Annotated in this window: 44 protein-coding genes (2 of these 44 running past the window's edge); 29 read left to right on the plus strand and 15 right to left on the minus strand. The window is 48.2% G+C overall.

What is annotated here, in order from left to right; translation table 11 throughout:
- Positions 1-1,520, plus strand: partial view of an HD domain-containing phosphohydrolase gene (locus tag CD05_RS19390; RefSeq protein WP_051588776.1) — the 3' portion only. The gene continues 193 nt to the left of window position 1, outside the view; the window shows 1,520 of its 1,713 coding nt (coding positions 194-1,713); its start codon lies beyond the left edge, outside the window; its stop codon occupies positions 1,518-1,520.
- 169 nt (positions 1,521-1,689) lie between these two features.
- Here the strand turns inward: CD05_RS19390 and CD05_RS17135 are convergent, their stop codons facing one another.
- Genes CD05_RS17135 through CD05_RS0102370 form a run of 5 tightly spaced genes read right to left on the minus strand, consistent with a single transcriptional unit; the run spans position 1,690 to position 4,431 of the window.
- Positions 1,690-1,953, minus strand: a complete 264-nt coding sequence (locus tag CD05_RS17135) for a PspC domain-containing protein (RefSeq protein ID WP_084262072.1) — start codon at positions 1,951-1,953, stop codon at positions 1,690-1,692.
- 16 nt (positions 1,954-1,969) lie between these two features.
- Positions 1,970-2,497: a flavodoxin domain-containing protein gene (locus CD05_RS0102355; protein ID WP_028509141.1), complete on the minus strand. Its 528-nt coding sequence runs from the start codon at positions 2,495-2,497 to the stop codon at positions 1,970-1,972.
- Positions 2,498-2,549: 52 nt separating this feature from the next.
- Complete coding sequence (locus CD05_RS0102360; RefSeq protein ID WP_028509142.1) at positions 2,550-3,422, minus strand: DUF4097 family beta strand repeat-containing protein; 873 nt, start codon at positions 3,420-3,422, stop codon at positions 2,550-2,552.
- A gap of 13 nt (positions 3,423-3,435) precedes the next feature.
- Positions 3,436-4,104, minus strand: a complete 669-nt coding sequence (locus CD05_RS0102365; RefSeq protein ID WP_028509143.1) for a DUF1700 domain-containing protein — start codon at positions 4,102-4,104, stop codon at positions 3,436-3,438.
- 21 nt (positions 4,105-4,125) lie between these two features.
- Positions 4,126-4,431: a PadR family transcriptional regulator gene (locus tag CD05_RS0102370; RefSeq protein WP_028509144.1), complete on the minus strand. Its 306-nt coding sequence runs from the start codon at positions 4,429-4,431 to the stop codon at positions 4,126-4,128.
- A gap of 586 nt (positions 4,432-5,017) precedes the next feature.
- Here CD05_RS0102370 and CD05_RS0102375 point away from each other — a divergent pair.
- From CD05_RS0102375 to CD05_RS0102385, 3 genes are all read left to right on the plus strand, one after another.
- Positions 5,018-6,898, plus strand: a complete 1,881-nt coding sequence (locus CD05_RS0102375) for a carbohydrate-binding domain-containing protein (protein ID WP_028509145.1) — start codon at positions 5,018-5,020, stop codon at positions 6,896-6,898.
- A gap of 64 nt (positions 6,899-6,962) precedes the next feature.
- Positions 6,963-8,318 (plus strand): fibronectin type III domain-containing protein, encoded by a 1,356-nt coding sequence (locus tag CD05_RS0102380; RefSeq protein ID WP_028509146.1) that lies wholly within the window; start codon positions 6,963-6,965, stop codon positions 8,316-8,318.
- Between the two features lie 295 nt (positions 8,319-8,613).
- Complete coding sequence (locus CD05_RS0102385) at positions 8,614-10,287, plus strand: AMP-binding protein (protein ID WP_028509147.1); 1,674 nt, start codon at positions 8,614-8,616, stop codon at positions 10,285-10,287.
- A gap of 66 nt (positions 10,288-10,353) precedes the next feature.
- Here CD05_RS0102385 and CD05_RS0102390 read toward each other — a convergent pair whose 3' ends face one another.
- Positions 10,354-11,223 carry a hypothetical protein gene (locus CD05_RS0102390; RefSeq protein ID WP_028509148.1) on the minus strand — a complete coding sequence of 290 codons (870 nt, stop codon included), beginning with the start codon at positions 11,221-11,223 and terminating at the stop codon, positions 10,354-10,356.
- Positions 11,224-11,992: 769 nt separating this feature from the next.
- Here CD05_RS0102390 and CD05_RS0102395 point away from each other — a divergent pair.
- From CD05_RS0102395 to CD05_RS0102435, 9 genes are all read left to right on the plus strand, one after another.
- Positions 11,993-12,526 (plus strand): sigma-70 family RNA polymerase sigma factor, encoded by a 534-nt coding sequence (locus CD05_RS0102395; protein WP_028509149.1) that lies wholly within the window; start codon positions 11,993-11,995, stop codon positions 12,524-12,526.
- Between the two features lies 1 nt (position 12,527).
- Entirely contained in the window at positions 12,528-14,429 is a 1,902-nt protein-coding gene (locus CD05_RS0102400; protein WP_028509150.1) for a hypothetical protein, read from the plus strand.
- A 124-nt stretch (positions 14,430-14,553) separates the two neighbouring features.
- Positions 14,554-15,042, plus strand: coding sequence for an acyl-CoA thioesterase (locus CD05_RS0102405; RefSeq protein ID WP_028509151.1), 489 nt, complete (start codon positions 14,554-14,556; stop codon positions 15,040-15,042).
- A gap of 225 nt (positions 15,043-15,267) precedes the next feature.
- Positions 15,268-15,876, plus strand: a complete 609-nt coding sequence (locus CD05_RS17140) for a hypothetical protein (protein WP_037322750.1) — start codon at positions 15,268-15,270, stop codon at positions 15,874-15,876.
- Positions 15,877-15,890: 14 nt separating this feature from the next.
- Complete coding sequence (locus CD05_RS0102415; RefSeq protein ID WP_028509152.1) at positions 15,891-16,112, plus strand: DUF6290 family protein; 222 nt, start codon at positions 15,891-15,893, stop codon at positions 16,110-16,112.
- Positions 16,113-16,473: 361 nt separating this feature from the next.
- A complete protein-coding gene (pheS, locus tag CD05_RS0102420) occupies positions 16,474-17,493 on the plus strand; it encodes a phenylalanine--tRNA ligase subunit alpha (protein ID WP_028509153.1) in 1,020 nt (339 codons plus the stop codon).
- 13 nt (positions 17,494-17,506) lie between these two features.
- Positions 17,507-18,061, plus strand: a complete 555-nt coding sequence (locus tag CD05_RS0102425) for a hypothetical protein (RefSeq protein WP_028509154.1) — start codon at positions 17,507-17,509, stop codon at positions 18,059-18,061.
- A 22-nt stretch (positions 18,062-18,083) separates the two neighbouring features.
- Positions 18,084-20,501 (plus strand): phenylalanine--tRNA ligase subunit beta, encoded by a 2,418-nt coding sequence (gene pheT / locus CD05_RS0102430; RefSeq protein WP_028509155.1) that lies wholly within the window; start codon positions 18,084-18,086, stop codon positions 20,499-20,501.
- Positions 20,502-20,680: 179 nt separating this feature from the next.
- Positions 20,681-20,926: an IreB family regulatory phosphoprotein gene (locus tag CD05_RS0102435; protein ID WP_028509156.1), complete on the plus strand. Its 246-nt coding sequence runs from the start codon at positions 20,681-20,683 to the stop codon at positions 20,924-20,926.
- 369 nt (positions 20,927-21,295) lie between these two features.
- On the opposite strand, the gene CD05_RS17145 is transcribed toward CD05_RS0102435, so the two are convergent.
- A complete protein-coding gene (locus tag CD05_RS17145) occupies positions 21,296-22,129 on the minus strand; it encodes a polysaccharide deacetylase family protein (RefSeq protein ID WP_084262074.1) in 834 nt (277 codons plus the stop codon).
- A gap of 269 nt (positions 22,130-22,398) precedes the next feature.
- On the opposite strand from CD05_RS17145, the gene CD05_RS0102445 reads away from it, so the two are divergent.
- Complete coding sequence (locus CD05_RS0102445) at positions 22,399-24,132, plus strand: hypothetical protein (protein ID WP_028509157.1); 1,734 nt, start codon at positions 22,399-22,401, stop codon at positions 24,130-24,132.
- A gap of 96 nt (positions 24,133-24,228) precedes the next feature.
- Here CD05_RS0102445 and CD05_RS0102450 read toward each other — a convergent pair whose 3' ends face one another.
- Genes CD05_RS0102450 through CD05_RS0102475 form a run of 6 tightly spaced genes read right to left on the minus strand, consistent with a single transcriptional unit; the run spans position 24,229 to position 30,681 of the window.
- Positions 24,229-25,326, minus strand: a complete 1,098-nt coding sequence (locus CD05_RS0102450; RefSeq protein ID WP_084262075.1) for a DHHW family protein — start codon at positions 25,324-25,326, stop codon at positions 24,229-24,231.
- 6 nt (positions 25,327-25,332) lie between these two features.
- Positions 25,333-26,712: an MBOAT family O-acyltransferase gene (locus CD05_RS0102455; RefSeq protein WP_028509159.1), complete on the minus strand. Its 1,380-nt coding sequence runs from the start codon at positions 26,710-26,712 to the stop codon at positions 25,333-25,335.
- 32 nt (positions 26,713-26,744) lie between these two features.
- Entirely contained in the window at positions 26,745-27,329 is a 585-nt protein-coding gene (locus tag CD05_RS0102460; protein WP_028509160.1) for a DUF4093 domain-containing protein, read from the minus strand.
- Positions 27,330-27,331: 2 nt separating this feature from the next.
- Positions 27,332-28,387: a DNA polymerase III subunit delta gene (gene holA / locus CD05_RS0102465; RefSeq protein ID WP_028509161.1), complete on the minus strand. Its 1,056-nt coding sequence runs from the start codon at positions 28,385-28,387 to the stop codon at positions 27,332-27,334.
- On the minus strand, positions 28,365-30,308 hold the full coding sequence (locus CD05_RS0102470; RefSeq protein ID WP_028509162.1) for a ComEC/Rec2 family competence protein: 1,944 nt from the start codon (positions 30,306-30,308) through the stop codon (positions 28,365-28,367). Before CD05_RS0102470 ends, holA begins: the two co-directional genes overlap by 23 nt.
- A gap of 31 nt (positions 30,309-30,339) precedes the next feature.
- A complete protein-coding gene (locus tag CD05_RS0102475; RefSeq protein WP_028509163.1) occupies positions 30,340-30,681 on the minus strand; it encodes a histidine triad nucleotide-binding protein in 342 nt (113 codons plus the stop codon).
- Between the two features lie 269 nt (positions 30,682-30,950).
- Here CD05_RS0102475 and CD05_RS0102480 point away from each other — a divergent pair, with 269 nt between their 5' ends.
- On the plus strand, positions 30,951-34,832 hold the full coding sequence (locus CD05_RS0102480) for a VWA domain-containing protein (RefSeq protein ID WP_028509164.1): 3,882 nt from the start codon (positions 30,951-30,953) through the stop codon (positions 34,830-34,832).
- Between the two features lie 50 nt (positions 34,833-34,882).
- On the opposite strand, the gene CD05_RS0102485 is transcribed toward CD05_RS0102480, so the two are convergent.
- Both CD05_RS0102485 and gdhA read right to left on the minus strand, forming a co-directional pair.
- Positions 34,883-36,097 (minus strand): UDPGP type 1 family protein, encoded by a 1,215-nt coding sequence (locus CD05_RS0102485; RefSeq protein ID WP_028509165.1) that lies wholly within the window; start codon positions 36,095-36,097, stop codon positions 34,883-34,885.
- Between the two features lie 149 nt (positions 36,098-36,246).
- A complete protein-coding gene (gene gdhA, locus CD05_RS0102490; protein WP_028509166.1) occupies positions 36,247-37,596 on the minus strand; it encodes an NADP-specific glutamate dehydrogenase in 1,350 nt (449 codons plus the stop codon).
- A 447-nt stretch (positions 37,597-38,043) separates the two neighbouring features.
- Between gdhA and CD05_RS17150 the strand changes: the two genes are divergently transcribed.
- The 14 genes from CD05_RS17150 to CD05_RS0102560 all read left to right on the plus strand — a co-directional run.
- Positions 38,044-38,571: a hypothetical protein gene (locus tag CD05_RS17150; protein ID WP_051588777.1), complete on the plus strand. Its 528-nt coding sequence runs from the start codon at positions 38,044-38,046 to the stop codon at positions 38,569-38,571.
- 15 nt (positions 38,572-38,586) lie between these two features.
- Positions 38,587-39,207 (plus strand): hypothetical protein, encoded by a 621-nt coding sequence (locus tag CD05_RS0102500; RefSeq protein ID WP_028509167.1) that lies wholly within the window; start codon positions 38,587-38,589, stop codon positions 39,205-39,207.
- Positions 39,208-39,241: 34 nt separating this feature from the next.
- Complete coding sequence (locus CD05_RS0102505; protein ID WP_028509168.1) at positions 39,242-39,916, plus strand: PspA/IM30 family protein; 675 nt, start codon at positions 39,242-39,244, stop codon at positions 39,914-39,916.
- A gap of 85 nt (positions 39,917-40,001) precedes the next feature.
- The gene (locus CD05_RS0102510) at positions 40,002-40,820 is read left to right on the plus strand and encodes a GIDE domain-containing protein (RefSeq protein WP_028509169.1); all 819 of its coding nucleotides are present in this window, start codon (positions 40,002-40,004) and stop codon (positions 40,818-40,820) included.
- 149 nt (positions 40,821-40,969) lie between these two features.
- On the plus strand, positions 40,970-41,932 hold the full coding sequence (locus tag CD05_RS0102515) for a glycosyltransferase family 2 protein (protein WP_242841220.1): 963 nt from the start codon (positions 40,970-40,972) through the stop codon (positions 41,930-41,932).
- Positions 41,929-44,859 (plus strand): YfhO family protein, encoded by a 2,931-nt coding sequence (locus tag CD05_RS17155; protein WP_051588778.1) that lies wholly within the window; start codon positions 41,929-41,931, stop codon positions 44,857-44,859. Before CD05_RS0102515 ends, CD05_RS17155 begins: the two co-directional genes overlap by 4 nt.
- Positions 44,860-45,011: 152 nt before the next feature.
- On the plus strand, positions 45,012-45,491 hold the full coding sequence (locus CD05_RS0102525; protein WP_028509171.1) for an SH3 domain-containing protein: 480 nt from the start codon (positions 45,012-45,014) through the stop codon (positions 45,489-45,491).
- Positions 45,491-46,192, plus strand: coding sequence for a SprT family zinc-dependent metalloprotease (locus CD05_RS0102530; protein WP_028509172.1), 702 nt, complete (start codon positions 45,491-45,493; stop codon positions 46,190-46,192). The genes CD05_RS0102525 and CD05_RS0102530 overlap by 1 nt, the downstream gene beginning before the upstream one ends.
- Positions 46,193-46,203: 11 nt before the next feature.
- Positions 46,204-46,524, plus strand: a complete 321-nt coding sequence (locus CD05_RS0102535; protein ID WP_028509173.1) for a hypothetical protein — start codon at positions 46,204-46,206, stop codon at positions 46,522-46,524.
- A 31-nt stretch (positions 46,525-46,555) separates the two neighbouring features.
- A complete protein-coding gene (locus CD05_RS0102540) occupies positions 46,556-47,764 on the plus strand; it encodes a cellulase family glycosylhydrolase (protein ID WP_028509174.1) in 1,209 nt (402 codons plus the stop codon).
- A 204-nt stretch (positions 47,765-47,968) separates the two neighbouring features.
- The gene (locus CD05_RS0102545) at positions 47,969-49,060 is read left to right on the plus strand and encodes a hypothetical protein (protein WP_156947267.1); all 1,092 of its coding nucleotides are present in this window, start codon (positions 47,969-47,971) and stop codon (positions 49,058-49,060) included.
- Between the two features lie 24 nt (positions 49,061-49,084).
- Positions 49,085-49,924 carry a hypothetical protein gene (locus CD05_RS0102550; protein WP_028509176.1) on the plus strand — a complete coding sequence of 280 codons (840 nt, stop codon included), beginning with the start codon at positions 49,085-49,087 and terminating at the stop codon, positions 49,922-49,924.
- A gap of 29 nt (positions 49,925-49,953) precedes the next feature.
- Positions 49,954-51,027, plus strand: a complete 1,074-nt coding sequence (locus CD05_RS0102555) for a hypothetical protein (RefSeq protein WP_028509177.1) — start codon at positions 49,954-49,956, stop codon at positions 51,025-51,027.
- A gap of 62 nt (positions 51,028-51,089) precedes the next feature.
- On the plus strand, positions 51,090-57,671 hold the 5' portion of the coding sequence (locus CD05_RS0102560; protein WP_028509178.1) for a hypothetical protein. 3,765 nt of this gene lie beyond the right edge of the window; the window shows 6,582 of its 10,347 coding nt (coding positions 1-6,582); the start codon lies at positions 51,090-51,092; the stop codon falls past the right edge of the window.

A 57,671-nucleotide genomic window follows, 5' to 3' on the forward strand; every position in this document is an offset into this window, starting at 1 on the left:
TCTATATGTCAGGGTGTTACCTTATACTGATGATAACGCTCGTAGTTTTTATCTTGTGTGATATCAAGATAAACCGGTATATACGGTTGATAATGTTCTTTATGTCAACGCTCGTCTTCGGGTTTGCAATGCTCATCGGCGAGAATAAGCTGTTCTATAAGACAGTTGAATTTGAACGTGTGAACGGCAAGAATATCATCACCAAGGAATACGGCCCGCTGCACTCTACGTTTTATGTGCTGCTGACTGTCTACTTCCTGCTCGGTATGGGTGCGATAGCCTACAGCTATTTCAAGAAGAACCAGGTGTCAAGAAAATTCATCTACCTGCTTGCACTTCCCGAAACGCTCGCTGTCTTAAGCTATTTTGTCAGCAAAAAGCTCTCGAACGTGTCGAACCTGCTGCCTGATGTCGAGCTTTTGCCCTTTACCTATATAATAGCTCTGGTGGTATACCTGATAATCGTTCACAGGCTTGTACTGTACGATATTTCGGACACTGTAATAGACACGATGATACAGAAGGGCGACACGGGCTTTATCTCTTTCGACTTCGGCATGAGATACTTAGGCTCGAACGAGACGGCAAAGGGCATATTCCCCGAGCTTTGCAGCCTGACCGTTGACAAGCCTATCGACAAGAACGAGTTCATGTCAAAGACAGCACTCATATGGCTTGAGAGCTTCAAGGAAAACAAGCGAAACGACAAGTTCCACTATCAGAAGGACGACAAGATATACCTGATAGATGTTAACTTCTTATCAGACGGCTCACGAAACAGGGGCTATCAGCTGATAATCACCGATGACACCAAGAACCAGCAATACATCGCCCTGCTTGACAGCTTCAACACAGAACTCAGGCAGGAGGTAGCCGAAAAGACCAAGCACATAGTCGAGATGCACGATAACCTTATCTTAAGCATGGCGACCATGGTAGAAAGCCGTGACAATTCGACAGGCGGCCACATCAGAAGAACGAGCGAGGGCGTTCGCATTCTTATCGACGAGATACGAAACGGCGACGACTTTGAGCTTGACGAGGAATTCTGTAAAGACCTCATCAAGGCAGCGCCGATGCACGACCTCGGAAAGATAGCCGTTAAGGACGAGATTCTCTGCAAGAACGGGCGCTTCACCGACGAGGAATACGCCATAATGAAGACCCACGCCGCAGAGGGTGCAAGGATAGTCCACGAGATACTTAAAGGCACAGACGACAAGCGTTTCCACATAATCGCCGAGAACGTCGCCCACTATCACCACGAGCGCTGGGACGGCTCGGGCTATCCCGATGGCTTAAAGGGCGAGGAGATACCTCTCGAAGCGAGGATAATGGCTATAGCCGATGTTTATGACGCACTTGTCAGCAAGCGTGTCTACAAAGAAAAAATGAGCTTTGAGCAGGCCGACAAGATAATCACCGAAGGCATGGGCAAGCACTTTGACAAGCGCTTAGAGCCCTACTACATCAAAGCACGGCCACGTCTGGAGGAGTACTACTCGTCCATAGAATGCTGATTGGCTTTAATCTACAAGTTTTCCGCCTCTCCGTTTGGGGAGGCGGATTTTTTAGGTGACAGGTGTGGTGCGCCTGTTACCTGTTCCCTGTTACCTGAAAATAAGTTTCCCTGCCGTAGAAAAGGCTTAAGCCTCTTGCGGCAGGGAAGGAGAAAATTAGAAACAGGCGTTATTTGTTGTCAGAGCTGTTGTACTCGTTGTAGCTGTTGTGATCATCAACGTTCTGAGTACCGCCCATGACTGCCGATTTCTCGGGAAGAATGACAGCGGCTACAAGGTATGCTATCACGCCGCTGCCGACACTGAATGCAAGCAGCACGGTGATAAGCCTTATCACGCTCACGTCCATGTTGAAGTATTCAGCAAGGCCTGCGCATACGCCGCATATCATCTTGTTCTCTGAGTTTTTGTATAATACCTTCTGGTTGTTCATATATCATCTCTCCCTTTCATGCACTTTTTATGTAGTCTGTTATCTCTTTGAGTGATGCTCTGTCAGTCCAGTCGCAGGGGGTGTCACGGGCTTCGAGTATAGCTCTTTCGCAGACCTCGCAGCTGTCGGGGTCTTTTTTTGACACGACCTTTGCAAGCATTTTGCAAAGCGTTCTGTCGCCGAATTTCAGGCTGTTCATATCGAAAGCCCCTCTGAGGTAGAAGCAGGGGATACCGAGCAGCTCGTCCTTGAAGTTCTGCTCTTTGAGGGTGTTGACATACCCCTCGTCGTACTCAGATGCGCCGCAGCAGTAGACGGCGAGTTTTCTGCCCTTAAGCGAGTTCATGTTTTTCTTTAGCACCGAAAGCCCTGCTATGCGTCCGGCGTAGATGCCGCCGCCGAGGATCACTGTGTCGTACTCCATAAGAGCCCTGCTGTCGGCCTTATCTGCTTTAACACAGTCAAAGCCTGTTTCCTCGCTGAGCCATTTTGCATACTTCTCAGACGAGCCGTATTTTGATGCGAACAGAATAATACCTTTCATGAGTGGTCAGTCCTTTTTTATTTGTCCGTTTTGTTATCTTTGTTCTTTCTCTTTACTCGAAGTATATATCACAATCGCCGAGGCCTGTACTTATCTTGATATCATATTCTTCATCAGATGTACTATTACCGCCTCTATGGATATCAACGTCGTCGCCCTTGAAATTATAGTTATCCGAGCTGTTCTTGATATGGAGCTCGACGTTGCCGACGCCGCAGCTGAGCTTTGTATCGCCGAGGAAACCTCTTACCTTGACGTTACCCATACCTGCTGAGAGGTCAAAGCTCTCAAAGCTGACCTCGCTGCAATCGACATTACCCACGCCTGCCGAGAAGTCACATTCCTGAGCCTTTGTGCCGTTGATATCGACATTGCCTACACCAGCCGAGAGCTTAAATGTCTTACACTCGCCGCCCTGTACATCGACATTGCCGACACCTGCTGTTATCTTGACATCATCATACAGTCTTGCAGGGATAGTTATCGTTACCTCGCCGTCGCCGTCATAAAAGAGCTTATCTAAATCGGTTATACTGTCTATCTCGTCAGCTCTTGATAAGTCAAGGCCGAAGAACTCGAAGTGGAAGATGCCCTTATTGATATTCGTGCCGCTGTCCTCATCGAGCTTGAAGGAGTTCTTCTCGGTCTTTATATCCAGCAGTTCCTTATTAACGTCGGTGCAATCGACTTTTATATCCGTTGCGTTCTCATCAAATACTACCCTGTAGTCATTAAGGCTGAATGATAGCTTTATCTCGTCGATGTTCTCAGCGCTGTATGTCTCAGCAAAGCTCTCATGCCTGTCATTTTCCTGCTTATACTTTGACATATCCGTGTTGTTTACGGCAATGATGCCTATTACGAGCACCAATATACCGAGTATCAGGAAGCTAAGACCTGTTATATTTCTCTTTTTGTTTTCCATAGCTCTTACCTCCTTATGCAGCAGCGCTGCGGCGCTTGTTTATAAGTCCCTTGATAGTATCAGCCAACCACTTTATGAACTTGATAAGTGTGCTGAACACCCACTTTACAAACGGGAAGATGATAAGTATATCAAGTGCTAATACTATAAGGCCGATGCCGATTATGCAAAGCCCTATCGGGGGTATCTTAAAGAGGTAAACAAAGCCGGCTACCGTAAGTGCCACGCCTGCCGCTGTGAATGCTGCCACAAGGCCTATCGCAATACCGATAAGACCGCACAGCACGCCGAATGCTGTTCCTACTATGCCGCCCCATAACGGAGCTGTGAGGATTATTATTGCTATCACGAGTACTATCTTTGTAGAGTCGCTCATATTGCTGACATCATTCTTCAGGTTCTCGGTAAAGCTGCCCTGGCCGTTCTGAGTATTCTGCTGCCGGGGTCTTACAGCCTCGTCTATCATAAACTCCGGTCTTCCGTCGGGGTCAATGCCGTTGTCTGTGAGAATCTGTCTTGCTATCGTGTCGGGGTCATCGAGGTCATCGAGTATCTTCTGCTCGTCTATCGGGCCTGCTTCATCAAAAAGCTCGTCGTAATATCTCAGTGCGTCCTCCCTGTCCTCTGCATTCAGGGGCATCAGGCGTTTTTCAAGGGCGCTCATAAATTCTGTCCTGTTCATATCTTTTCTCCTCCGTCAAAACTACTGGTCAAGTATCTTATCTACCATTTCCTTGTGGTGCTGCCATTCTGATTTATATTCATCAAGCGCCGTTATGCCTTTTGCAGTCACCCTGTAATACCTTCTGTTTCTTCCCATATACTCCCGGTCATACGTTTCGAGCAGCATATTCTTCTGCAATCGCCGCAGCACAGGGTATAGTGTCGATTCACTGACATCTGCCACTTCACGAAGGTTTCTTGTTATCTCATAGCCGTAGGTATCCTCCTTCTCGACTATCGCAAGCACCATCGAGTCAAGCAGCGCTGCACTTATCGGAAAGCCCATGTATCGTACCTCCTTTTTGAACAGTTAATAGTAAAGGCAACACCGCACGACCACCGGCTCTGGCCTTTGTGTGCCATCTGCTTGCCGAATTTCCGTCATAATACCCAATTTCACCTTGTTTTACGCCAGTAAAACTGCGGCAAAAATGGGCATTCTGACGAAAATTCGGACGGCGCATCTGACACACAATGGTCGTGCGGTGTTGCCTTAACAGTTAATAGTAATTGTTCACTTCCTGTGTCCTTGATAATATTATACAACGTATAATATTGTTTGTCAATACAATATCTTGAATTTTATAATATTTGTCGGATAATAATAATGCATGCCAAACAAAACCTTTCCGCTTTATGCAATTTTGCACAAAAGGTAACTGATTTTACTTATTACAGTGCCATAAAATGTACTATTAGTGGTTGACAAGGGGGCTTTGGTGTGGTATAATTACAAAAGGGTTACTATTTGGCATACGTTTGTAACCTTTTTGCTTTCACATAGTTTTCACATTTGATTTAAGTTAATTTAAGTTACCAAAGCTATAATAATATCATCGGCAATAACATTTATGATATTGGAGTTGATATTTATGAAAGCAAGCATTATTAAAAGGGCAGTTTCAGGTTTTACAGCGGCAGCTATGCTGACAGGTGCGAGCATTTGGAGTGCCATAGCTTACGAGAGCGAGGACATCACAAACAGCTTCACCTTCACAGAGACAGGCATCGTTACAATGACAGACGAGGGCGGATATAAGATCGATGGCACAGAGCTTACGATCAACGCTTCCGGTACATATGTCATAAGCGGCGAGTGCGCCGAGGGCAATATCAAGGTCAAAAAGGGCACGACTGATGTAGTGCTCATTCTCGACAGCCTGACGCTTACTTCGTCTACAACTGCGCCCCTCTCGGTCAACAAGACGGCTGAGGCTACTATTATATTAAAGGGCGACAGCGTGCTGACCGACAAGGAAGACCCTGCAAACGAGACATCAACAGACGAGGCAGTCGCAGATGCTTTTGAGGGTGCAGCGATAAAGGTCAAGGCAGGCGCATCTCTTACAATAACAGGCGACGGCACGCTGACAGCCGACGGCAGCAGCTGCAAAAACGCCATCAAGGGCGGTGCGGCATCTACTATTAATATAGGGCAGAGTGCTGACGACAGCTTCACACTTAACGCAAAGGCCGCAAATTCAGGCATTGCCGCAGACGGCGAGCTGAATATCCTTGGCGGCATTATAAACGTCACATCTGACAACGACGGCATAAAGAGCTCGCCTGACGACGACGACACAGAGAGCAAGGGCGTTCTCACGATAAGCGGCGGCACAATAAACGTGACCGCAGGCGATGACGGCATCAAGGGTCAGAACGGCGCCGACATTACAGGCGGCAAGATAACCGTTTCGGCAGCTGATGACGGAATCAAGAGCGACTATACACTCAACATCGGCACAAAGGGCAGCGACTACGGCCCTGACATCACGATAACTACAGCTTACGAGAGCTTTGAGGGTGCAGTGGTGAACCTCTACAGCGGCGTGGGCGTTATTAATTCAACTGATGACGGCATAAATGCTGCCAACAGTGACCTTACAAACTATGATTTTTCGATAAACATATATGGCGGCGAGTGGCTTGTAAACGCAGGCGGCGACGGGCTTGATTCTAACGGCAACTTAAATTTCTCCGGCGGCTTCACGCAGGTGTTCGGCTCGACCCAGAACGACAATGCAGCCCTTGACTACGGCGACAGCGGCAACGGCTTTTATGTGACCGGCGGCACAGTCATCGGCATCGGCACAGCAAATATGGCGACAGTTCCCACCTCCGGCAATTACATCGCATTTGGCTCAGGCGGAATGGGCGGCGGTATGCCAGGCCAGCAGGGTGGTATGCCGGGACAGCAAGGCGGCGGTATGCAGGGTGGTATGCCCGGACAGCAGCAGAGCCAGCAGGATAGCGGTGTCAGCATATCAAAGGGCGACACAGTCGAGATAAAATCATCAGACGGAGAGACGCTTTATTCCTTCACAGCCGAAAAGTCAGCGAGCCATATAGTTTACGCATCAGATACGTTACAAACAGGCGACAGCTACAGCCTGTATATAAATGGTACAGAGGTAAGCACAGCGACAGTAACAGCCGGAAACGGCAGCACCTCATCTCAGTTCGGCCCCGGAGGACAGGGCGGTCAGGGGACAGACACCCCTCCCGAAAAGCCGGCTGACGGCGAGGAGCCGCCCGCACCGCCGACAGGTATGACACCCGGCGATGTGAACGGTGACGGCAGCGTCGACCTTAAAGACGGTATGCTCATGCAGCAGTATCTTGCCGGCTGGGAAGTGGAGATAGTCATGCCAAACTGCGATGTCAACGGCGACGGTGAGGTAAACCTTAAGGACGGTCTGCTCCTTAAGCAGTATCTCGCAGGCTGGAATGTGACTCTCGGCAAAACACAGTAAAGCGATCAAATGTCTGCGCACACCTCTGACCCATACACTATAATGGGAAGGAAGTTTTCAAGTCATGGAAATGAAAAAGCGAGTGATATCACTTGCGGCGTGCGCAGTTATGCTTATGTCGGCAGCTGCACCGTCAGCACAGGAGACAGGGCTGTTTGACAGCACGATACAGGTAAGCGCAAGGTCAGCCCCCGAGAACGAGGGCAAGACCCCCTCAAAGGTAGTAATAAAGGGCTACAGCGCAAACAGCACATCTGTCACCCTCAAATGGGATGAGGCAGAGAATGCACACGGCTACAGGATCTACAGCCTTGTAAACGGAAAGTATAAAGCCGTGTATACTATCAGCACCTTTGCATCGAGCGGCAAGCTCACAGGGCTTAAGGCAAACACTGAGTATACACTCAAGGTGAGGGCATTTAACTACGACAAGGACGGCAACAAGATCTGGGGCAAGTCGAGCAAGGCCTACAAGGTGACGACTGCGCCTGTAAGCTCTAAGGACTACAAGGTCAAGAGCGTAAGTGTCATAAACCCCAACTCTGATGCAACATCAATAAAGGTAAAGTGGGGCAAGACCGAGTGCGACGGCTATCTTATCTACCTCTACGACTACTGGAACAAGAAGTGGAAGAAGGTCGCAAATGTGACTGACCCGACAAAGGGCAGCATAAAGCTCGGTATGTACAGCAAGTCAAAGTATCAGACCAAGGCGCTTTACATGGTGAGCACAGGCGGCACTAACGGCTATCGGTTCTGCGTAAGGCCTTACAACAAGGACTCAGCAGGCAACGGTGTCGCATACGCCAAGAGCCAGAAGGCAAAGGAAGCCCACTATGACCTGACAGAGCTTGAAAATGCATTCAGCATGGAATACGCTTTGCTTTGCAAGATGCTGCCCAAGGCAAAGGCTGCTGATGCACCCAACTACTATTATACATACATAACCTCTGCCAATAAGAAGACAGGCGCTATATCATCGACCAAGACAAAGTCATACGTCAGCGAGGCGAGCAGAAAGGCTTATGAGACTTTTGCCAAGGAGCATTTCGGTGCAGACTGGACAGATGCTCAGAAGCTGCTCTACACAATAAACTGGATAAACAAGAACAACAAGTATGACTACAAGTACGTTGCCAACGCAGGCGGCTACTTTGCAAATGTTACTGTACAGAAATTAGGACAGTGCAACAGCTACAACGGTGCGATCGCCGAGATGCTCACGATACTCGGCTACAAGGGGCACTATATGCAGTGCATGACCCCGAGCGTGCGCTCCTGCCAGCATTTCAGGACAGAGATAAAGATAGGCAAGAAGACCTACAGCTTCGAGTCGGGCGAGACCGGCTGGATGTGGGTGTTCGAGCAGTACGACGAGGTGCCGCTCTCAAAGAAGGCAACAAAGAAAACAACTAAATAATGATGATAATGACCCGGGGGCGCTGCTGTTTCCGGGTCGTTTTTTGCATATAATTGTCATATCGTGGAAGATAAGAGGGTATGCGACTATTGTTTACAATATATTCAAACTTTTTTGCAAAAAAGTTCAATGTATAATGTTATCATAGGTTATGAAATTTTTAGACAAGTGTAAAAAAGAAATACATCTGTCTAAAAATATGACAGTAGTATAACTAACAGAGAACGAACACCCCTGATACGGGGAATAAGGGGCTTTGCAGGCTCTTCGCTTAAGACAGGAGATACATACAGATATGCGATTAGTTGATTTTTATAAACAGTTCGTTGAGGAAGGCTTTGACGAGAACGGCGTTATCAATAAGTTCGAGCTGCGGCTGCCTGATAACTTCAACTTCGGGTATGACGTTATAGACAAGCTGGCAGAGCTGTTCCCGGACAAGGTGGCGCTCTACTGGGTGAGCGAGAACGGCAAGGAGCGCAAGTTCACATACGCTGACATCTCACGCTATTCAAACAAGACAGCCAATATGCTCATAGCTCACGGCGTTAAGAAGGGCGATGCCGTTATGGCAGTGTTAAAGCGCCACTATGAGTTCTGGTTCTTGGCATATGCTCTTGACAAGATAGGTGCGCTGCTTATCCCTGCAACGAGCCAGCTTATGAAGAATGACTACGTTTACCGCTTCAAGGCAGCAGACGTAAAGTATATATTTGCAACTCACGAGGACAACGTAACGCTGCACATTGACCGTGCGCTTGAAGAATATGACGGCATGAAGGAATGCTTTGTCACAAAGTGCGAGCGTGACGGCTGGACTGATTTTGATGCTGAGATAGAGAAATACCCCGACACATTAGAGCGCATAGAGACAACCGTCGATGAACCGATGCTTGCATACTTCTCATCAGGCACCACAGGATATCCGAAAATGGTGCTGCACGACCATGCGCTTGCAGCAGGGCATATAATCACAGCAAAGCACTGGCACCACCTTGATGATACTTCCGTTCACCTGACAGTTTCCGAGTCGGGCTGGGCTAAGTGTGCGTGGGGCAAGATGTACGGCCAGCTCGCAGTCGGTGCGACTGTGTTCGTGTATGACTTTGACCGCTTTGACCCTGACAAGATGCTCTCGGTGCTTGAAAAATACAACATCACATCATTCTGCGCACCGCCTACCATGTACCGCTTCTTTATCAAGGCAGGCTTGGAGAAATACGACCTCTCATCGCTCAAATATTCAACTATCGCAGGTGAAGCGTTAAACCCCGAGGTGTTCAACCGCTGGAAGGAATACACAGGCTTAGAGCTCATGGAGGGCTTCGGGCAGACTGAGATGTGCGTAGCTATTGCGAACTTCTACGGCATGAAGCCCAAGGCAGGCTCAATGGGCAAGCCCTCGCCGATGTACGACCTTGACCTTGTTGACAAGCAGGGCAACACAGTTAAGACAGGCGAGACAGGCGAGATAGTCATTCACGCCGAGAGGGGCAAGAAGCAGGGGCTTTTCAAGGAATACTACCGCAACCCCGAGCTTACCGAAAAGGCATGGCACGACGGTGTTTACCACACAGGCGACACCGCTTACCGTGACGAGGACGGGTATTTTTGGTATGTCGGCAGAACAGACGACCTGATAAAGGCTTCCGGCTACCGCATAGGGCCTTTTGAGATAGAGAGCATACTCATGGAGCACCCTTCGGTGCTTGAATGTGCCGTGACTGCGGCTGACGATGCTATAAGAGGCAAGGTGGTAAAGGCAACTATCGTGCTCACCAAGGAATACAAGGACAAGGGCGATGAAAAGCTTGTCAAGGAGCTGCAAAACTACGTCAAGACCTCCACAGCGCCCTACAAATATCCCCGCATAGTGGAGTTTGTGGAAGAGCTGCCCAAGACGATAAGCGGCAAGATAAGGCGTGTAGAGATAAGAGAAAACGATGCTAAAAAGGCCGCAAACGCCTGATGCGTATCGGTGATAATGAAAAGCTCACCCCCGGGAATGTGCGTTCCCGGGGGATATTTATAGCTCTTATTTTTTGCTTACCCTGTAGTTTTTGTCTTCATCAAGGTATATCTCGATCACTGTTTCATTGCCGTTTGCATCAGTAATGGTCACAGTGTTTGTGTCATACTTGTAAAACTCCATCATAAGCTGGTAGTCGCCCTGATAGTCTTCCTCTATCCACGCCTTGCTGACAGCTTCGTCACTTACCTCGACCTCGCAGCCCTCATCAAGCTGGATATTGCCGATGTCATCAAGGAGGACGTTGCCTGCCATGATGTAAGAGGTGCTGAGTGCAAAGGTGTATACAAGTATCACGGCAAGAGCTGCTGCACTTATGATGCAGGAGAGTATCTTTGCCTTTTTGTTTTTAAGGATAATGAAGATAAACACGGGTATGATGCCTATGCAGTAGACCGTCGAGAGCAGGTGGTGCGGAAATTCGCTAAGCGCTGACTTAAGATAGCCCACCCCTTGAAGGCATAACAGCACAAGTGCGACTGAGAGGATAATGCCCGAGAGGATATTATCCTTTTTTATATACCACGCAATGAATGCGCCGGGGAAGGTGAGCAGGGTGATCATAAACCAGTAGCGGTAATACCCGAACAGCCCCCAGCCCATATCCGAAAACGGCACCTGTATGAGATAAACGAGCGGCTGCGAGATAAGAAAGAACACAAATGTCTTCAGCGCTGCTTCAAGCGGCTTTTCACAGTTTGTGATAACGACAAGTGCGAGCAGTATCCAACCTTCTTCTGTCACGGCTATGTCGTGGAATGAGCACCAGTCAGGCACAAGTATTGCCATCAGCGCTGTATACACGCCGGCTGCTATGGCGTAGATGATGACCTTTTTCCATGTCATGTTTATTTCACCAAAGAGTTTTTTTATCATTTTTTGATTACCTCCAGCTTTTTTCGATTTCATGAATAATACCCCTGATACCAATATAAATGGTGCAATAGCGGCAGCCAATATTTGTTATTATTTCTTTTTAGATTTTGTGCATATCGCTAAAGTGCTAAAAACTTATATATAATATATAGTATATAAAGCGGCGCTATTATTATATCCCCCTAAAATGCCGTATCTACAGGCTTTTTTGCAAGCTGTGAAAAAAATATCAAAAAAATCCGAATTCTTTGCACCCAAATAATGGGCGGCAGGGTATTACTTATGAAAGCGCTTGAAAAACAATACACAAATCCCCCAAGCCCGAGCTTCAGAAAAACGCTGTTTTAGGCAACGGCAACTGAACCTGAAATCTTATGGCAACACCGCACAAAGACCGCCTGACGGCTTTGTACGCATCTTACTTGCAGCTTTTCCGTCATATCGCCCAAATCCACCTTGAAATACGGTAGTATTCCTGCGGCGGATCTGGGTGATCTGACGAAAAATCTGACTGCGTGATCTGCGCACAATCTTCGTGCGGTATTGCCTTAATTAAACATACTGAGACTTTCCACTACGTCTGACTTACCAAGGAGTGCCCGAGTACGGGCGCTCTTTTTTATGCTTAATTTAAGAGCATGATATGTTTGACAGAGGGCTTTGTGATGTGATATAATTATCAGGAAAAATTTTTTTCATCTCAGTGTCAGTTTTTCATAATGGCAGACGACTAAGTAAGTGAACGTTCAAAAAAAGTGAGGTTAAGGCTATGACTGATAAAAGAATAGCTGCGCTCATGCTGACTTGTCCCGAAACAGGGCTGCAGGAGGCTGTGCTGCAATACAGCGCTTATGTGCTGAAGATCTGCCGCACAAAGCTGTCCGGCATATGCTCTGAGGAGGATATTGAGGAGGCAGTGAGCGATGTGTTCTTTAAATTCTATACATACTGCAAAAGCAGCAGCCGGAAGCTAAAAACTGCAAGAGGCCTTATCTCTGTGATAGCTGCAAGGCACTGTAACGATATGCTGAGAAAAAAATACCGCAGCAGCGATACAGTGAGCCTTGAAGAGCTTGATAAAGAGATATCAGACCCCGGCGGATTCGGCGAAGGCGACTATGACCTTGCGTGTGCTCTCCACAGGCTCGGCAGCAAGGACGAGGAGATATTTCTGCGCAAGTATTTCTACGGCCAGAAAAGCAGCGAGATAGCCTATGACATGGGGCTTAAGACAAACACAGTTGACAAGCGCATCTCGAGAGGGCTTGAAAAGCTGAGAACGTTTTTAAAGGAGGATGACTGATATGCGTGACAGACTTGAACAAATGTCTGAGAGCTTTTCAGAAAAAGACATGGAAAAGCTCGGGCACGGCTTTGATAAGATAGATAAGTCAGCCGATATAACAAGTGCGCAGCAGGAGCGCATCATGTCCTCCGTTATGAGAAAGGCTGGCATTGAGATGAATGATAAGAGAACAAGAGATAATATAAAAGTTTCCCGTGGCTTCAAGGGCTTCGGAGCAGTAGCAGCAGCGGCAGCAGTGCTTATTGTCGGTGTGTCGGCAGTAACATTTGCAGGCAGGATAAAGGACGAGCCTTCGTCACTTAAGGCCGCACAGGCGGTTAATGATTCGTCAAACGCTATCGGCAAAGCAGACGAGCAGACGGTGGTATTCACAAGCATTGACGGCAAGACCCTGAAGATAGGCAAAAACACCTACGAGGGTTCCGAGTACGCCGACAGGGAAAGTGTGAAGATATTCGACTCGGGAGATGAGGACGACAGGACTGTTGTAATGACGCTTGTTTTCACAAACGGCGAAAGGCAGGATATCTGTGTCAGAGACATAACCGACAAGAGCTACGGCCATCTTGAATTTGCACACTTTGACATCGACCCGACAGCGGTCAGCTCGGTAGTCATAAACGGCACAGTGTATTCGCAGAACAGGGCAGAGAGCGATGCTGTACTGTGGGAGTTTGAAGAAAGCAACAGCGACTCGTTAACAAACGAATATGTCCTCACACAGCACTTCAAGCTGACAAGGTATCTGACCTATACCGAGGGCGGGAATCTTATGCTCGGCTTTTTGGCAGAGGCGCTTGATGACGAGGGCAGCGATATAATAGCGAACAACCGTGACAAGCTGCTGACATATCTCAGAGTGACCGACAAGCAGGGCGGCAAGCATTGCCTTAGTGAAGAACAGGTCTCTATGACCGATGACAGCGACGGCAAGACCTATGTAAGAGAGTATATCACCATACCCTCATACAATCAGACGCTTGCGGACTATGATGTCAGCAGTATCGAGGCGGTGTGGTTCACCCTGACACCCGAGCTTGATGAAAAGCTTGTCAAGATGAACAGAAATGATTATCCGCTCGATGACGAGGAGGATAAGGAAAGCATTCTCGGCAAGGTGACATTCTCACTTGATGATGTTGATGATGCCGATAATAAGGACACGGCAAAGGACACCGGCAATGCCGGATTTGAATTCCCGGACGCTGTGACCTTTGACTACGGCGATGACCTTTGCGTGGCACTTGGCATGAAGTTGCAAAATGAGACGGCAGCAAAGCTCATTGACGACAACAAGAGCAACATTGGCGTATACATCAGGACATACAAAAAGGACGGCACGGCAGAGAGTGCGACATTCAAAAAAGGCGAGAGCTTTACATACAAGACAGATGATGACGGCTCTACCCTCGTAAGCGCTCAGCTGACAATAAAGGAATACAAAGAGGCGCTTAAAGACCTTGACCCCGACCGATTCGAGGCTGTATGGTTCATATGGGACGATTCAATGGCAGAAGATGAATACACCCTTCTCGACCCCTACTGGACAGATAAGGAGCAGTTCAGGGACAGCGTGCTTGGTACTGTAGAGTTCTCGGTAAGCAGTGTTACAGGCGGAAAGGTATTCACCGCAGGCGATGACAACAACGTAACTCTTAAGGTCGATAGGGCAGACGGCACGGTATTCTCCACAGATGGCATCAAGAGACTCTTTGCCGAGAACGACAGCCAAAAGACAGTTATGTCGATCACCTTTGAGGACGGCAGCGTGCAGGATATAACCGTCAAGGACGTAGATATGGCAGATCTTGGCTACATCAGCTTCAGCTCGCTAAGGATAGACTATATTAAGGCTGTATCTGTAAAGATAAACGGCACGGTTTATAAGCCTATGGTGTAAAAACTACAGCCGCACTCTTTCATTACGAGAGGGTGCGGCGTTTTTTGCATACTTGAAAAGCAGTCTGATATGTGGTATAATGATACTGCAAACAAAGACCCATGACCAAAGGGAGGTAACGACTATGAGTGATAACAGACCATTAAAAAAAGCGACTGATTCGGTAACCGAGATAACAAAGCTGCTGCAATACCGTGACATCAACGGGCAGAACCGTCTTTTCGGCGGCAGGCTCATGGAATGGATAGACGAAGCAGCAGGCGTTGCAGCTATGCGCCACGCAGGCGGCAACTGTGTAACGCTCATGGTGGACAGCCTGAAATTCAAAAAGGGCGCTGTGCTCAACGACATAGTCGTGCTCATAGCAAAGGTGACGTATGTTGGCAATACCTCTATGGAGGTGCGTGTGGATTCCTATTCCGAGGAGAAGGCGACCGGCGTGCGCACAGCGATAAACCATGCCTACCTTACCCTTGTACACGTTGACGAAGACGGCGTGCCGCAGCCCATTAAATACGGCCTTAAATGTGAGACGATAAACGAGCAGATAGAATGGGAAGGTGCTGTCAAGCGCAAGGAGATCAGAAAGCACAGAAACAGCGAGGGATTCTGAACAAGCAGCGCTTGTTCAAGTTAAAAGATAAAAGTTAACAGTTAACAGTTATTGTATCCGCCTGCGGCGGATTGATGTCCATTCGGACTTGTGACCTGACATTTTGATAAAATACGCTTACTGTGATATAAACGCCCGAATGGGCATATGTGCGGCGCAGCCGCACACCTTAACTATTAACTGTTAACTGATAACTGTTAACTAAACAAGAGGGGGGTGTTATAAATGCTTATGTACTCATATCCGCCGAAGCTTGATAAGAGAGAGCAGGTGTTGAAGGCGGCGCATGATCTTGAAGAGCACCGCAAGATGCAGAAGAATATGTACAAAAACCTGATAATAGCTGCTGCTATCGTGGTCATAGGCTTTTTGGCACCAGTGATGATAATAAAGGTCATTCTGTGGCTCGTCGGGGTGGGGAATATCTTCGTGGCGCTGCTGCTGTACAGGGTGTATGCCCTCTCACGCAGCACTGATTGCTACACGAGGATATATGATGACCACATAGAGCACTGCCAGATAACGCTCATTACGCACATCAAGACCGAGATAGTGCTTGAATACAAGGACATCGAGCGCTCCTATCAGGACAATAGGGGCAGGCTGATAGTCTGCCTGAAAAAAGGCGCACAGCCCGCTGTCAAAAGCTCAAAGAAGTACAAATTTATGGACAGTGAGCTTTCGCAGGGCAGGCTGATGCTTGACTTTCAGGACACAAGGGGCAAGCTGTTTCTGCTTGAAAACCTGCATGAGCAGATACACTACCCCAAAAAGCAGTATAACATCATCGAGGACGACGATCCTGATGAGCATGAGAATATTTTTAATCTATAATAAGGAGTTTTGCTATGTTATTAAAGCTCGATGTGACAGATGAACAAATGGCGTTAGTCAATCAATACGCTGCAAAGCATAGTCTGACCCCTGAAGAAGCGTTTAAGGCTGCACTTTTTGAAAGAATTGAAGATGAGCAGGATTTAAAAGCATATAATGATGCAATGGCAGAATATAGAAAAGATCCTGTTTCACGCAGTTTTAAAGAATTAGCAGATGAGCTGGGGCTTGAATAATAGGAAGATATCTTCAACTTGTAAACTTTCTGTAAACCCCTTGAAATCGGGGGCGGAGGGTGATATAATATATTCTGTAATTGAAAACACGGTATAACACGTTGACCAAGAGAGTAGCATTTTAAAGTAATGCTTTCAGAGAGGGGTGCGTATTGGTGAAAGCGCCCTATGCATTGAAAAATGTGAAGTTCACTTGCGAGTGGCTGCGCCGAAGGGTGTCTTGTAAGCGCAGACGCATTTCCAGCGTTACGGGAAGGGGAAGTGGTGGCTTCTTTAATGGGTGGTTCATAAGCGAGACCGGGTCTTGTCCTGTTAAAAGGGCAGGGCTTTTTTTATTGACGAAAATGAGGAGGAAAACCTGATGAAAGAACAGCTGTTAAAGCTCAATGAGCAGGCTAAAGAACAGCTTGCAAAGGCATTTGATGCCAAGGCTCTTGAGGAGATGAGAGTCAAGTTCCTGGGCAAGAAGGGCGAGATAACTGCTATTTTAAAGCAGATGGGCGGCCTTTCTGCGGAGGAAAGACCTGTTATGGGTCAGCTTGCAAACAAGGTGAGAGCAGAGATCGAGAACGCAATTACAGAGAAGCAGAACGCTATAAAGCGTGAGCTTGCTCAGAAAAAGCTGATCGAGGAAACGATTGATGTGACCATGCCCGGCAAGAAGATAAAGACCGGCCACGCTCACCCACTCGATGCAACACTCGAGGAGGTAGAGCAGGTGTTCTTAGGCATGGGCTTTGATATAGTTGAAGGCCCCGAGGTCGAGACAGACCATTACTGCTTTGAGGCGCTCAATATGCCCAAGACCCACCCTGCAAGAGATACACAGGATACTTTCTATATAAACGAGAACGTCGTGCTCAGAACGCAGACATCGTCTGTTCAGATAAGAACTATGGAGCAGCGCAAGCCCCCGATAAGGATAATCTCTCCCGGACGTGTTTACCGCTCTGATACGGTAGATGCTACACATTCACCCCTTTTCCACCAGATAGAGGGTCTTGTAATAGACAAGGGCGTGACTATGGCAGACCTTAAGGGTACTCTCGAGCTTCTGATGAAGCGCCTTTACGGCGAGGAGACAAAGGTCAGGTTCCGTCCTCACCACTTCCCCTACACAGAGCCGTCTGCTGAGGTAGACCTTATGTGCTTTAACTGCCACGGCGCAGGCTGCCCTATGTGCAAGCAGGAGGGCTGGATAGAGCTTTTGGGCGCCGGCATGGTACACCCCAAGGTGCTGGAAGGCTGCGGCATAGACCCCGAGGAGTATTCGGGATTTGCATTCGGTATCGGTCTTGAGCGTATAGCAATGGGCAGATACAAGGTAAACGATATGCGTCTGCTCTACGAGAACGATGTGAGATTCCTCTCGCAGTTTTAAAGGGTGAGAGGCTATGTATAAAAAGGCTGTAAGCCAGAAGCTGCGTGGCGGTATTCTGGCAGAGCTTCTCTGCGGCGTGTTTCTGGCAGCTCTCATAGCGCTTACCGACGGTGCGGCGATGTATCTTCTCGCCGGGTTTATCGGCATCTTTCTGATAATGATACCGGTGAGCATGGTAAAGTATATCACTCACCTGAACGCTGTAAAAGCGCAGTACGGTGACGAGCTCGAAGCTGATGTCAACGCCTGCGAAAAGAATGTGGCAGGCAAGTATTTCTTTTTTGACGACTGCCTGATAGACCTTGCAGATGCAAGAATGATATACTACAGCGAGATAACCAGGATAAGCGGTATGCACACTGAGGAGACATGGACTCCTGCGACCGGAAGACACTATGCAGGTGCAGTTATCCAGCTGACTATGGACAGCGGAAAGAACTGTCTCTTTAGCAGCTTCACCAATGGTATGGCCAAAAACTCCACAGAAACTATAAACAGCTACCGTCAGTTCTGCCTGTATATGGGCGAATACGCACCCCATGCCATAGCAGAGGGCAGGCAACAATAAATAACACGAAAGGAAGAAAAACATGGATCTTTCATTAAGATGGCTCAAGGATTATGTAGATATAGATGTTCCTATCAAGGAGCTCGTTTCAGGGCTCACTATCTCCGGCTCAAAGGTCGAGTGCTTTGAGGAGGAGGGCAACTACCTCTCGAATGTCGTAGTAGGTCAGGTGCTTGAAATAGAGCGCCACCCCGACTCTGACCATATGTTCATCACTCAGATCGACGTAGGTGAGGGCGAGCCTGTGCAGATAGTCACAGGTGCTCAGAACGTCAAGAAGGGCGACTTCGTGCCTGTTGCAAAGCACAAGTCAACAGTTCTTCACGAGGGCAAGCAGGTCAAGATAACAAAGGGCAAGCTCAGAGGCGTTGCATCAAACGGTATGCTCTGCTCTGTTGCCGAGCTGGGTCTGACTGTTAACGACTTCCCCTATGCGATAGATGACGGCATATTCATCTTAGGCGATGATGTTGACAAGACTATCGGCAAGGATATAAGAGAAGCTATCGGCTTTGACGATACTAAGATAGAGTTTGAGATAACCTCTAACCGCCCCGACTGCTTATCTGTTACAGGCCTTGCAAGAGAGACAGCCGCTACATTCGGCCTGCCGCTCAAGCTCAAAAAGCCTGAGTACAAGGGCATCGACGGCAAGACGAGCGACTATGTTGACATCAAGATAGAAAACACAAAGCTCTGCCCCAGATACATGGGCGGTATCGTTAAGAATGTAAAGATAGAGCCCTCACCACGCTGGTTAAGAGAAAGGCTCCGTGCCTGTGGTGTAAGGCCTATCAACAACCTCGTTGATATAACAAACTTCGTAATGCTTGAATACGGCTCGCCTATGCACGCATTTGATATCCGCTATATCGAGGGCGGCAAGATACGCATAAGAAATGCGCAGGCTGGAGAAAAGATAACAACTCTTGACGGTGTTGAGAGAGAGCTTTCTCCCGAGATGCTCGTTATCGCTGACGAGAAGAAGCCTGTCGCTGTAGCAGGTGTTATGGGCGGCGAGTACAGCGGCATCATGGAAGACACAAACACTGTAGTTTTTGAGTCGGCTAACTTTGACGGCGCATCTGTAAGAACTACTGCAAAGAAGCTCGGCATGAGAACCGATGCTTCCGCACGCTACGAGAAGGGTCTTGACGCTGAGAACACCTACCACGCACTTATGAGAGCATTCGAGCTCGTTGAACAGCTCGGTGCCGGCGAGGTAGTAAGAGAATACACCGACGAGGATTATTCCGACAAGACACCCAAGAGCGTTGAATTCGACAGCGCATGGATAAACGGCTTCTTAGGCACGGATATCCCCGAGGAGGACATGATAAAGTATCTTGCGAGCTTAGAGCTCGAAGTCAGGGACGGCAGGGTATATGCGCCTTATTTCAGGATAGATATCGGCTGCAAGGCTGATATCGCAGAGGAAGTTGCAAGACTCTATGGCTACAACAGGATACCCTCTACTATTATAAGAGGTGTCGCACAGGCACAGCTTACCCCCAAGCAGGTGTTTGAGAGAAAGGTAAGACGCACTATGCTCGCCCTCGGCGCAAGTGAGTGCGAGACATTCTCCTTCATCTCGCCCAAGTATTTTGACAAGATAGCACTTCCGGCTGACAGCAGCCTAAGAAAGACTGTAGTTATCTCAAACCCCCTCGGCGAAGACACGAGCGTTATGAGAACATCTATAGTTCCTTCCATGTGCGAGGTGCTTGTGCGAAACATAAACTACCGCAACAAGGCAGCAACGCTTTTTGAGCTCGGCAACGAGTATATCCCCTGTGATGATGAGGTGCTGCCCAAGGAGCCTGTAAGACTTTGCATAGGTATGTACGACAGCGAAGACCCGATGAAGTTCTATGAGCTCAAGGGCATGATAACCGAGCTTCTCGACAAGGCAGGCCTTGAAGGATACGAGATAACACGCCCCGACGACAACTGCGTATTCGGCGAGAAGGCTTCCTTCCACCCGGGCAGAGTGGCTGTTATAAAGACAGCAGAAGGCAGGGAGATAGGCATATTCGGCGAGCTCTCTCCCGACGTTTCCGAGAACTACAAGGTAAAGGAGCGCCTTTACATCGCAAAGATATGCATACCCGAGCTTATGGAAGGCTGCGTGCCTGTCAAGACATACAAGCCGCTGCCCAAGTTCCCGGCAAGCGTGCGTGACCTTTCTGTAGTATGCGGCAAGGACACACCTGTAGCTGACATCGAGAAGGCTATCAGGAAGGCAGCAGGCTCTATACTTGAAAGCGTTACACTCTTTGACGTTTACACAGGCTCTCAGATAGACAATGGCAAGAAGAGCGTTTCCTACTCGGTAACTATGCGCTCGCACGACGGCACACTCACAGACGAGCAGACCGACAAGGCTATGGATAAGGTGTTCAAGGCTCTTGCTGAAAACGGCTGGGCACTGAGAGAATGATGAACTTCTTCGCTGCATAAATATCAAAATCTGCTATTTAGACAATTTTTTGTTGTGGGTTTATGTAAAATCAATAAAATTTTAAAAAAGACTTGATATTTTTATGAGAATGACGTATAATATAATATAGATAAATATATAAGGAGACATATCCCCCGGACAAGAAGGAGCTGAGCTTTATGCACGACAGAACAATGGAATTTTCATTGCCGCATGATAAGGAGTATGAGCTGAAAAAGACTCTTACAGTTATCTACGAGGCACTTAAAGAAAAGGGCTATAACCCTATAAATCAGATAGTAGGTTACATCCTTTCGGAAGACCCTACATACATAACCACCTACAACAACGCAAGAAGCCTTGTACGTCACATCGACCGTGACGAGCTGCTTGAAGCGCTGGTAAGGAGTTATTTAGACAGCTGATGATATTTCCCGGCATCGTGAGGTGCCGGGTTTTTTTAATGCATAATTAAGAATGCATAATGCATAATTAATTGAGGTGTCGTGTCTTATCGGCAAAGCCGATAAGAAGAAAGTTTTGCTTTGCAAAACAATTCCCTGCGGCGCACGGTATGCCCATTCGGGCGATCGACCTGACGGTATCAGCCAGGTCGTTGGATATGCAGTGCGAAGGGTCGAGGTGGCGTATGAGGCGCCAAAGTCGGCTCGAAAGCCCCTCGTGTACCCAATGGGGAGCGAGAGAGCCGTCTTGAAGCAAAGCCATCCCACCACAGCCCGAATGGGCATAACGTCCTGCGTAAGCAGGACACCTCACCTGTAACCTGTAACCTGTTACCTTGCTTCAAGTTCAAAAAACTCAAACCCTTTGCCCCTTATCCCGTCGATGACATCGCCTAAGACCTCGGCGTTGGTGCTCGATACTGAGTGCAGAAGATATATTGCTCCCTCATGAGCGCCGGAAATGAGCTTTTCTCTGGCGTAGGCAGGGTCGGGCTGGTCGTCGGTCAGCCAGTCCTTGTAGGCAAAGCTCCATAGCTTTGTGGTGTAGCCGGCCTTCTGCGTTTCACTCAGACTGAACTCTGAATACTCGCCCATAGGCGGCCGCAGCTCCGTCATCTCGTAGCCGTAGTGCTTTTTGATATAGTCGTGCAGTGTGCCTATCTCATCACTTATCTGCTCTGCTGTCAGGTCTGGCATTGAGGGGTGTGTCTGCGTGTGGCTGCCTATCGTGTGGCCGTCCTCTATCATGCGCTTTACAAGCTCGGGGTTCTTTTCGGCGTAGTCGCCCACAAGAAAGAATGTCGCTCTGACGTTTTTCTCTTTCAGGGTGTCGAGTATCTTCTCGGTGAAGCCGTTTTCATACCCCTGGTCAAAGGTCAGCTCTATGCGCTTGTCCTGCTCGTTAATGGCAAGTGCGCCGTATTTGCCGAACTGTGCGTTGAAATCAAGAGCGCCTGTCGGACGGTTTTTGTCATCGACATTCACGCCCTGGCCGTAGCCGTGCTTTTCCTTTGACAAGGTGTCAGAGCTTGCCAGCTCGCTTACCTGTGCGATGATGCTCTTGGCACCGTCCGCTGCCCGGTCTATCACTCTGTCGCTCTGCTCCTTGCCGGCATATGCCCCTGCCGCACAAAGGCAGGCAGCTGCTATCAGTAGCTTTTTCATGGTTATTTCTCCTTTATATCGTTGTTTTTGCCTGTATTATAGTGTCTCCTGAACCGATAGAACTATCACAGGAAATTGATTACAATATGTAATCGTTTGCCGATTTTTTGTCTGCTTTAGATAATAGGAGGGGGATTTTTGTTTCCGAATTGTGATATTAATAATATTGACATTCATTATTCTTTGTGTTAAAATAAAATTGCATAATAATATGCAGCAAGAAAAACAACAAAACGAAATGTAGAAACGAAAATACGGAGGGATGAATCATGCTTAAAAAGTCGATACTTACACCTGTCCTTTCAGGCGTGCTCGCAGTAACAGTGGTAGGTTCAGGTGCATATTACTTTGTAAACCAGAAGAATGCAGACAAGGACGATGAGAGCTCCAGCCAGTCTCAGGATAAGGACGGCAAGAAGAAGGGCTCTGACTCCATCGAGCTCAAAGTCAGCGACGAGGAGCTCCAGAAGGGTCTTGACAAGGCAACTGACAAGATCGAAGTTGTAAAGTCCAGCGTGGCAGATCAGGTAGAAACTGTTACCAAGGCTGTTTCCGGTGATCTTGACTTCGCTTATAACGCAAGCCTTACAGTTACTCCCGGTGAGATGCTCACACAGGAGGCTGACATCAAGTCTATCGCACTCAATGTCGCTGCAAAGCAGAAGGGTGATGCTGCACAGCTCACACTCGAAGGCCAGTACGGCGGCCAGACACTTGCTACAGCAAATATCATAGGCGACAGGAGCGGCGGCAATGTTTACGCACAGGTCCCCGAGCTTTCAGACACATATGTAAGCGTCAGCTTAGAGCAGCTCAAGACTATGGCTGAGAATGCTGTTCAGGCTCCGATGCAGGCTTATACACAGAAGTCGGCTGAGGCTATTGCAGAGCAGCAGGGCGGAGATATTGATGAGAGCAATGTCAAGGTGCCTGATTATAACGCACTTATCGAGGCTCTTGAATCTGTAGATCAGGAAGCTCTTGAGCAGGATATAGCTGAGTATGCTCAGACGATAGCTGAGAACTTCCCCGAGGGCAAGGATGCTGAGGCTACAAAGGGTGAGGTAGACGGTGTCTCCTACGAGCTCACTACCAAGACCTACGATGTAACTGAAGCTGATGCTATGAAGATAACCAAGGCTGTTATTGAAAAGGCTAAGGATGACACTCTTATCAAGGATTTCCTTGACAACGAGACAATAAAGGAATTCACACAGTCTGACAGCTCTGCATTTGTAGCAGGTTTAGATGAGATGCTCGCTGAGATGGAGGACAACTCCATTGATGAAAACGGCGAAGTTGTGAGCTTTGATGTAATGTTCGACAGCGAGGGCGCTATCGCAGGCTTCAAGATGGAAAATGACGGCGAGGGCATCTACGCTGTATCCACAGCTGTTGGCGATGACTACGTTGTAGATATGAAGTTCAACGGCGGCTCTGACGCTGATATGACAGTTGCAGGCGTTATCAAGAACGAGAACGACACTCTCAACGGCTCTATAAAGATGGATAACAAGACTTCCTCCGGCGAGGGCGACTATAACATGGTATTCGCTCTTAAGGACGTTAAGACTACCGACAATGTAATGTCCGGTACTGTATCCTTCGATGCTACAGCAAACGGCAAAACAGTTGGCCTTGTGTTCACATCCAACTCCACAGCTGACAAGACAGACTTCGTATTCTCGTCTTCGATGGACGGCAAGAGCATATTCGACATCGCATTCACATTAGAGCAGACTGATGCTTCCGACATCGCTGTTCCTTCCGATGCAATAGCTATCGACCTTGAATCCGGCGAGGGCACAGACAAGTATGCTGCTACTCTTGATATCCAGGGCTTCCAGGATCACCTTAAGGACGTTCTCGGCGAGGAGCTCTTCGGCAAGATCGTAGGCACAGGCACAAACGTTATTGAAGATGCTCAGACAGCTACAGGCGGCAGCGAGGTAACAGGCACTACTACTACCGAGCTCGGAACATCCACAAAAGAGGATGTCTGATAAATAAAAGGACGTTTAAATCTAAGGACGTATAAAAAACTAAACGCACCCGCAAGGGTGCGTTTTTTATGCCTGGGTGCGTTTTTTGCTGTGCTTTTATTCCTGCTCCTCTAAAAAGATGTCCATTCTTAAGTTTTCAAGACTGTCGATATCAAACAGGAATAGCACCTGGTCAAACTGCTCTGCCGATACGAGGTCTTCAAGTGTTACGTCAGATGCGGTGTCTGCATCTATCACCGTGACGAATGAGTAGTGGGAAATAAGAAACGGTATTATCGGGTCGGTCTGCTCGGTCTTGACTATCAGCAGCTTCGGGCTGTCCTGATTTATGGTGGCTATGTCGAGCTTTTTGTATCTGCTGCCGTAGAGGAACACATCAAGCGGCTTGTCTGTGCTTAGAGCGCTGCGGTCGTAGACAGACTTGTGCTTTTCCTTGCTGCCGCTGCCGTAGCCTGTGGCGGAGGTGACGACTGTGCCGTTTTTGGGGATTAGCAGCTCGATGTTGTCAGGGGTTATTCGCTGCCTGATGTTCAGCTCATTGCATAGCGAGCCGATGTAGCCTGTCAGGGCGTGCTCTGAGTCGTAGTCGGAATACGGTCTTGGCGAGAAACCCATTTTGCGTATGCATGAGGAGTATACGTCAAACGCTCCTCCGCTGGTCAAGCTCGTGTCGGTGCGCATGAAGATGTAGTTCTCTCTTGATGAATAGAGCGGGCTGTATGCATCGAGCGTTGCCACCGAGCTGTCAAACGAGCTGTAAAGCTCGGATATGTAGTGTTTCTGGTCAAAGCCTACGCCAACTGACGGCAGATCGGCCGAGTATATGCCCGAAGGGGAGGGGATAATGCAGGTGTATACGCCGATGTCTTCATGCCTTGCGGCAAAGTCATTTATGCTGCCGGTCAGCCTGTCTGTCGCTTTGCTGCTTACCTGCTCGGAGGGTCTTATGACACCGCCGTTTACTAAAAAGCTGCCGTCTATCTCGGTCTTGCCGGCGGCAAGCAGCATTGATGTGCGAAGCGTCTGCCAGCTGCCCTGCAGGGGGAAGCTCGCAAAAAGCTGTGCGTCTATCTCGTCGGTGTCCTTTGTCATATCTACAGGCTCAGGGCTGAAAAACAGCGTGCTGAATGCGAACATGACTATCAGAGTAAAGAACATTATCACGCAGATAAGGTCAAGCACCTTTTTCATCATATCACCTCAGTTCATAAGACCCGGTATGCTCTGCGCCGAGCCGGAAAGGAAAGCCGTGCATAACACAAGCAGCAACAGCTGCCACACAGGCTGCAAGAACGGCAGGAAGCTGACCTTGTAGCTGTCGAGCTTTTTGTAGATAAGGTCTGCAAGGCCTGTGGTAATGAATATGCATATGCCAAGGATAACTGCGTAGTTTTCAAAGAAATAGAGGGTGAGGTTGTCTATCAGCATACCGTTTCGCCCGAAGACAGCAAGGATATATGACAGAGCGTAGCTTGTGTCGTTCGATATGAAAAAGACAACGCCTAAGTGCATCAGTGCCATAGTGATAATGAGTGTCAGCACCCTTGCAAAGCCCTTTGACGGCCTTTTTATCCACCAGAGCTCGGCTATGCACAAAATGCCTGCATAAACGCCGAACACCAGCCTTGAAAGCCCCGGCCCGTACCACATAGAGAGGGTAACGCCTGTGGCTATGGTAGCAAGTGCTGTGAAAGCCCTGCTCTTGCCGTCGCCGTTTATAGGCCTGTAGATGTAGTCAACAAACCACGCCGTGACGGATACGTTAAAGCGCTTGACAAGCTCAGTCACCGTGCCAGACTTAAACGGGTGGTCGAAGTTTACCGGCAGCTCAATGCCGAGCATCAGGGCGATGCCCCTTGCCATGTGCGAGATCGATGCAAACTCAAAATAAACGAACATTCCGCCGGTGATGAGCCCGAGCCACGCAGTAGTAGCAGAAACGCCGCCTATGTCGAGCTTTGTCAGCTGCTCCCACATACCGTATACTGTTGCGCTAAGTACGCATTTCTCGGCAAGGCCTTTTAAGTAGAGCGATATGCCACGGCTTAGCTTGTCAAGCGTAATCTCAGGCGCTTCAAACTGAGGCAGCACCTTGCCGTAGCGCATCAGAGGGCCTGCTGTCAGGCAGGGGAAGAACCCGACATACGCCGTGACCAGCGAGAAGCGGTGGTCGCACCTTATCTCGCCCTTGAAGATGTCAAAGCAGTAGGAGAGCGAGCTGAGCGTGTATACAAACACTCCGAGCGGCGGAAACGCCTTTGCTGCGAGCTCACTTTTGACCGCCCCCGACGATGCGAGCACGCATATCACAAGGAAACTGAGCTCTATGCATATCATCACGGCAAGCACCTTTTTCTGCCGTGGCTTGTCGCTGCGGCGGTTGTCGATAAGCATACCGAGAATGTATGCACAAAGCGATGACAGCCCGAGAGGGATCAGCGCCCAGAGCGAGTGCCAGCCGACAAACACGCCCTCGCCTAAGATAAGCGTCTTTGCACGGTGCTTTTTAGGGGTGAGCGCATAAACTCCCACAAAAAGAGGCAGAAAGAAATACAGAAATGTTATTGATGACATTGTCATATTCTTTCTCTCCTTTCGTGGCAGTGTGTGTATCAGTCAAGCTCTTTGATCAGCTTGTCAAATTCTTCTCTTGTAAAGCCTGCATTGAGTATATCGAGCAGGCCGTTGGGCGTTGTTCTTGAGGGGAGCGAGAGCTTTTTGTAAAGCGCCTGCCTTTTTGCCTTAGAGTCAGGCCTGCCTGTAAGCCCTGCATCAAAGAGGTCGGCATTTGTGAGCCCTGCGCTCTTTCGCTCATTTGAGAAAACGCCTGCACGCTCAAAAGCCTCTCTGAGCATTTTAACAGATATCCCCTCAACGCCCAGCTTGCCTTCCTTCGAGGGTGCGTCCTTTCGCTTTTCCTTGCCGAAGACATCGGGGATATACACGTTTATTATCTCACCCTCAGGGCAGATGCCCTTGATGTAGCCCCTTATGCGGAAGCCTGCGCTGTCCGAGTCGGTGAGGATTATTATTCCTGTGTCGGCAGCGCATTTTCTGATGTATGCTTTAAGCTCCTCGTCGCCGTATACCGAGAAACCGTCGGTGACTATTATCACCCCGTCGATAAACGAGCTGAGCTTGTTTTTGTCGTATCTGCCCTCAACTATTATGGGCTTATCTATCCTGAGCTTTTCCATAACTAACTCCGTATCGCCATGCACTTGGCGCAGCATTCTTCAAGTGCGAGTATGTCTCCGCCCTTGGCATAGCCTTTTGTTTTGAGGGCAAGGTCGGTGTCGCAGAGGAATGAAAGGGTAAGCCTTATCCTCTCCTCGGATATCCTGCTGCAATCGCCGAAGGCGTTCTCTACTGCGAATTTCTTGTACGCCGGGTATGAAAAATCCTTGATGATGTCATCAACATTCTTGCCTGACGAGCGGGCGAGCTTGGCTCGGTAGATATCCATTATAGAATATGATATCGTGGATAGTATCTCGATAGCCTCGACCCTCTGGGATACAAGCTCGTCTATCCTGCCGAAGACGAATTTCGCATTGCCACGGAGAATGTTTATAGCAAGCGCAAAGCCGTCAGACTCTATCTTCGGGGCGACTATCATGTCTATCATTTCCCTGGTGACAGGCCTGCCGTCGGCAAAGGCCGAGAGCTTTGCTATCTCGTTGTCAACAAGGGCTGTGTCGCTCAGCAGCCTGTTTGCAAGATACTGTGCGTCGTAGTTGGATATCTGCGAGCCGGACTTTGAAAGCTCGGCGGCAATGTATTTGCCCATGTCGCCTGCACGCCTGTATGCAAAGTCGCACACCGTGCCTGCCTTGGCGCAGAAGTCGGCAAAGCTCTTGTTCTTGGTGTTTAGAGCCTTTTTGCTCTTGAACACCTTCTCGCCGTCAGCGCATATCACGACAGTGGTAGTGTCCGGAATATCAGAGAGAATGGTCTTGATAGCCTCCATATCCTCAGCGCTCACGGTGCTTGCATCAAAGCCGGGGATATATGCACACACTCTCTCAGCAAACATAGGCACAGCCATTACCGCATCGGCAAGCTCGGCGGTGTCTAAGTTCTTTGCATCGAACGGGTGGAAATTGAGCGTCTGTGCGTCCTTGGGCACAAGCCTTGCTATCAGCTTTTTTGTTACACGCTCCATATTCCCGACATCACGCCCGTAGAAGAAATACAGCCGCTCGTTTAGCGGAGCCGTTTTCTTGTTAAGGTCAGAGGGTGATATCAAAGCCATTTTTAAGCCTCCTTACTCTGCACTCACCGGTCGCCCGGTCAAGCATTATCTCTATCGCATCGTCGTTTATCTCATAAATACAGCCGTTTTGCTCGCTGTAGACTTCATTTCCTGCAACTATTACCTCGCCGTGGTCTGTGGTGCAGCTTATTTGTCCGTCTGCTGCCTTTATGCTGCCTAAGCTCTCACTTTCAAAGCTCTCGCTGCTGTAGCGTGTGCGGTTGTTGGTTGTGAGCGGCATATCGGGTATCTCGCCCCCACACACCACACCGTCAAGCTCGCACAGCCCACGCTTTAAGTAGAGACTGTCAAACGCCTCGAAGCACAGCCTGCCGCCCTTTTCAGATGCAAAGACCGTGCCCTGCGTGTCGTATGCTACAAGAGCATCGCTGCCGTAGCAGCTGTAGACTATTATATACAGCCTGTCACGCTCATAATACCTTGCGCCGGCCGACACGGCGAGCATCACCGCCGCCGACATAGCATATGAGCCTGCGAGCATGAGCTTTTTATAGGGCAGCAGCATTATCACGGCAGGCAGCACACTAATTATGATAACTGCGGCCTTTACTGCGTAGTGGTGGGTGCTCACACTTGCAAACGGCAGGCGTGAGAGCGCACCTGTTATGGTGATGCAGCCCTTTATCATCAGTGATGAATACCATATAAGCGCTCCGGATATCACCGGCACTGCCGACAGCACGAGCCCTGCGAGGCTGAGTATCATACAAAGCGTACACACCGGTATCATGAGCAGATTAGTCACCGGCGATATAACAGACACCCTGCCGAAAAGCAGCGCATTTATAGGCATCAAAAGCAGGCCTGCGCAGAAAACTGCGATAAGCGTCCTTTTTAGCCCCGTCGGCGGATACAGCTTGTCCTTGTGCATACGTTCGCCGAGCGCATCAGCATAGGCACTGCACGCAAAAGACCCTGCAAACGACAGCAGGAACGAATTAGAAGCCACGCTGTAGGGCGATACAACCGCTATCAGAAACCCTGCAATAGAAAGCGAGGTCAGAGGATCACTTCTTTGCCTTGCGAGGGTGGAGATAAGCAGCACGCTCATCATAACAGCCGCCCTTATCGCCGAAAGCGAAAGCCCTGAAAAGAGCACGAGCCCCCATGTCAAAGCAAGCAGCAAAAGGGTGTTTACCACACGCCGCCTGCCAAGCACCTCAAGAAAGACTGCCGCCGCTGATATCATTATTACGATGTGCGTGCCGGAAAAGGCAAATATATGCCCGATGCCTGCACGGTACATTTCCTCGGAAATATCTTCTTCAACGCCGCTGCGGTCGCCGCATATCATGGCACCTAAGTATCTTCCGCCGTCGCCGCCCTTGTCGCAGAGCATTTCATAGGCATCATCACGCAGCTGCCTTGCAAAGCGCATTATCCTGTGGCTGTTGGTGCCGTGTATTTTGACACTTTCTGCCATGCCGCCACGCAGAAAGATGCCGTTTGCCTTGTTTGAGCGAGCGCCCTGGTAGGCCAAACTATCCGTTATTTCGTACACCTCACCCGAAACTGTGACATCGTCGCCGTAGGTGAGGGCATCATAGTCTTCCCTGTCGATATAAAAGCTGAGCCTGGCCGATACTTCGTCATTTATCCTGCCCTTGACAGTAATGCGGAAGCTGCCGCCGTCATACTCCTTCATATCATAAACATAGCCCTTGACGGAAACGCTCTGCCCGTCAAAGGCCTTCGTTTTATCGTAAATGACCGCTGTATATATGCAGCTCACCGCCATGCCTGCGCACATTGAGAGCGAGACTACAGCAGTGCAGACCCTCTTTGACGGGAAAAGACCGAAAAGAAGACACGCTGCACTCAGGACTAAAAGCATCGAAAGCCCGGCATAGCTGCCAAGAAGGAACGCAGCGAGCAGCCCTGCCTGAAAAGGCAGCAGCAAACAGCAGGTCCTGCGTATCATTTTTGCTTTATCAGCCTGCCGGCCATGTGAGCGGTCTGCCTGCGAGCAGGTGGAAGTGTATGTGGAAAACGCTCTGGCCTGCGCTCTCGCCGCAGTTGGATACTACTCTGAAGCCGTCTTTAAGCCCCTTGTCCTTTGCTATCTTTGCTATTACCTCGTAGATGTGTGAGATAACGGCGCTGTTTGTCTCGTTTATCTCGTCGAGCTTTGAGATATGCTCCTTGGGTATAACAAGGTAATGCACGGGAGCTGTGGGTGCTATGTCTTCAAAAACATACACAGTCTCGTCCTCATATATCTTTGTTGAGGGTATCTCACCCTTTACTATCTTGCAAAAAAGGCAATCGTTCATATCAGTTACGTCCTTTCATCATAGTTATTAGTTTAAGGCCTTGCAGCCTGATAATATTATAGCACGATTTTTAATACTTTTCAAGAGGGAGCGCTTAAAAATCTTTCTTCTGTGACGGTTGTCAGGGCTGTGACACTGTCTGCCAACAGTTGTGACAAAAATAAAAAAATGTCACCGTCAAACGGTTGAAATTTATTAATAAATGTGTTATAATAAACTTACGCATAATGTCAAAAAAATAAATATAGGTATAGAGGAGTGATGATGATATGAAACGACCTCGCATTCTCTCCACTCTGCTTGCACTCGTGATAGCAGGAACTGCGGCTGTTGACGGCTTCTGCATCTATGATGTCTACGGGCGTGATGCAAAGGGTGCTGCTGCTGCGGCGGCTGAGGCTATGAGTGAAGATGACAAGGAAAAGGAAGAGATAAGGAAAGACCGTGAGGCTCAGGAGGGCAAGCTGCTGCAGCTTGCAGCAGAGGGCAACGTGAGCTACACCCCCTCGCAGCTTGATCTTGACACTGACCTTAAGGTACACGATTCTACGCAGGCGATCGAGTTCCTGCAGCAGATAGGTGACCGCTTCGGCATAGAAGATGCAGCAAACGAGTATACCGTCACAGCTGAGACGGATATAGACGATGCACGCCTGTATTTCTTGCAGCAGAGGTTTGGCGAGATACCTGTTTTCGGCTCGACACTGACTATGGAGGCCGACAAGGACGGCAACGTCCGCAGCGTCGAGGGCAGCCATGTGAATGTTGACCCGGATATGGATACAGAGCCGGATATACTCGTTGACGAGGCAAGAAAGATAGCTGATGCCTACGCCCAGACAAAGCTCGGCTATGTGGCAGGGGAATATAACCTCGGCAGCGGCGGCGTGGTGCTGAACCCCAAGTATAACGACAAGGACGTTGTGCTCTGCTACAGCTACTATGTAAATCCTTTAAACAGCAGCCAGGTGCTCGCTGTTATAATGGTAGATGCAGAGACGGGAAAGATCTCGGGCTCAAGGCCTATGGTAAATTCCGAGATGATACTGCTTGATGGCAAGACACTGCCGAACCTCATGCCTCTCGGCCAGCTGAAAAATGACGTGAAGCTGAGTGTATACAAAAACAGTGACACCGACTATCAGCTCAGGAGCGAGACAGACAAGATAGAGGTGTATGTCTGCAACGGTGAGAAGGACAACTACACGATGAATGACTTCAGCGGCCTGTCTGTCTACAGCTATGACCCGAACAAGCAAAGCTGGAAAGAGGTAGACAACAGGATACCCGACCCGTATGCTGTTGATGCGCTGGCAAACATTGAAAAAGTCAACAAGTTCTTCTCGTCGGTATACTACCGCAAGGGCCTGACCAACAGTGACGACAGCCCGGCGCTCAAGGTCTACACCAACATCTACAGCTTCGACGGCACAAACTACCGCAACAATGCGGCTATAGTTTCAAATGACACGATGATAATCGGCGCAGGCGTTGAGGACGATAAGGCAAATATCACCAAGCCTTCATGTGCGGCATACCTTGATATAATGGCTCATGAGTATACACACGCCATAATCTCAAACAGCTCGAAGCTCGAAGACCGTACATACGACACGGAAAAAGGCGAGGAATATGACACCTCTGTCCAGAGCGCTGTACACGAGGGCTATGCTGATATATTCGGCGAGTTCTGCGAGGATTATACAGATGACGGTGTATTGAACGGCACCTGCAACTGGAAGGGTCCTAACAGAGATTACTCCAGCCCGACTGTTGCAGAGTATTCAAAATACACCGAGTATAAGACAGACGGCCACGACGGCGGCTTCCTTATCTCGTCGCCTGTTTACAGGGCTGCAAAGAAGGGCGTGCCGAATAATAAGCTTGCATCGCTCTACTATTATTCGATACCAAGGCTCACAGCATCTATGGGCTTTAAGGAATTACGTCAGATGATAGAGAAGCGTGCGGCTGTAGGCAACGCCGAGGGCTACATCATGAACAACTTTGATGAGCCTATGTATCTGACAGACAAGGAATTTGAGGACATAATCGACAGCTTTGATGAGGTGGGCATACCTTCGAGCTTTACAAACAGGCTCATGCAGGGCGGAACGCTCGTAGTCTACGACAAGGACGACAATGTCTGCTCCGACTACCACATTATGGTGACAAGGCTCTATGACAGGACTAATACTCCTCTTATCGACGAGGACGTTACAAAGAAGGAATTCAAGTTCCCCTCAGAGCTTGCAAACGGCATCTACAGAGTGACACTTTCCAGCACAGATGAGGATTCCGAGCTTGAATACACCTACGATGTCATAATAAACGACCAGGATAAGAACAACAAGAGCGAGGCTTACGAAAAGGAGCTCAAGCTCTATACAAAATTTGGCTCCAAGGAGCGTGAGGTAGTCCTCGTGCTCGATGTTTCCGGCTCTATGAACGGCGAGCCTATCACGCAGACCAAGCTCTCAGCCCAGAAGTTCGTAAAGACGGTTCTCGGCGAGGCACCTGCTACAAGGATAAGCATTGTTACATATTCAAGCTCGGCAAACACACTTATAGAATCCTCCAGCAAGAAGAGCGGCCTTGTTTCGACTATAGGCGGCCTCTCCTCCGGCGGCGGAACTAATATCTACGACGGCCTGCAAAGGGCTGACGATATCCTCGAAAGGTCAAAGGCACCCAAGAAGCAGATAGTGCTCATGAGCGACGGTTACCCCAACGAAGGCAAGTCGGAAAACGGCAGCTATGCACAGCCGTGTATAGACTACGCAGACGATTTAAAGAGCAAGGACGTGCTGATATATTCGCTCGGCTTCTTCCATTCGCTCAGCGGCTCTGAAAGAGACGAGTGCTCGGCACTTATGAGCGCTATTGCGACACCCGGCTATTATTTCGAGGTCGGCTCGGCTGCTGATGTGCAGTTCGTGTTCGATGACCTTGCAGACCAGGTGTCCGGCGGCAACTATATCTATATCCGCATTGCCTGCCCTGTAGACGTGCTCGTTAAATTCAACAACCAGATATTAAGCTCGGCAAGCAAGACCTTCAATACCCGTACAGACTTCGGAACGCTCACCTTCGATTCTGAGAACGAGGACGAAAAGGACGATGATGACGACAGCTCCTCAAAGAAGAAAAAGAAAGATGACGACGAGCAAGACACTGATAAGGACAAGGAAAAGGGCTCGACATCTTCCAAGAAGGACGAGGTAAAGATACTCAGGCTCAAAGACGGTGCAGAATATGAGATATGCATCACAGGCACCGGCAAGGGCAAGATGGACTACTCGATAAGCTACCCCAACGAGGACGGCGACTATACCGATGTAAGAAAATTCAAGGGCGTGCCTATCACCAAGGACACGACGATAGCCACCAACACCGCCAAGGGCGAGGAGACAGAGCTCAACGTCGATTCCGACGGCGACGGCGTATTCGATATGGTATACACCGCCAAGGAGGATTCCAAGGCAGTGCTCCAGAACAGCAAGGTGAAGACTATTGTTATAATAGTTGTATCCGCACTGCTCCTGCTGTTTGTGGTGATAGAGATTCTTCTCATAGTCAAGAGATACAAGTCCAACAAGGTATGCCACAGCTGCGGCGCTAAGCTCGCTAACGCCAAGAAGTTCTGCAATCAGTGCGGTGCAAAGGCGGTCAAGACAAGGCTTATATTCCCCGATGATGGCAGACCCAAGCAGAAAAAGGGTGTAATAATAACCAAGCTCGTGCTCATAGCGATATTCGCAGGCTCGGCAGCGGCAGTCATCTACCTCTACAGAAGCCCGGCGACCACCGTTTACAAGCAGCTCAGAAGCGGTATGCCTAATTCTGCACAGCAGCTCTATGAGACAGCAAAGATAGAGGACAGCGCAATACAGCAGAAATATCTGACCCATGCGCTAAACCGCTATATCGACAAGGCAAATACTGCCCACGAGAACGGCAAATACACCGACGAGGAGTTTGAAAGGCTGTTAAACGGCGCTATCTCGCTCGATGTTGACGATATCACCGACAAGGCAGAGGAATACCTTGACAGCAGCAAGAAGGACAGCAAGGACAGCAGCGATAAGTCCGACAGCTCGTCTGAAAGCTCGTCTGAGAGCAAGGCTGACAGCTCCTCCGAGGAGGACTGATACCTGATAAAAAAACTGATCCCCCGAGGCTTTCGGGGGATCTTTTTGCTCTATAATTCAATGCCGTTTTTTATCAGCAGCTCTCTTGCGCTCTCGACCGAGTCGATGCCGGTCTTGTTCTTTACCGGGGCAAATTCCTTCTCACGCTCGACCTCAAAGGCAAGGCAGCTGCTTTGCAGCTTTATCAGGTCAAGCACCAGCGTCTCGAATTTGTAGGCGTTGGGCTCTTCGGGGCGGATAAGCTCGCCGCTTTCGTTTATGAAGCTCACTTTCTTGAACGCTCTGTGCAGCGGAAGGCTGACACCGGCTGTTCTTCTGAGCTCGTTTATGTTGAAAAGATAATTGAGTATCACGCCGTATTTGTAGGAAAGCGTGCCGTCCTGCATACGCTCTGTCTGCATCTCGGGTGTGAGCTCGTAGTATTCTGCGACCGACGGCCTGCCGTCTTCAAGGCACAGCACGCCGACCTTTTCATCAGGCGATATCTTTGATACTACCTTTGCGCCGCAGGCACTCTTTGAGTCTATGACTGCCCCTATAAAGCAGGGGTCTGCTATCTTCTGCAGCACATTGTCAACTGCAAAGACATTGAGCCATTCTATGCCGGCAGAGTTCCTTGCCTGACGGAACACTTCAGAGCGCCTGAGCGATGTATACCAGCCGCCGTTGCCGTTTGGGGCGCAAGCTACTGTGTCTTTTGCACTGAGCATGAGCCTGCCGTTGGTATCAACAGTCGGCAGCTGTTCCTGTACAAAGAAATGGACATATTCCTTGTCGTAGCCGAAATATCCCTGCTGCTCAAAGAATTCCCTCGTCTCACGGTCGTTATAGCTGCTCGTCATAATAAACAGCGGCAGGGGAGTGCCGGCCGTGGCTGTTACTCTTCTGAGCTCGTTCATAAGGCACTCAAAGATGAAAAGCTGCCTGTTAACGCCGATGTTGAACATACCCTTCGGCTTGTCAGACCCAAGGCGTGAGCCCTGCCCTCCTGCGAGCAGCACAGCACCGACCCTGCCCTGCCTTATGGCTTCAAGGCCTGTTTCGGTGAGTTCTTGGCGCCGGGCGTTTATCTGCTCTGTCGTCATAGCACCCATAGGCTCAAAGTGCCCTCTTGTCAGCTCACATTCGCCTGCATCGAGCACCGAGAGGTCTATCGAATCTATCTGCTCTGTGAGTTTTCTTTTCTGAAACTCATCAAGCTCGTCATAGAACCTTAGCAGATGCTCCTGCCCTATGGCGCTTAGCTTATTAAATATATCTACCATATATCTTCTCCGTAAAATATTATTACTTTATCTTATTTTAACATATTGCCCGGTGTTTTGCAATACCTTTATAAAAATAACAGCCGCCCACGCCCTTGCGGACATGAGCAGCTGCAATTTATTTCACTTTGAGGAGGGTGGATAATATATCAGACAACGCCCTGAGCCTTCATAGCCTCAGCAACCTTAAGGAAGCCTGCGATGTTAGCGCCTGCGATGAGGTCATCGCCGAGACCGTACTCGTGAGCTGCGTCTATGGAAGACTTGAAGATGTTCTTCATTATCTGGTGGAGCTTCTGGTCAACTTCCTCTGCTGTCCAGTTGTATCTCATGGAGTTCTGGCTCATTTCAAGGCCGGAAACTGCCACGCCGCCTGCGTTGACAGCCTTGGAAGGACATACGATAGCGCCGTTTTCTCTGAGGTATGTTACAGCCTCAGCAGTTGTAGGCATATTGGAGACCTCAACATAGTACTTAACGCCGTTAGCGATGATGTTCTTAGCATCGTCAAGAGTTACCTCGTTCTGAGTAGCACAAGGCATTACGATGTCGACCTTCTGCTCCCAGGGCTTCTTGCCTGCGAAGAAAGGAACGCCGAACTTGTCAGCATAATCCTGAGCTCTGTTTCTGCAGGATGCTCTCATTTCAAGGAGGTAATCTACCTTCTCGCCTGTGATACCGTCAGCATCATAGATGTAGCCGTCAGGACCGGAGATAGTTACTACCTTGCCGCCGAGCTCGTTTACCTTCTTGATAGTACCCCAAGCAACGTTACCGAAGCCGGATACTGCGAATGTCTTGCCCTTGATGCTGTCGCCGAAGTGCTCAAGCATCTCAACTGTATAGTAAACAGCACCGTAGCCTGTAGCCTCAGGTCTGATGAGCGAGCCGCCGTACTGCATACCCTTGCCTGTGAGCACGCCTACGAATTCGTTTCTTATTCTCTTGTACTGGCCGAAGAGATAGCCTATCTCTCTGCCGCCTACGCCGATATCGCCGGCAGGAACGTCAGTGTCAGCGCCAACGTGCTTGCAAAGCTCTGTCATGAAGCTCTGGCAGAATCTCATAACTTCAGCGTCAGACTTGCCCTGGGGATCAAAGTCAGAACCGCCCTTGCCGCCGCCCATGGGGAGAGAAGTAAGGCTGTTCTTGAATATCTGCTCGAAGCCTAAGAACTTGATAACGGATGCACATACTGTCGGGTGGAATCTCAGACCGCCCTTGTAGGGGCCTATAGCAGAGTTGAACTGTACTCTGAAGCCTCTGTTTACCTGTACCTTGCCGTTGTCGTCTACCCACGGAACACGGAACATTACCTGTCTCTCAGGCTCAACTACTCTGTCGAAAACGCCAGCCTCGATGAGGTCAGGTCTCTTGTCAGCTACAGGAACAAGGCTCTCTAAAACCTCGTAAACTGCCTGGTGGAATTCCTTCTCGCCGGGATTTCTCTTCTCGACCTGCTCGTATACCTTCTGGAGGTATTCATTCTTAAGTGCCATTGTAAAAACTCCCATCATATATTTTTTACTTGCTGCCCGGCAGGGACTTAAACGTTTCAAGCCCCGGAGCAATCAACGAATATATTATAGCACATCGTTTTGAATTTTGCAAGCCCCTTTTGATAAAAATTCAGAATTTGATTATTACTTACAATCAAGACGTATAAAATATCAGATTATTAGGGTATTTTTGAATATAAAATGCAGTCTATAAAATATTTCCTGCATTTTTAGAGTATTTTGCAGGGCGTTCCTGCATATTTGATGTGTAAAAAGCATGAGCCTGCGTTTGTGTTAATTTAACGAAATATTGGCTGCTGACACCCTAAAGTCTTGACAAAGGTTTTAGAATGTAATATAATATGATTGGTGTAGTTTTAACTAATTTGAGAAGGTTTTACATATTTTTTGTGACATATATACAGAGAAAAGAAAGGGGAATGTGTTATGAGGAATATCAAGGAACTTATTGATGAACAGTTTGGCAAGGATGAGCCTGTGGAGATAGTAAACAAGATAACAGACGGGCTCGATATCGAGGTGCCAAAGCCGGCAAGAAAAAAGAAAAGCAGCAACAACCCCGGCAAGGCACAGAATGAGCTTTTGGAGTTCTTTATGGGCTTTCTGCTGTTCGGCGGCGGGCTCTACTGGGTGTTCAACTCATTCACCGTGAGCTCATCGTGGGGGCATGGCTACTGGGGCATAGGCTCTCTGAGAATGCCTATGGGTACGATGCTCATACCGCTTCTTGTGGGCATAGGTCTGCTGTTCTTCTTTGAAAAGAAGGCTATCGGCGGCTTTGTGTGCGCACTGGGCGTGCTGGTGATACTGATATCGCTCATAACGAGCATATCCTTCCACGCAGTGAGCGGAACATTGTTTACATATATCCTTATGTTCGGTATGGTGGCAGCAGGGGCTGCTCTCCTTATAAAGGTGCTCTTCAAGCCGAACAACAAAAAAAGTGATGACTGACGGGTATATTGGCTTATGAATTTTTTATTTGTCGGTTTTGTGCTGATAATCTTGAATATCAAACTAAGCCTCTGGGTGACCTATGCGGTCAAGGCACTGGGATTTGTGTTCGCAGCTATCGGTATAGCTGAATATTCGCTGCATGACAGCGGCGTAAAGGCATACAGCCCCAATGCTGTTGCCTCTGCCCTGATGAACGGCGTGTTCACAGCGGCACTTATCTATGCATCAATAAAGCTCGATGCGAAGTACGTTAACTACGCAGGCATAATAGCAGGCGTTTTCTCGACGTTCGTTTCTATCGACTTCCAGAAGCGCATGATGGGGCGTATACTTCGCAGCGGCGAGGGCAAGGTCGTGGAGGACGCTGAGAACCACCGGCTGCTGATGCCCTTCGTGGCAGATGTCAAGCGCCTTGGCAAGGCGTGGACGAGGCTGACCGTGTCAGTCATCGCAAATCTGCTGTTTGATGTATTAAACAGGCTCGTCAGGGTAGAAGCCCTGGTGACGGTGACAGGTCTGCTGCAGGTCGTCACAAAGGTAGTATGTATTGTATTTGCCATTGCTTTTATAATCAGATTCAATGAGCTGCGTGCCGGCTATGAGAAGACGATGGATAAGCTTGACAATACATAAAATAAAAAATCTATATTATAGGAGGAATTACATTATGGCTATTTTTGAAAGAATAGGGGATATCCTGAAGGCTAATATCAACGATCTTCTTGATAAGTGCGAAGACCCCGAAAAGATGGTGAAACAGATAATCATCGACATGGAGAAGGAGGTACAGAACTGCACAAACGCTCTCGGTACCGCTATGGGCTCACAGAGACAGTTAAAGAAGAACCTTGACAAGGCTAAGGCAGAGAGCGCTGACTGGGAGAACAAGGCAAAGGCTGCTCTTTCCCAGGGCAACCAGGATCTTGCTAAGAAGGCTCTTGAAAGAAAGGTCGCTGCTGACAAGCAGGCTGAGCAGTATCAGGGTATGTATGACCAGGCTACAGTTCAGGTAGATAACCTTAAGTCTCAGGTAGATGCTCTTAAGAGCAAGCTCGACGAGGCAAGAAGCAGACAGTCTATGCTCATTGCACGCTCCAAGATGGCTGATGCAAACGAGAAGATGGCTAAGAGCCTCGGCAATATGGATTCCTCCAGCGCATTTGCTAAGCTCGACAAGATGGAAGAAAAGATCGAGAGCAAGGAAGCTAAGGCTGACGCATTCGCTGACCTCGCAGGCACAGTTACAGGCCCTGCTGATGAGTTCGCACAGCTCGAGAAGGACAGCGCTGTTGACGCAGAGCTCGCAAGACTTATGGCTGAAATGGGCCAGTCACCCTCATGATCGACTAATAATCTATGAACTTGTATTCTCCATTCCCTGCACCCGGGAATGGAGAATATTTAAGAAATAAGGGAGAAATCGTAATATGGCCTTTGTTATAATAGGTTTGCTGCTTATCGCACTGGGCGTTTATCTTGCGTATTTTCAGCGCAGGAAAACAGGTGATGCCCTGCTCGATATCCAGGCAACACAGACATCAACTATCGCCGATGTAAAGGAATCTATGGCTGATATGGCTTCTATCAGCGACACCTACAGAGAATACTGTGAGCTCAAAGGTACAGTCAAGTCAAAGAATCCTCAGAAGGCTCCCTTCTCGCAGAAGGACGCAGCTTTTTATAAGGCTGAGACCTACCGTGTTTACGAGGAGGAGCAGATAGTTACTGACAGCGAGGGAAACAGGACAAAGAAGCTCGTCAAGAAGGAAGAAAAGATAAGCGAGGAAGAATCGGGCGAGGAGCTTATCCTTACCGATGCCAACGGCGACTCTATCAATATGGAGACTGTCGGCGTTTCAGGCGCTTTTGACCTTGTAAAGACTGCTGACCGCTTTGAGCCTGTAAACTCCTATAATGAGAACAATTTTTTCCAGAACCCGAGAAGGCGCTTTACCAGCTTCAACGGCGGCGGCTTCGGCAGCGGTTCGAGAATGCTCGGCTACAGAATGGTAGAATATGCTTTCCTTACAGGGCAGAGACTCTATCTGCTCGGTGATGCGTATATGAACGCAGGACAGCTTACCTTCGGCAAGCCTACCGAGAAGGGCAAGCAGTATATTGTTACAGCCAAGAGCGAGGAGGAACTCGTAAGCTCCAAGGAATCCGCAAAGAAGGCGGCTTTCTTCGGCGGTATCGCCTGTGCTGTCATAGGCGTTATCATGATAATCACCGGCATTGTAAAGTAAGAACCATAAGAATCATAAAACAGGGACGCTGTTCCTTACGGCGTCCCGTGATTTTTGTTTTTGGGTCTGTCGGTGTGCGCAAGACAAGGCTTAGTGCTTGCGGATACCGACAGATACAAAAACATCATATAAAGCAAGGAGAATGAAACGTGGCAAAAAGACTGCTTTCTATAGTTATACCAAGCTATAACGAGGAAGGAAACGTGCAGAACACCGCAGAGGTAGTGTCGCAGATAATGAGAGAGAACGGCATACCCTTCGAGCTGGTGTTCGTAAACGACGGCTCAAAGGACAGCACATGGGACAAGCTGTGCGAGCTTTCAAAAATGAACCCGAATGTCGTTGCGGTGAACTTTTCGAGGAATTTCGGCAAGGAAGCCGCTATCTTCGCAGGACTTAAAACTGCAAGGGGAGATGCCGTGGTGCTTATGGACTGCGACCTTCAGCACCCGCCGCAGACGATAGTTGAAATGTACAATATCTGGAAAAACAACGACGTTGACGTGGTCGAGGGCAGAAAAAAGAGCCGTGGCAAGGAAAATGGGCTGTATAAGGCCTTTTCACTGTGGTTTTATAAGCTCATTGGCGACAGCTCCGGCCTTGATATGCAGGACGCTTCTGATTTCAAGCTGCTTGATCGGACAGTTGTTGACAGCCTTAATGCTATGCCTGAGAGACTTACATTTTTCAGGGCTATGTCGAGCTGGGTCGGCTATAAGACAGAGAAGGTCTTCTTCGAGGTCGCTGACCGTGCAGAGGGCGAGAGCAAGTGGAACGTAAAGTCGCTCATAAAATACGCTATAAATTCGATAACATCATTTACCAGCGCACCGCTGCATATAGTTACCTTCTGCGGTGTCATAACATTCCTTATCTCGCTTATCCTGGGTGTGCATACGCTTGTCAACAAGATACTCGGCAACAGTGCGGCAGGCTTCTCGACAGTTATCATCCTGCAGCTGCTCACATCGAGTATAATAATGTTCAGCTTAGGCATAATCGGCTATTACCTTGCCAAGATATATGAGGAGATAAAAAAACGCCCACGCTTTATTATCCGAAGCGTGATGAGGGACGGGCGTGAGCAGAACGGAGAGAAAGACGACGTATGACTAATAACGAACAGCCTGCGGCAGTGATAACCGACAGGCAGGAGGGGCAGACAGAAACAAAAAAGACCGCCCCTGCCAAGGAAAAAAAGAAAAGAGACCCGGTAAAATGGTTGGCCGGCCTGCTTTTCGGCGACAGCGGCAAGTGGGTGTATATACCCGTGTTCTTAGTGCCGGTGGTGACTATGTATATAGTCTATGCCTTCTTCGGCGTTCACCCGTATGGCGAGAACTCGGTGCTGGTGCTCGACCTTAACGGCCAGTATGTCTACTACTACGAGGCCATGCGTGATGCCTTCTGGGGCAACGGCAGTCTGATGTATGACTGGTCACGAAACCTCTCGGGCGAGATGTTCGGTATCTTCGGCTATTACCTTGCAAGCCCGTTCATGCTCGTGATATGTCTATTCCCACGTTCGGCCATGTGCGGAGCGATAGAAACTATGCAGCTTCTGAAGGTCGGTACAGCGGCTGTCACCTTTGCTTACCTTATGAGAAAGACGAGCAGGCCCAAAAACGGGGCGCTGTGTATTTTCTCCTGCTGCTACTCGCTTATGGCGTATATGATAGTGCAGTTTATGGACCCGATGTGGCTTGACGGGCTAATATACCTGCCGCTCATCATATGGGGCGTTCACCGCCTTGTTGACGAGGGCAAGATGACTGCGTATATCATACCGCTCGCTCTGATGTTCATAGCGCACTTCTATATAGGCTATATGGTGGGCATATTCACAGGGCTTTATTTCATATCCTACTGCCTGTCAAAGGAGGGCAGGATATTTGCAAAGAATATAGTCCTCACAGTGCTGCGCTTTGCTATGGCAACAGTTATAGCGATACTCTGCGCCTGCATAGTGCTGATACCTGTGTATAATTCCCTTAAGCTCGGCAAGTTCGAGTTTACCGAGCCTGACTGGTCAATGGCAACGCAGTTCGATTTCCTGACCTTTATCACAAAACTCTTCCCCATGAGCTATGACACGGTGTACCCCGAGGGTCTGCCGATGATATACTGCGGCTCGATCGTGCTGCTGCTCGTTCCGCTGTTCTTTATGAACGAGAAGATATCCATGAAGGAAAAGTGCTCAAAGGGTCTTTTAGCGGCTTTCCTTATACTGTGTATGTATATAAGGCCTATAGACATGGTATGGCACGGCTTTCAGATGCCTAACTGGCTGCCTTTCAGGTATTCTTTTGCTTTCTCGCTGCTGCTTTTGTGGATGTCGTTCCGTGCATACGAGAATGCAGACGGCATAACCTCAAAGCAGATAGGCGGCGTGTTCATATCGCTGCTTGCGTTCCTTTTCTGGTGCGAGAGGGAGAATTACGAGCACTTCCAGATATTTGACACGATAACCGACGAAAAGGGCGAGCCCACCTGGAGAATGCAGGGCATATGGTTCGGCATAATAGCGCTCAGCGTTTACTTTGCGCTGATACACCTTCACAGGAAATACCCCAAAATAAAGGTAGTACCTATAATAACCGTTATGCTCATAGCGGCCGAGATGTTCTGCAACGCATCAGATACGCTCACCAAGATAGACAAGGACGTGGCATATTCGACCTACTATTCATACGAGCCGTATATGTCAAACCTAAGGAGCTTCGTTGACAGCATCAAGCAGCAGGACGATGAGAAATTCTTCCGTATGGAGTCTACCTTCCACCGCACGGTAAATGACCCGATAGGGACCGACTACTACGGTGTTTCGCATTCGAGCTCGACTATGAATTCCCCGGCGCTGACGCTTCTTAAGCAGCTCGGATATGCTTACGGCGGCCACTATACAAAGTATGACGGCTCGACTATCATGACCGATGCGCTCTTTGACATAAAGTATGTAATGGACAAGGAGACCGAAAAGGGCAGCAACCGCTATGTCGATTCGAGGATAAAGATACCCTCGCAGTATCAGCTCGCAGGGCAGGCTGCAAGGACTAATATCGTCTATGAAAAGGGCGAGGACACCGACGATAAGGTCGAAAAGGAAGTGGCTGAGACCTATAAATTCTACCGCAACCCCTATAACTTAGGCCTTGGCATGGTATCCTCAGACCGTATCTTGAACGCTCAGATGAGCGACCGTAACCCCTTTGACAACCAGAATCAGATATTCAACTGTATTATCGGCGGAAACAGATACACTGAGTTCTTCACAAGGCTCAAGCCCATAAACACTGACAGAGAGAACGTCGGTGAGTCAAGGCTCCAGGACGGGCACAAGAAGTTCTTCAAGGAGGACGTTTCAAAGGCCGAGGCGCACCTTGACTTCGTTATCAGAATGGACAAGGACAGCCCGCTTTATATGTTCCTGCCCAGCAAGTACGAGCGCAAGTGCAATATCTGGGTGCAGGACGAGGACGAGTTCCTTGTGACCGAGAATGAGATGGACTTCGCAGGCGAGTTCTTTGAGGGCGATAACCTTTCTATCCTCTCGCTCGGCGAATTCAAGAAAGATCAGGAGGTCAGGATAAGAGTTACCCTCGTTGATGATACGAACGAGGCCTTCTGGTATGACGAGCTGTTCTACTCATTTGACGAGACTGACTTTGCAAGAGCAGTCGAGACGATAAGAGAGCAGGGCATACTTGACATCGAGGAGTTTGACGACAGATATGTCAAGGGAACTGTCAATGTTGACGGCAACGGCAAGTATCTCTTTACAACTATCCCCGACGAGGACGGCTGGACTGTCACAGTCAACGGCAAGAAGGTCGATTACGAGGTAACGCTCGATTCGCTGATAACTATCCCCCTTGAACGTGGCGAGAATGTCATCGAGCTGAGCTTCAGCCCGAATTATTTCAAGCTGGGCGTCGTGCTGTCCGTCATAGGCGTGCTAATGCTGCTCGGCGTGTTCTTATATGAGTATAAGGACGGCGAGCTGCTCGACCGGCTGATAAACCGTGACGAGTATGAATAGATCCAACAAAACAGCATAGTATTCAGGGCGCTTTCGTCAGTACAGACGTGGGTGCCCTTACTTTATTTGTAAACTTTTCGTAATTGACTTTGGGGGCAGGGTGAGTTATAATATTATTGTAACAATAAATATTAAGAATGGGGTAATATACATTGAGTAAAAGAAGGAGAAGCGCTGATACGGGCAACCAGCTCATAGGCGTTGTCGCTATCATAGCTGTGGCGATATTTGTTGTCGGCGTTATTATCATATTTGCCAAGAGCCTTTTCTCGGGCGTTGAGGCAGATGTCCCGAAGGGGCTCGATACTGCTACCGTTGCAAATGCCGCCGCACAGACAGAGGCTGTGCAAAGCGATGACTCAAAGGAGCAGACAGAGGAGACCAAGAAGACCAAAAAGACAAAGAAGACCGAGGCTACAGAAGAAAAGAAGGGGCTCGGTACAAAGACAGTGCAGGAATATGCATACCTGAGAAAAGACCCTTCACCCGAGGGCGAGCAGGTGATATGTATGTCGCCAGGCATCGTGGTGACAGTGCTCTCTAAGGAAGATGAGAACGGCTACGTTCAGGCGAGCTTTGACTATAACGGCACATTGCTTGAGGGCTGGGTACACAGCTCCTACCTTGCGTAATGAGTAAGGAAGCAAGACTGCTGCGGTTTGAGGACGGGCGTGAGACCGAGGCGGTCATAGACAAGGGAAAGCGCAAAAACCTCTATCTACAGATAAAAGAGGGCTATCTGACCATAAAGATGCCGGACGGCATGAGCGATGAAGATATGATGAAGTTCGTCGAGTCGAGGGAGAAGTGGATATTCAAGTCTCTCGCACAGTGCGCAAGACAGCCTGTAAGGCTGACGACCTATGAGGACGGCGAGCAGTTTGACCTTATGGGAAGGCTGGCGACACTTCGCTATATCACCCCTGATAAGTATAAAGAGCCATATATGGAGGGCGACAACCTTTATATAAGCGTGCCGAAGCAGGGGGCGGATATCGACTCGGTAAGGCGTGATGCGACAAACTTTATCACATCACTTGCCAACCGTGAGCTTCGTGAGAGCTGCGAGCGGCTCATAAACCTCACAAAGCTCTGTCCTAAGAAAATAACAATAAAGCAAATGAAAAGCTGCTGGGGAAGATGTTCTTCCAATGGCAGCATTTCTCTTAATTTCTATCTTTATGAGCACCCGAAGGAGTGTATGGACTACGTTGTGGTGCATGAGCTGTGCCACCTTGTGCATATGGACCACAGCCCGCAGTTCTGGGCGCTCGTTGAAAGGTATATCCCCGACTGCAAGGAGATAAGAAGACGGCTGAATTATAACGAATGACGGGGGCGACTATGGATAAGGATAACGGCAGGCTTATAATATCGGGCGAGGAACTCTTTTTTGAGTATAAGGGGGTAAGCTACACACTTACCTCAAACCGCTATGATCCCTGCACCTATATTAGCAGGGGCGATGATACAGTCTGCACATTGCATAATGCCTTTAACACCGATGAGCTTAAAGATGCCTTTGAAAAGGGCGGCACTGTAAAGGCGCTTGACTGGGCAGACTATGACGAAACAGGGTTTTGCAAAGCTCTTGCTGCGGCGCTTGACAGCGGCAGGGCGGAGCTTGATTTTACATATGCAGCAAAGCTCTCACAACGAACTTAACAATACATCACACCAAAGGAGGAACAAAACAATGAACAGAGCAAAGATACTGTCTTTGATATCGGCAGCTGCGATGACAATTTCGCTTGCTTCGTGCAGCTTCGGCGAGAGCTCGTCTTACGCTGAGTCAGCAGCGCCGTCTAACAAGAACGAATCATCAGTTGACTTTAATACGACGACCGACGGCTCGGCAAGAGTAAAGGTAAACGGCAAGGACTTTGAGGTCGGCGGCAAGAAGCTGTGGCTAAACGGCGTCAATGCCCCGTGGATAAAGTGGAACGACTTCGGCGGTGATTTCAGCTTTATGGAATGGAGCGAGCATTTCAAACAGCTCCACGAAAACGGCGTAAACTGCGCCAGAGTATGGATATCCTGCAACGGCGAGGTCGGCATGGAGATAGACGATGACGGCAACTTCACAGGTGCGACCGAGCAGCACTGGAAGGATCTTTCGGAGCTTTTCAGCATAGCCGAGGCGAACCAGATATACATAATGGCGACTGTTCAGTCATTTGACCACTACAAGGACGATGATAATTTAGACGATTCCAAGGAGAAATTCGGCGCTTGGCGAAAGCTCGTTCAGGACAGCAAGAAGACTGACGCTTATGTCAACAACTACATTATCCCGCTTGTCGAGAAGTTCGGCAAGAGCGATTATTTCTTCTCAGTAGACCTCTGCAACGAGCCCGACTGGATATATGAGAACAAGGAATGCGGCAAGATAGACTGGGAAGACCTTTCCTCATACTACGCAAAGGCATCGGCTGCGATACACGAGCACTCAGATGTGCTGGTGACTGTCGGCATGGGTATGCCCAAGTACAATTCTCAGGGTATGCAGGGAAACAAGATAGGCAACGACTATCTGCAAGAGCTTATCAGCTCGCAAGAGGGCTACAAGACTGAGCTGGCATATGTTGACTTTTACTCTACTCACTGGTACCCGTGGGAGGAGGGTTCTGGCATGGGCAACCCATTCAAGCAGACCCCTGAGGAGTTCAGGCTGGAATACGACAGGCCGATAGTCATAGGCGAATGCCCCGGAACGCCCGAGGGAGTGAGCCTTACAGACGAATACCAGGCAGCGTATGACCTTGACTACGACGGCGTACTCGCATGGAAGACGAGCGGCCAGAACGACGGCAACGGCCTCATAGACGACATTACCCCCACCACCAAGGCCATGTGGGAGAAATACGAGTCGGAGGTATTCCCGAACGGCTACAAATCGGCATAAACACGCATAATTTTACAACAACAGGAGCAGATGTTATGCTGCTCCTGCTTTTTTGTTGATAATATCAGTAAACAAAATACAAATGCTATGTGCAATTTGTACATAACTGCTAAATATGAATTTGTAATTTCTTATATTTGGCACTTGAAAAATATTTATAAATGTGTTAAAATAAAATAGAGTAACTATATCCAGGGGGATAGTATGCCCTTTTGGCGGAAACACGCAGGAAAAGAGGTGAGTGCGGTGAGCGGCGAGAACATTGATACCACAATGCAGCCTGAGAACGGCGAGCAGGCCGGTGAAAGAAAAAAGCGCCTGATAAAGCTCGGCGCCATGCTGACGCTCACTGTGCTGATACTGATTTTCACCACCGTTGCGTGGTTCACCATGAACCAGGCCGTCGAGGCGGATAATATGGGGGTCAGGGCGAAGGGCGTCCCGTTTGAGATAGCTGTTAAAGGCAGCAGTGTGCGAAATGACGAGGAGTTTATCAAGGCAGCCTCTGACTACGGATACGGCGACAGTGAAGTTATCTCAGGCTACTATGTCACGGGAGCAAGCGATTCTCAGATAAAGATCAGGTTTGACCCTTCGGAGAATGAGAAGACAGTGTTCGGTCCCGACAGCAGCGGCGAGATAGAGTTTTACGTCGTTCCTACAGAGACAGGCGATCTGACAGTCAGGATAGATCTTGATGTCATCGGTTTTAAGCAGGCCGGCGATGATATAATCCGTGTATCTGAATTGACTACGGATAATTCCGGTCTTGCGCAGAGTGCTATAGATCAGTGTCAAACTGCGGAGAATTACCTTAAAGGCCATATCCTTTTCTTTGAGGAGCCGGGCGACACAGCGTCAACGACACCCGCAGATAGAAAGTATTACTATAAAAAGCCCATAACGACCGGCACTCTGGAAAAGAGCTTTACAAACGCAAGAAAGAACGAGCCGCAGAAGGTGACCATATACTGGATGTGGACAAATACGCTCGGTCAGATAGCGCTCAAGGACAACAGCTCGGGGCTCAGAAGTGATTATCCTGTGGTGCCGGACGTCGTTGATGACGGGAGTGACATCTCTGAGACTGACAAGGGAAAGCTCATACAGTATCTTATAGATAATAAAAGCATGGTCTTTGCAAATCACAGCAGTATCTCAGACTCAGAGATACTTGATGCAAAGACTGAAGCGAATTTCAACAAGCTGAGCGACGGATACAATGATGCCGATTATCAGATAGGCTCAAATATCAACTACTTTATGATAGATGTAACTGTAACGCCGGCAGACTAAAGCTAAAGGGAGGTGGCAGATGATATGAAAGGTCTGGCCTTGAAATTTAATAATCTGCCGCTCAAAAAAAAAGCTGCGCTGATACTGGCGGTCATGCTGACTTTGGCACTGTGTGTCATGGTGCCTGTCTTTGCATGGTTTTATACGCAGAGAAAAGCAGCCGAGCTGTATAAGGTCGAGTTCCCTAACTCATTATACCTCAATGCTGCGCAGAGAGAAGACAGAATGTATTTCAATATGAATGCTATAAGCCCGTATAAGACAGACCCGGTGACAGGGGGGCTTGAGCATGACGAAGACGGCAAGCTGATACCGGTGAACGATCAGAAATATGTCTTTTCTGTCTCGGGGTCAAATACATCGAACTATAAGATACAGCTTGCGCATACCAACAACAACCAGTTTACATACAAGATATATCCTGCGACACAGTATTCTTCACAAGAGGCTATACCGAGCGGCACTGATGAAAATGATGTGGTGCTTTACAGTATGCATCAGAACAGCCATACGGAAAATGACCTTCAGGTGTCTGATGATATCTACAGTGAAGAAGGCACAAAGTATTATGTCAAGGCATCAGGACCTCTGAACGGGGGATACAAGAACAATGAGACCGAAACACCGATGAAGGCAAAGACCGGGGATAATTTCTATGAGGGGAATTACGGTGAGCTTGAAAATGTTCAGGAGGACGATGTGCCTTCCTACTGGCAGTCGGGAGCGGTGACTGTAACGCCGGAAAGCGGCAACTTCTGTGATTACTATATAATAGAGGTGTCGTGGGAAAAAAGGCTTTCCGAGACTGACAGGACGTTTGAGAAGAAAGAGACTGACATGGTATATATAACTGCTTACAGATAGCAGACTATCAGGGAAAGGAGCTGCTTTAAATGAAAAACAATATAAAAGCATTTGTAAAAAAGCGCTGGCTCCTTATCTGGATCGTGTCGGTGACTGCTTTGCTTTGTACGATGATAGCATATGCAGAATACCCGAGATCAAATGATTTTATGAAAAGGGTGGTTCTGTCTGACGAATCGGTCGATATGATGTTTTCTTCAAACTATCTTACGCTGATAGAGAATGAGAAGATCGCTTATCAGCCGGTATATGTCAGCCAGCTGACTGATCTTGACAGCAGACAGACATATGATGTAGATGTGTTTGTATGGAACTACGATATCGACGGTTCGGGCGATTACTACAAAAAGCAGATCAAGTATGATCTTGATATATCAGTAGTTGACAGCCAGGGAAATGTGATAACCAGCCTGGAAAGCGGAAAAACCATACAGATAGTTAAAAACGACGCTGCTACCGCATTGACTGCGTTCAGCTCCTCCAGCTCATCGTATACATATCACAGCCCGTCGCCTGAGACGCTTGATACAGATGCAAGATCGCAGAATAAATACACGATCAAGTTCTCAAAGAACTGGGATCTGAAAAACGATGCAAACAAGAGAGTGCTGATAAAGGCCACACCTACGTCCGAATTCCCTGACCTCAAGCCGCTGGCAGCAGCTATCGGCCTTAAGGAGGAATTATCATCATCTTCGTCGGGCTGGTCATACTATATAAATGAACAGAGATTGTCTTCTGCTGCTGCATCTTCTGACTACGACGCATACAACCTTGTTCTGACAGGTACCGGCAGTGAGGAGATAGTTATCGAATGGGATCCGGCAGTTATTGCACTTAACAAGGATTTTTACGAAGCAGACGGCGCTTTTCCGTTTGTTTCAGGGGAAGTTGCTTATGAACAAGGCGCTGGCACCAATGACTGGGATAAGCTGACGATCAACGCTGATTCATATGCCCCCGAAAAGAATTACAGAAACAGATATGATATACAGCTGTATAAGGTAAACGGCGAGATAAGCAGCTCGTGGGCTTTTGTCGGCGCTGAGCAGGCGGACGGCATATGTCTGACGATCAACATACCTACAGACACCAACAGCTGATAATTTAGATACACTTATTTTATATGAGAAGCGGTTTCTCATATTTCAGGAGAATGGTTTTCATGAAAGACAGACTGATCGATCTTTTGAGAAAAAAAGCGTGCAAACGTGCAGTCAGCGCACTGACGGCACTTGTCATGATCTTTAATATCGTTCCTGTTGCTGATATCGGTGATGAACTGAAGGATATCGGTCTGTTTGCTATGCCTGCATCTGCCGCAGACGCTGTACCGCCGAGCAATTATGAGTTCCTTCACAATCCTATAGACAGCAACAAGATATCTCTTACTGTTGAGGATTTTTACAGGTATTCAAGAAGCTACGAAGACTATGCCGCATATCATCAGAATGACGAGATAACGCTAAAAACATCGAGCGGTAACACAGGGTATTTCGAGCGTGGATTTAAAGGCCTTGGCACACAGTTCAATCCTTTCTCCGGCTCGATAGAGATCGAAGCCAATAAACCTATTGTTTTAAATCTTGACGGACCGCTGTTTAACTATGTGACGGATACAGCCGTGATAAACAACGGCGAAAAACTGCAGATATCACGCTTTTACGGACATAAGATACCGAGCGGTGAGAGCATAACCGACACCACACCGCTTTTGGCCAGGAATGTAGTTACCGGCAGCGGCACAAAAGCAACATGGAACATAGCTGTTACAAAGCCATCGGCGACAGATGATGAAACTCTTGGCGGTCAATTGAAGTCGTTTGGCGGTATGATAGGAACTATCGGCAAAAATGCACAGGTCACACTTAATGTTACTATGGATCAGCAGACTGATGACACAGATCCTGTTTCTCTTAAGTCCGACTCTGATCTTGGTCTGGCCTGCGGCCTTATCAAGGAAGGTGCAAGCCTTACCTTCTCGTTCGGAGCTTCGGAAGGCGGCACATTAAGAAAGATAGATGATATCGAGACTTCTTCCGGCGATGTCGGCTCATTGGTCGGCGAAATGGAGGCCGGTTCGACATTTGCATACACAGGCGGCAATAATCAGGCGGCTAACAAGCTCGTAAAGACATCAGGCGGATATGCCGGCGGTTTGGTCGGCAAGGTAAACAAGGCGACTGTTGTTCTGCCCGATAGTGTTTATACGATAGAACAGCATATCACAGGTAAACAGGGTGCAGGCAGTATGTACGGTTACTACTTCCCGAAAGCAGATGAATCGGGCTTTGATGTAACAAATTATAACACAGATTCTTCGCAGCAAAACGGCACAGGTGATATAGGCGGTCTGTTCGGTGAGCTTGAATGCGATCATGACTATACTATCAATACAGTTAAAACCGTAAAGTCAAATCACGCATCAGAAAAATCGACTTCATTCGGCGGTCTTATAGGCCGGTATAAGACGGACTCTCTCACTAATGTACTGACTATAGGCGGCATAACTACCGAGACTCATAATGCCGGCCAATCAAGTTACTACGGCGGCGCTATAGGTGTTGCTGACAAATCGAGCGCAAATTATATACTTTTTGACGGCTTTAAGGTAAACAAGGCATACAATGCAAACGCCCTGACATTTGGCGGACTGATAGGCTCGGCCTGCAATTCTTTTGTTGATGCAAAGGATGCAACTATTGCTGTAGACGGATCATTTAACGGCGGCGGCCTTGTGGGTGATCTTGGCGGCGGCGTGCTCAGAATGACGGGCACCACAGATCTCTCAGATGCAAAGTCTGCTTCTCCTACATCTGATGCGCATAAATATGGTCAGATAGTCGGATTCCGTGACAATGCGCTCGTCTTTGCTGAGAATGGCTGGGTTCTTAAGAGAAGTGCGGCTGTTGAAGCTGATGACATCGGCGGCTGGGGCGAGGTATTAAGGTTTGATTCAAGAGATACTGAGACCGTGACCGAAACAGATGAAGAGACGGACGAAGAAACAAGCTATGAGAAAACATATGAAAAGTTTGGCAGCGGCAATACTGTACTGACTGTCAATGAGGCTGCTCATACAGTTTCTATAGAGCCCTATGTATCAAGCATCGGAACAGTCTCTGATTTTGCAAGGACAGCTCTGAATATCCAGCTGGAGAGCTCAGACATCCTGACTGTTCCCGGCGGCTCAGGCAACCTCACTCTGACAGCTGATATAAACCTGTCAGGAACTGGTCTGACTGGGTTTACGAGGGATAATGCAGTATCAGAAGAACACTGTACTTTCAGCGGGAATCTCTATACCGGTGGTAAGACGATCACACTTGCTATCGGGGAACCATACGGATTTAGAGATAATGCAGATCTGTCTGATGCGTCTGCAAGGACAAAGGGTGACGGCCGTATCTATAATCACCGTTATAACGGCCTGTTTGGTATACTTAATAATGCAGTAGTTCGTGAATCAAATGATAGTAATACCAATAGGGCTACCCTGAACGGCAGTATAAGTGTTTCTCCAACCGCTAATGCGGTATATGCCGGCTCACTGGCTGGCATAGTAAGGACTAAGGCTAATGCCTATGTGTTGAATGTTGAAACTGAGATAGATTATGGCGGTAGTAAAGCATTATACCTTGGCAGACTGATAGGTGAGGCCAATCAGCTGTCTGTAAACAATTCGTCAAATGATTATGCACTGCGTATCCAGACAAGTGATTTTACAGGAAACATCACAGGCGGCAACAGCAATGATAATACTTGCATTGGCGGTGTGGTTGGAAAGATAAACCATACTAATAATCAGGTGCAGAACTGGCGTTTCCAGTCGTTGACACTCGGCGGCAAGATAGAGAATACTTCTGAAAAAGCTGCGCAGATAATCGGCGGCCTTGTCGCAAAGATAGAGGGCTATTCGGCAACAGATGGTGTTTATAACAGCAGGACACTGACCCTTGATAAAGTCAAAACACAGAATTATGAGGTGAGTGCAAAAACGTCCGGCTCAATGGGTGGTCTTCTTGGCTATCAGTGGCTGAATACAGATGTAGTTGTCGGCGCAATAAAGAGTAATAATACAACAATATTAACTATCGGCTCTGATTCCAAAGTGACTGCAACAGGTTCACCTAAGGATATGGCTGGTCTTGTGTATAACGCTACCGGCAAGTGGACTGTCAATGATCTTGATATTGATGATATTACTGTATCAGCAAGCGGTCTGAGATCATTTGGCATGATCGTAAATAAGGGCTGGTACTGTGCATCTGGCAAGGATTATAAAAAAGATAATAGTTCGTCGGCGATATACCTTCTTCTTCCGACAGTGGGCTGCTATACTATATCTTCTGCTGCACTTTCTTCTGCTGAGGTATTTGATGAGCTTGTTGCATACACAGCATATTTTACAACAAGCGGCAATACAAGAAGCGGTGAGGATTCCAGCGGCGATAAGTATATTCTAAAAAACGGTGCCGGTGTAATATCTATCAAGACAGATGAAACAGCCGGGCTAAATATGAACGGTACAACCGCAAGCAAGAGCTATCAGGCGCAGACGACACAGGGCTCAAAACCTAATCCGTGGAGCAGATACTATTATAATCTTGATACAGTAACCGTAAGTGGTGCTTCAGGCTGGGGCTCTGCATCAGCTCAGAAAAAGCTGATGAGCTGGGGCTTGAATAAGTATGCCCACCAGAGCATCAGAGACAATTTCTATGACGGTTTTAACGGTACGATATCTTCTGCAACTTATGATATGAATGGATACAGCTGGTATCCTGTAGATGCAGATGAGAGTACCACAGTTCAGGGAACATTCAAGTTCTATAATTATGAATTTGAGCAGAGTGAAGCTGCAAACGGAGGAGCAAAAAACTCACAGAAAACATCACTCTATGATAATGCCAAGAGTACTGCTACCCAGCATTATCTGCTTCATGCCGGGCTGCTTAGAAATGTCTACAGCGGCAAAAGCGTGACTGTCAACTCAGTGACTTTACAGGGAAATACTCCGGTCATAGATGACTTCTCCGGAGCACTTATATGCGGAAAGGTATCGGGCAGTTCTGACACAAACAAGGTAAAGATAGGTATTGACGGATTGACATTAGACGGAGCATATATCCATAATATACCGAATGTCACCGGCGAAGAGCTCTCTTATGCTCCTCTTGTGATAAACAAGATCGCACAGTATACCACCTTGACAGCAAAGAATATCAGTACAACAAATAAGTATCAGACAAGTGCTCCTTATATAAAGAATGACGGAACATACCCCAAGGCTGCAAGCAGCCTTATCGGTGAGGTGGGTTCTTCTTCTGCAAAGGGAATAAACCTCGAATTCACAAAGATCAAGATTGACGGCAGAAAGAGTGATATCGGCGACAGTACAAAGAATGCAGCCCTTGATTCGGCTTATGGTACATACAGGTCAGTCTTTACGAAGGCGACCTTGCTTGATAAGTTTGAATTTGATTCAGGTTCGACAGGCACATATACATATAACTGGGCAAACGACTGGGGCTCTGATAACAGATATGTCACATACGGTGCTGAGGTGGGTTATGTTACCGAAGGCGAGTATCCCAATATGGAACGCAAATATATGGAAGGTTCGACTACTGATGCTGAGGAATTCACAAACCCTGAGATCAGTAATGATACGACCGGCGATTATGATGGGAATTTCAGAACTAAGTTCCTTCCTTATGTTGCCACCGGATATGATGCAAACGGAACGACTCATCAGCTTGAAGTTAACCACAGAACGACCATAGCTGAGGGCTGCGGTACCTACAATGACCCGTATATGATCAACAACAGCACTGATTTGGAGACCTTTGCCAAGATATTGAATGGTACTTTAACAGAGGGTTTAACAGTCACACTTCCGAATTCAACTGAAAGAGGTGCTTACTGGTGTGATGACAAGTCCGGTAAATCTCATCACAAACAGTTTGCTTACGGCGAATCGACGTTTGATTGCGCAGGGGAGACATCACTTTCTGCAGAAGAGGTAAGAACGTATCTTGCCGGTGCGTATTATAAGTTCGGCAAGAATGTTGAGCTTAGTGCAAATTTCCCCGGATTAAGTAATTTCACTGCAATAGACAACACAAACAGATTCGCAGTATTCAGAGGCGTTATAGACGGCGGCGGATATACTATTACTAATAAGAGTACAGCACCGCTGATCGTAAACAGTTATGGATGCGTTGTGAGAAATCTTACAATAAGCGTTGAAAGTACAAATAGTATCGTGCTTACTCAGAGCAACAATACAGATGAGTTCCCGACCTGCAAGAGCTACGGCGGTGTTATCGCCAATGTTCTTGGCGGTGATAATATCTTTGAAAATGTATCAGTAACATACTCATCTATGAATTCGGCCATAGATATCAAGGGGGATTATAAGCAGATCATTCCGATCGGAGGATATATTGGTGTCATTGCTGACGGTGCTGTGATCTTCAAGAAAATGGGCACTGTCTCACAGGGTCTGAGCACTATATCTTCTACAGGGATAAAGAGCACGGTATCTGTCTATGATGAAGACGAGGAGGACTGGATAAATACGGAAACTATCATTCCTGTTTCCGCCCCCCAGTATCTCTACATAAACCCCATAATCGGCAGAGTGCTTAATGGCTATGCTGTAACTGAGAGCTCGTCTTATGTGACTGATGAAGATGATGTCACGATGCATAACGGCACTAAGAATTATTCTATTGCCGATATAGATAAGACGGAGACAAACAATCTCTCGACCGGGGCATATACTGCTGTTTCAGGCGCTACGGGAATGTACAGCACTGATGTAAGCATTCCTAATGCGCAGGCATGGTTCGTTATGTCACTGCTGACACAGAGCAGCACTACTGTTGGTGCGCCGAACACACTGGCTCTCGGTGCAAGTAACAGCTATGGCGGCACATATCACAGAATGCGCTGTGCAGCTTACAGCAATGTCGGCACAAATGCGGCAAATGACAGCAAGCCGGCAGACTATAATGATGCTAAAGAAGATCAGAACTCAACTACTGTTCCTTTCCTGGTCAAGAATTACACTGATGAAATAAGCGGAACTACAAAATACGGTGTTCTTGCGCTTACAAACAGTAAAACCGTATGCAATCTTAACCTTGGCGGAACAGATACTGAATGGACACTGCCGGACGGCTACAGAGGCGTCGGAACGATAGGCTTTAACAGAAGAAGTGATCTTACTGACAGAACGATAAGCCTTCATAAATTCAATGGCAAGAACCAAAACGGCAGCGGCTCTGTCGTGACTATTGCTATGAATATGTCGCTGCAGCACTATGAGAGTGGGTTTGATAACTATCTGCCGGTAAATAACAGCCAGGGCGGCTTTGGTTTGTTTAATACCCTTCGTCATAACAGATCGGATCAGGGAAGTATTGAGAGTGATTATAAGATAAGTGAGTTGAATATCACAGGTAAAATTGATTACTATGTTTACTTTCATGATAAAACAAATGGTGTGACGACTTATAATAAGACGAGCATTCAAAATGCTGCGTATTTGAATTGTGGTGGTATATCCGGATATGCGGGCTTTGGCGGTAACGACAGTATAACTGTAGAAACTATAGGCGTTTCGGGTCTTACTGTCAATGGCTTTGAAACGGCCGGCGGTTTCTTTGGGAATCTTCAGTTGTCTAATGGAAATGCGTCATCTCATCAGGTGTCTATATCAGGTATTGATGCACAGGAG

This window comes from Ruminococcus sp. NK3A76 (assembly GCF_000686125.1).
Lineage (GTDB): Bacteria > Bacillota > Clostridia > Oscillospirales > Ruminococcaceae > NK3A76.

Bases quoted from the DNA above. Each gene is read 5' to 3' on its own strand.
- CD05_RS0102400 (WP_028509150.1), top strand. From the start codon at position 12,528: ATGCGTGACAGACTTGAACAAATGTCTGAGAGCTTTTCAGAAAAAGAC.
- CD05_RS0102370 (WP_028509144.1), bottom strand. From the start codon at position 4,431: ATGGGCTTTCCGATAAGTGCAGCGCTGCTTGACTCGATGGTGCTTGCG.
- CD05_RS0102395 (WP_028509149.1), top strand. From the start codon at position 11,993: ATGACTGATAAAAGAATAGCTGCGCTCATGCTGACTTGTCCCGAAACA.
- CD05_RS0102445 (WP_028509157.1), top strand. From the start codon at position 22,399: ATGCTTAAAAAGTCGATACTTACACCTGTCCTTTCAGGCGTGCTCGCA.
- CD05_RS0102415 (WP_028509152.1), top strand. From the start codon at position 15,891: ATGTTATTAAAGCTCGATGTGACAGATGAACAAATGGCGTTAGTCAAT.
- CD05_RS17145 (WP_084262074.1), bottom strand. From the start codon at position 22,129: ATGAAAAAGCTACTGATAGCAGCTGCCTGCCTTTGTGCGGCAGGGGCA.
- CD05_RS0102380 (WP_028509146.1), top strand. From the start codon at position 6,963: ATGGAAATGAAAAAGCGAGTGATATCACTTGCGGCGTGCGCAGTTATG.
- CD05_RS17150 (WP_051588777.1), top strand. From the start codon at position 38,044: ATGAGGAATATCAAGGAACTTATTGATGAACAGTTTGGCAAGGATGAG.
- CD05_RS0102545 (WP_156947267.1), top strand. From the start codon at position 47,969: ATGCCCTTTTGGCGGAAACACGCAGGAAAAGAGGTGAGTGCGGTGAGC.
- CD05_RS17155 (WP_051588778.1), top strand. From the start codon at position 41,929: ATGACTAATAACGAACAGCCTGCGGCAGTGATAACCGACAGGCAGGAG.
- CD05_RS0102460 (WP_028509160.1), bottom strand. From the start codon at position 27,329: ATGGAAAAGCTCAGGATAGATAAGCCCATAATAGTTGAGGGCAGATAC.
- CD05_RS0102355 (WP_028509141.1), bottom strand. From the start codon at position 2,497: ATGAAAGGTATTATTCTGTTCGCATCAAAATACGGCTCGTCTGAGAAG.
- pheT (WP_028509155.1), top strand. From the start codon at position 18,084: ATGGATCTTTCATTAAGATGGCTCAAGGATTATGTAGATATAGATGTT.
- CD05_RS0102535 (WP_028509173.1), top strand. From the start codon at position 46,204: ATGGATAAGGATAACGGCAGGCTTATAATATCGGGCGAGGAACTCTTT.
- CD05_RS0102510 (WP_028509169.1), top strand. From the start codon at position 40,002: ATGGCCTTTGTTATAATAGGTTTGCTGCTTATCGCACTGGGCGTTTAT.
- CD05_RS0102530 (WP_028509172.1), top strand. From the start codon at position 45,491: ATGAGTAAGGAAGCAAGACTGCTGCGGTTTGAGGACGGGCGTGAGACC.
- CD05_RS0102505 (WP_028509168.1), top strand. From the start codon at position 39,242: ATGGCTATTTTTGAAAGAATAGGGGATATCCTGAAGGCTAATATCAAC.
- CD05_RS0102555 (WP_028509177.1), top strand. From the start codon at position 49,954: ATGAAAAACAATATAAAAGCATTTGTAAAAAAGCGCTGGCTCCTTATC.
- holA (WP_028509161.1), bottom strand. From the start codon at position 28,387: ATGGCTTTGATATCACCCTCTGACCTTAACAAGAAAACGGCTCCGCTA.
- CD05_RS0102485 (WP_028509165.1), bottom strand. From the start codon at position 36,097: ATGGTAGATATATTTAATAAGCTAAGCGCCATAGGGCAGGAGCATCTG.
- CD05_RS0102500 (WP_028509167.1), top strand. From the start codon at position 38,587: ATGAATTTTTTATTTGTCGGTTTTGTGCTGATAATCTTGAATATCAAA.
- CD05_RS0102425 (WP_028509154.1), top strand. From the start codon at position 17,507: ATGTATAAAAAGGCTGTAAGCCAGAAGCTGCGTGGCGGTATTCTGGCA.
- CD05_RS17140 (WP_037322750.1), top strand. From the start codon at position 15,268: ATGCTTATGTACTCATATCCGCCGAAGCTTGATAAGAGAGAGCAGGTG.
- CD05_RS0102375 (WP_028509145.1), top strand. From the start codon at position 5,018: ATGAAAGCAAGCATTATTAAAAGGGCAGTTTCAGGTTTTACAGCGGCA.
- CD05_RS0102475 (WP_028509163.1), bottom strand. From the start codon at position 30,681: ATGAACGATTGCCTTTTTTGCAAGATAGTAAAGGGTGAGATACCCTCA.
- CD05_RS17135 (WP_084262072.1), bottom strand. From the start codon at position 1,953: ATGAACAACCAGAAGGTATTATACAAAAACTCAGAGAACAAGATGATA.
- CD05_RS0102390 (WP_028509148.1), bottom strand. From the start codon at position 11,223: ATGATAAAAAAACTCTTTGGTGAAATAAACATGACATGGAAAAAGGTC.
- CD05_RS0102365 (WP_028509143.1), bottom strand. From the start codon at position 4,104: ATGAACAGGACAGAATTTATGAGCGCCCTTGAAAAACGCCTGATGCCC.
- CD05_RS0102385 (WP_028509147.1), top strand. From the start codon at position 8,614: ATGCGATTAGTTGATTTTTATAAACAGTTCGTTGAGGAAGGCTTTGAC.
- CD05_RS0102450 (WP_084262075.1), bottom strand. From the start codon at position 25,326: ATGATGAAAAAGGTGCTTGACCTTATCTGCGTGATAATGTTCTTTACT.
- CD05_RS0102550 (WP_028509176.1), top strand. From the start codon at position 49,085: ATGAAAGGTCTGGCCTTGAAATTTAATAATCTGCCGCTCAAAAAAAAA.
- CD05_RS0102455 (WP_028509159.1), bottom strand. From the start codon at position 26,712: ATGACAATGTCATCAATAACATTTCTGTATTTCTTTCTGCCTCTTTTT.
- gdhA (WP_028509166.1), bottom strand. From the start codon at position 37,596: ATGGCACTTAAGAATGAATACCTCCAGAAGGTATACGAGCAGGTCGAG.
- CD05_RS0102405 (WP_028509151.1), top strand. From the start codon at position 14,554: ATGAGTGATAACAGACCATTAAAAAAAGCGACTGATTCGGTAACCGAG.
- CD05_RS0102435 (WP_028509156.1), top strand. From the start codon at position 20,681: ATGCACGACAGAACAATGGAATTTTCATTGCCGCATGATAAGGAGTAT.
- CD05_RS0102540 (WP_028509174.1), top strand. From the start codon at position 46,556: ATGAACAGAGCAAAGATACTGTCTTTGATATCGGCAGCTGCGATGACA.
- pheS (WP_028509153.1), top strand. From the start codon at position 16,474: ATGAAAGAACAGCTGTTAAAGCTCAATGAGCAGGCTAAAGAACAGCTT.
- CD05_RS0102360 (WP_028509142.1), bottom strand. From the start codon at position 3,422: ATGGAAAACAAAAAGAGAAATATAACAGGTCTTAGCTTCCTGATACTC.
- CD05_RS0102480 (WP_028509164.1), top strand. From the start codon at position 30,951: ATGAAACGACCTCGCATTCTCTCCACTCTGCTTGCACTCGTGATAGCA.